This is a genomic window from Pseudomonas sp. AFG_SD02_1510_Pfu_092 (assembly GCF_003331055.1).
Taxonomy (GTDB): Bacteria; Pseudomonadota; Gammaproteobacteria; order Pseudomonadales; family Pseudomonadaceae; genus Aquipseudomonas.
Genome location: NZ_PUQD01000034.1, coordinates 1 through 53,405, shown reverse-complemented (window position 1 = coordinate 53,405; position 53,405 = coordinate 1). Strand labels below are relative to the sequence as shown.

At 64.7% G+C, this 53,405-nt stretch carries 49 protein-coding genes and 2 pseudogenes; 29 read left to right on the top strand and 22 right to left on the bottom strand.

The window, feature by feature from the left end:
- Positions 1 to 919: pseudogene (locus tag C6A77_RS15645) on the top strand (hypothetical protein); the annotation flags it as partial.
- Between the two features lie 2 nt (positions 920 to 921).
- Entirely contained in the window at positions 922 to 1,797 is an 876-nt protein-coding gene (locus C6A77_RS15640; RefSeq protein ID WP_114170285.1) for a hypothetical protein, read from the top strand.
- Here the strand turns inward: C6A77_RS15640 and C6A77_RS15635 are convergent.
- Both C6A77_RS15635 and C6A77_RS15630 read right to left on the bottom strand, forming a co-directional pair.
- A complete protein-coding gene (locus C6A77_RS15635) occupies positions 1,784 to 2,596 on the bottom strand; it encodes a class I SAM-dependent methyltransferase (RefSeq protein WP_114170284.1) in 813 nt (270 codons plus the stop codon). The genes C6A77_RS15640 and C6A77_RS15635 overlap by 14 nt on opposite strands.
- Positions 2,597 to 2,818: 222 nt before the next feature.
- On the bottom strand, positions 2,819 to 5,005 hold the full coding sequence (locus C6A77_RS15630; RefSeq protein WP_114170283.1) for an OsmC domain/YcaO domain-containing protein: 2,187 nt from the start codon (positions 5,003 to 5,005) through the stop codon (positions 2,819 to 2,821).
- Positions 5,006 to 5,279: 274 nt separating this feature from the next.
- Here C6A77_RS15630 and C6A77_RS15625 point away from each other — a divergent pair, with 274 nt between their 5' ends.
- The 4 genes from C6A77_RS15625 (at position 5,280) to C6A77_RS15605 (ending at position 10,530) form a co-directional block, all read left to right on the top strand.
- Entirely contained in the window at positions 5,280 to 5,735 is a 456-nt protein-coding gene (locus tag C6A77_RS15625) for a (2Fe-2S)-binding protein (protein ID WP_114170282.1), read from the top strand.
- Entirely contained in the window at positions 5,735 to 7,984 is a 2,250-nt protein-coding gene (locus tag C6A77_RS15620; RefSeq protein WP_114170281.1) for a molybdopterin cofactor-binding domain-containing protein, read from the top strand. Before C6A77_RS15625 ends, C6A77_RS15620 begins: the two co-directional genes overlap by 1 nt.
- Positions 7,985 to 7,999: 15 nt before the next feature.
- A complete protein-coding gene (locus C6A77_RS15615) occupies positions 8,000 to 9,343 on the top strand; it encodes a cytochrome c (protein WP_114170280.1) in 1,344 nt (447 codons plus the stop codon).
- A gap of 170 nt (positions 9,344 to 9,513) precedes the next feature.
- Complete coding sequence (locus C6A77_RS15605; protein WP_114170279.1) at positions 9,514 to 10,530, top strand: XdhC family protein; 1,017 nt, start codon at positions 9,514 to 9,516, stop codon at positions 10,528 to 10,530.
- 29 nt (positions 10,531 to 10,559) lie between these two features.
- On the opposite strand, the gene C6A77_RS15600 is transcribed toward C6A77_RS15605, so the two are convergent.
- From C6A77_RS15600 to C6A77_RS15585, 4 genes are all read right to left on the bottom strand, one after another.
- The gene (locus tag C6A77_RS15600; RefSeq protein WP_114170278.1) at positions 10,560 to 11,351 is read right to left on the bottom strand and encodes a transporter substrate-binding domain-containing protein; all 792 of its coding nucleotides are present in this window, start codon (positions 11,349 to 11,351) and stop codon (positions 10,560 to 10,562) included.
- A 187-nt stretch (positions 11,352 to 11,538) separates the two neighbouring features.
- Positions 11,539 to 12,174, bottom strand: a complete 636-nt coding sequence (locus C6A77_RS15595) for a LysE family translocator (RefSeq protein WP_114170277.1) — start codon at positions 12,172 to 12,174, stop codon at positions 11,539 to 11,541.
- A 49-nt stretch (positions 12,175 to 12,223) separates the two neighbouring features.
- Positions 12,224 to 12,424, bottom strand: coding sequence for a DUF1289 domain-containing protein (locus C6A77_RS15590; protein WP_012271937.1), 201 nt, complete (start codon positions 12,422 to 12,424; stop codon positions 12,224 to 12,226).
- 8 nt (positions 12,425 to 12,432) lie between these two features.
- On the bottom strand, positions 12,433 to 12,750 hold the full coding sequence (locus C6A77_RS15585) for a hypothetical protein (RefSeq protein WP_114170276.1): 318 nt from the start codon (positions 12,748 to 12,750) through the stop codon (positions 12,433 to 12,435).
- Positions 12,751 to 13,064: 314 nt separating this feature from the next.
- Here C6A77_RS15585 and C6A77_RS15580 point away from each other — a divergent pair, with 314 nt between their 5' ends.
- Entirely contained in the window at positions 13,065 to 14,813 is a 1,749-nt protein-coding gene (locus C6A77_RS15580; protein WP_114170275.1) for a BCCT family transporter, read from the top strand.
- A gap of 215 nt (positions 14,814 to 15,028) precedes the next feature.
- Here C6A77_RS15580 and C6A77_RS15575 read toward each other — a convergent pair whose 3' ends face one another.
- The gene (locus tag C6A77_RS15575) at positions 15,029 to 15,511 is read right to left on the bottom strand and encodes a VOC family protein (RefSeq protein WP_114170274.1); all 483 of its coding nucleotides are present in this window, start codon (positions 15,509 to 15,511) and stop codon (positions 15,029 to 15,031) included.
- Positions 15,512 to 15,738: 227 nt separating this feature from the next.
- Between C6A77_RS15575 and C6A77_RS15570 the strand changes: the two genes are divergently transcribed.
- Positions 15,739 to 16,389, top strand: coding sequence for a TIGR04211 family SH3 domain-containing protein (locus tag C6A77_RS15570; RefSeq protein WP_114170273.1), 651 nt, complete (start codon positions 15,739 to 15,741; stop codon positions 16,387 to 16,389).
- Between the two features lie 112 nt (positions 16,390 to 16,501).
- Here C6A77_RS15570 and C6A77_RS15565 read toward each other — a convergent pair whose 3' ends face one another.
- Both C6A77_RS15565 and C6A77_RS15560 read right to left on the bottom strand, forming a co-directional pair.
- Complete coding sequence (locus C6A77_RS15565; protein WP_114170272.1) at positions 16,502 to 16,774, bottom strand: hypothetical protein; 273 nt, start codon at positions 16,772 to 16,774, stop codon at positions 16,502 to 16,504.
- Positions 16,775 to 16,862: 88 nt separating this feature from the next.
- A complete protein-coding gene (locus tag C6A77_RS15560; protein ID WP_114170271.1) occupies positions 16,863 to 17,783 on the bottom strand; it encodes a LysR family transcriptional regulator in 921 nt (306 codons plus the stop codon).
- 124 nt (positions 17,784 to 17,907) lie between these two features.
- Between C6A77_RS15560 and C6A77_RS15555 the strand changes: the two genes are divergently transcribed.
- From C6A77_RS15555 to C6A77_RS15540, 3 genes are all read left to right on the top strand, one after another.
- The gene (locus C6A77_RS15555) at positions 17,908 to 18,642 is read left to right on the top strand and encodes an SDR family oxidoreductase (protein ID WP_114170270.1); all 735 of its coding nucleotides are present in this window, start codon (positions 17,908 to 17,910) and stop codon (positions 18,640 to 18,642) included.
- An 18-nt stretch (positions 18,643 to 18,660) separates the two neighbouring features.
- A complete protein-coding gene (locus tag C6A77_RS15550) occupies positions 18,661 to 18,867 on the top strand; it encodes a 4-oxalocrotonate tautomerase family protein (RefSeq protein ID WP_114170269.1) in 207 nt (68 codons plus the stop codon).
- A gap of 319 nt (positions 18,868 to 19,186) precedes the next feature.
- Positions 19,187 to 19,873, top strand: coding sequence for a GNAT family N-acetyltransferase (locus tag C6A77_RS15540; RefSeq protein ID WP_114170268.1), 687 nt, complete (start codon positions 19,187 to 19,189; stop codon positions 19,871 to 19,873).
- A 145-nt stretch (positions 19,874 to 20,018) separates the two neighbouring features.
- On the opposite strand, the gene C6A77_RS15535 is transcribed toward C6A77_RS15540, so the two are convergent.
- The 5 genes from C6A77_RS15535 to C6A77_RS15515 all read right to left on the bottom strand — a co-directional run bounded on the left by C6A77_RS15535 (position 20,019) and on the right by C6A77_RS15515 (position 24,508).
- A complete protein-coding gene (locus tag C6A77_RS15535) occupies positions 20,019 to 20,774 on the bottom strand; it encodes an ABC transporter permease (protein ID WP_114170267.1) in 756 nt (251 codons plus the stop codon).
- Entirely contained in the window at positions 20,774 to 21,979 is a 1,206-nt protein-coding gene (locus tag C6A77_RS15530; protein ID WP_114170266.1) for an ABC transporter substrate-binding protein, read from the bottom strand. Before C6A77_RS15530 ends, C6A77_RS15535 begins: the two co-directional genes overlap by 1 nt.
- Positions 21,966 to 22,787, bottom strand: coding sequence for an ABC transporter ATP-binding protein (locus tag C6A77_RS15525; protein ID WP_114170265.1), 822 nt, complete (start codon positions 22,785 to 22,787; stop codon positions 21,966 to 21,968). Before C6A77_RS15525 ends, C6A77_RS15530 begins: the two co-directional genes overlap by 14 nt.
- Positions 22,784 to 23,848 (bottom strand): acyl-CoA dehydrogenase family protein, encoded by a 1,065-nt coding sequence (locus tag C6A77_RS15520; RefSeq protein WP_114170264.1) that lies wholly within the window; start codon positions 23,846 to 23,848, stop codon positions 22,784 to 22,786. The genes C6A77_RS15525 and C6A77_RS15520 overlap by 4 nt, the downstream gene beginning before the upstream one ends.
- A gap of 99 nt (positions 23,849 to 23,947) precedes the next feature.
- On the bottom strand, positions 23,948 to 24,508 hold the full coding sequence (locus C6A77_RS15515; RefSeq protein ID WP_114170263.1) for a carboxymuconolactone decarboxylase family protein: 561 nt from the start codon (positions 24,506 to 24,508) through the stop codon (positions 23,948 to 23,950).
- 102 nt (positions 24,509 to 24,610) lie between these two features.
- On the opposite strand from C6A77_RS15515, the gene C6A77_RS15510 reads away from it, so the two are divergent.
- Positions 24,611 to 25,522, top strand: a complete 912-nt coding sequence (locus tag C6A77_RS15510) for an AraC family transcriptional regulator (RefSeq protein WP_114170262.1) — start codon at positions 24,611 to 24,613, stop codon at positions 25,520 to 25,522.
- Between the two features lie 121 nt (positions 25,523 to 25,643).
- On the opposite strand, the gene C6A77_RS15505 is transcribed toward C6A77_RS15510, so the two are convergent.
- Positions 25,644 to 26,183 carry an Rrf2 family transcriptional regulator gene (locus C6A77_RS15505; RefSeq protein WP_114170261.1) on the bottom strand — a complete coding sequence of 180 codons (540 nt, stop codon included), beginning with the start codon at positions 26,181 to 26,183 and terminating at the stop codon, positions 25,644 to 25,646.
- Positions 26,184 to 26,442: 259 nt separating this feature from the next.
- On the opposite strand from C6A77_RS15505, the gene C6A77_RS15500 reads away from it, so the two are divergent.
- The gene (locus C6A77_RS15500; RefSeq protein WP_114170260.1) at positions 26,443 to 27,645 is read left to right on the top strand and encodes an NAD(P)/FAD-dependent oxidoreductase; all 1,203 of its coding nucleotides are present in this window, start codon (positions 26,443 to 26,445) and stop codon (positions 27,643 to 27,645) included.
- Between the two features lie 130 nt (positions 27,646 to 27,775).
- On the opposite strand, the gene C6A77_RS15495 is transcribed toward C6A77_RS15500, so the two are convergent.
- A complete protein-coding gene (locus tag C6A77_RS15495) occupies positions 27,776 to 29,182 on the bottom strand; it encodes a cytosine permease (RefSeq protein ID WP_114170259.1) in 1,407 nt (468 codons plus the stop codon).
- Positions 29,183 to 29,498: 316 nt separating this feature from the next.
- Here C6A77_RS15495 and C6A77_RS15490 point away from each other — a divergent pair, with 316 nt between their 5' ends.
- The 10 genes from C6A77_RS15490 (at position 29,499) to C6A77_RS15440 (ending at position 38,828) form a co-directional block, all read left to right on the top strand.
- Positions 29,499 to 29,984, top strand: coding sequence for a flavin reductase family protein (locus C6A77_RS15490; protein WP_114170258.1), 486 nt, complete (start codon positions 29,499 to 29,501; stop codon positions 29,982 to 29,984).
- A 75-nt stretch (positions 29,985 to 30,059) separates the two neighbouring features.
- Positions 30,060 to 31,100, top strand: a complete 1,041-nt coding sequence (locus C6A77_RS15485; RefSeq protein ID WP_114170257.1) for an LLM class flavin-dependent oxidoreductase — start codon at positions 30,060 to 30,062, stop codon at positions 31,098 to 31,100.
- Positions 31,101 to 31,423: 323 nt separating this feature from the next.
- Positions 31,424 to 32,020, top strand: a complete 597-nt coding sequence (locus C6A77_RS15475) for an amino acid synthesis family protein (protein WP_114170256.1) — start codon at positions 31,424 to 31,426, stop codon at positions 32,018 to 32,020.
- Positions 32,021 to 32,088: 68 nt separating this feature from the next.
- Positions 32,089 to 32,922, top strand: coding sequence for an alpha/beta fold hydrolase (locus tag C6A77_RS15470; RefSeq protein WP_114170255.1), 834 nt, complete (start codon positions 32,089 to 32,091; stop codon positions 32,920 to 32,922).
- The gene (locus C6A77_RS15465) at positions 32,919 to 34,400 is read left to right on the top strand and encodes an aldehyde dehydrogenase (RefSeq protein WP_114170254.1); all 1,482 of its coding nucleotides are present in this window, start codon (positions 32,919 to 32,921) and stop codon (positions 34,398 to 34,400) included. The genes C6A77_RS15470 and C6A77_RS15465 overlap by 4 nt, the downstream gene beginning before the upstream one ends.
- A 13-nt stretch (positions 34,401 to 34,413) precedes the next feature.
- On the top strand, positions 34,414 to 34,899 hold the full coding sequence (locus tag C6A77_RS15460; protein ID WP_085623599.1) for a flavin reductase family protein: 486 nt from the start codon (positions 34,414 to 34,416) through the stop codon (positions 34,897 to 34,899).
- Positions 34,900 to 35,050: 151 nt separating this feature from the next.
- Positions 35,051 to 35,440 (top strand): carboxymuconolactone decarboxylase family protein, encoded by a 390-nt coding sequence (locus C6A77_RS15455; RefSeq protein ID WP_016499260.1) that lies wholly within the window; start codon positions 35,051 to 35,053, stop codon positions 35,438 to 35,440.
- Between the two features lie 90 nt (positions 35,441 to 35,530).
- The gene (locus C6A77_RS15450; protein WP_114170253.1) at positions 35,531 to 36,277 is read left to right on the top strand and encodes a GntR family transcriptional regulator; all 747 of its coding nucleotides are present in this window, start codon (positions 35,531 to 35,533) and stop codon (positions 36,275 to 36,277) included.
- Between the two features lie 21 nt (positions 36,278 to 36,298).
- Positions 36,299 to 36,862 (top strand): NUDIX hydrolase, encoded by a 564-nt coding sequence (locus tag C6A77_RS15445; protein WP_114170252.1) that lies wholly within the window; start codon positions 36,299 to 36,301, stop codon positions 36,860 to 36,862.
- A 184-nt stretch (positions 36,863 to 37,046) separates the two neighbouring features.
- Positions 37,047 to 38,828, top strand: a complete 1,782-nt coding sequence (locus tag C6A77_RS15440) for an ATP-binding protein (protein ID WP_114170251.1) — start codon at positions 37,047 to 37,049, stop codon at positions 38,826 to 38,828.
- Between the two features lie 4 nt (positions 38,829 to 38,832).
- Here C6A77_RS15440 and C6A77_RS15435 read toward each other — a convergent pair.
- Positions 38,833 to 38,970: pseudogene (locus C6A77_RS15435) on the bottom strand (LysE family translocator); the annotation flags it as partial.
- Between the two features lie 170 nt (positions 38,971 to 39,140).
- Positions 39,141 to 39,755: a LysE family translocator gene (locus C6A77_RS15430; protein ID WP_114170250.1), complete on the bottom strand. Its 615-nt coding sequence runs from the start codon at positions 39,753 to 39,755 to the stop codon at positions 39,141 to 39,143.
- 111 nt (positions 39,756 to 39,866) lie between these two features.
- Between C6A77_RS15430 and C6A77_RS15425 the strand changes: the two genes are divergently transcribed.
- Positions 39,867 to 40,319, top strand: a complete 453-nt coding sequence (locus tag C6A77_RS15425) for an Lrp/AsnC family transcriptional regulator (RefSeq protein WP_015270735.1) — start codon at positions 39,867 to 39,869, stop codon at positions 40,317 to 40,319.
- A 413-nt stretch (positions 40,320 to 40,732) separates the two neighbouring features.
- Entirely contained in the window at positions 40,733 to 42,160 is a 1,428-nt protein-coding gene (locus C6A77_RS15420; RefSeq protein WP_114170249.1) for a cytosine permease, read from the top strand.
- Here C6A77_RS15420 and C6A77_RS15415 read toward each other — a convergent pair.
- A complete protein-coding gene (locus C6A77_RS15415; RefSeq protein ID WP_114170248.1) occupies positions 42,157 to 42,861 on the bottom strand; it encodes an NUDIX hydrolase in 705 nt (234 codons plus the stop codon). The two genes, C6A77_RS15420 and C6A77_RS15415, sit on opposite strands and share 4 nt — an antisense overlap.
- Before the next feature lie 140 nt (positions 42,862 to 43,001).
- Here C6A77_RS15415 and C6A77_RS15410 point away from each other — a divergent pair, with 140 nt between their 5' ends.
- Together C6A77_RS15410 and pncB are read left to right on the top strand one after the other, a co-directional pair.
- Positions 43,002 to 43,652, top strand: a complete 651-nt coding sequence (locus C6A77_RS15410) for an isochorismatase family protein (protein WP_114170247.1) — start codon at positions 43,002 to 43,004, stop codon at positions 43,650 to 43,652.
- The gene (gene pncB / locus C6A77_RS15405; RefSeq protein ID WP_114170246.1) at positions 43,649 to 44,848 is read left to right on the top strand and encodes a nicotinate phosphoribosyltransferase; all 1,200 of its coding nucleotides are present in this window, start codon (positions 43,649 to 43,651) and stop codon (positions 44,846 to 44,848) included. Before C6A77_RS15410 ends, pncB begins: the two co-directional genes overlap by 4 nt.
- A gap of 114 nt (positions 44,849 to 44,962) precedes the next feature.
- Here the strand turns inward: pncB and C6A77_RS15395 are convergent, their stop codons facing one another.
- The gene (locus C6A77_RS15395) at positions 44,963 to 45,850 is read right to left on the bottom strand and encodes a LysR family transcriptional regulator (protein WP_114170245.1); all 888 of its coding nucleotides are present in this window, start codon (positions 45,848 to 45,850) and stop codon (positions 44,963 to 44,965) included.
- A 110-nt stretch (positions 45,851 to 45,960) separates the two neighbouring features.
- Here C6A77_RS15395 and C6A77_RS15390 point away from each other — a divergent pair, with 110 nt between their 5' ends.
- The gene (locus tag C6A77_RS15390) at positions 45,961 to 47,022 is read left to right on the top strand and encodes a YeiH family protein (protein ID WP_114170244.1); all 1,062 of its coding nucleotides are present in this window, start codon (positions 45,961 to 45,963) and stop codon (positions 47,020 to 47,022) included.
- A 193-nt stretch (positions 47,023 to 47,215) separates the two neighbouring features.
- The gene (gene ppnN, locus C6A77_RS15380; RefSeq protein ID WP_114170242.1) at positions 47,216 to 48,589 is read left to right on the top strand and encodes a nucleotide 5'-monophosphate nucleosidase PpnN; all 1,374 of its coding nucleotides are present in this window, start codon (positions 47,216 to 47,218) and stop codon (positions 48,587 to 48,589) included.
- Positions 48,590 to 48,640: 51 nt separating this feature from the next.
- On the opposite strand, the gene C6A77_RS15375 is transcribed toward ppnN, so the two are convergent.
- Together C6A77_RS15375 and C6A77_RS15370 are read right to left on the bottom strand one after the other, a co-directional pair.
- Positions 48,641 to 50,137 (bottom strand): TolC family protein, encoded by a 1,497-nt coding sequence (locus C6A77_RS15375; protein WP_114170241.1) that lies wholly within the window; start codon positions 50,135 to 50,137, stop codon positions 48,641 to 48,643.
- Between the two features lie 67 nt (positions 50,138 to 50,204).
- Positions 50,205 to 53,405, bottom strand: a 3,201-nt coding sequence (locus tag C6A77_RS15370) for an Ig-like domain-containing protein (protein ID WP_241507431.1), incomplete at its 5' end; no start/stop codon positions are given.

The following is a 53,405-nucleotide window of genomic DNA, read 5'->3' as shown; positions in this document are numbered from 1 at the left end:
GTTGAGGTTGAGTGCAACAGCGCCGGGGATGGCGTTTGGTAATGGGGTAGTCAAATTTTTAAGCAGTAATCTTTATGCGCGTTTAGCAGGATATCCTGCAATAATATTTGGCCTGTTCTCTGATGCATCCAAGGGGTTTCGCCAGTTCAATAACGGTGACTCTACTGCCGGTAAATACACCATTACTGGTGGCTTAAGCATGGCTATTGGCTCTGCTGTTGTCCTTGAAGCCGGACTTGCTGTTGCGGGTGCTACATCGGTTGTGCCCTTCGCCGGATGGGCCGCAGCTGCCCTTGTTCTTGTAGGCACAACCATCATTGCAGGAGGCCTCTATCTCCATGCCAAGGCACATGAGCGACTTCACAGTCCAATTGAGCTTTGGGCAGCACGTAGCGTATTCGGTAATCGTATCAACGATGGGGAAGCACGCCCTGGGATCGTCTTGGACTACGAAAAGAAACTTCCTGCTTTCAGATCGCTACAAACAGAAATCAAAGCTTGGCACAGTGAGCATTACGGACCAAAACTGTTATCCGCCGAGCAAGCTCTATCACTCGGCATGACTAAAGCCGACACCAAATGGCATCAGAATAATCACTGGTCTCCGCCAAACTGGACAGCTATCACCCACAATGAAGTAGCCACCTCTCAACCAACCGTTGAGATCACCGTGCTGCTGCCTGGCTTCGTGCTTGGAGTAAGCGAATGGTCAGGAACCTTGAGCACCCTCCGTAACGACCAAGGAATGGACGTTTTTCCAATCGCCCCGACCGGTCACATTGTAAGCGCTGGCTTAGTTCTGCATTTCGAGAACACGCTAGGCACCCAAAATCATGTCTCACTGCATTTAGCCTACAGCGTCAACCCAGGGTTGGATGAAGACAGTGAGATCCTGTCAATTTTTCGTCTAGAGCGCTGATCATGGCAACCATCTGGCTATTCAACTCAACGTTAGACTCCGGGCATAAACCTGCCATCGGGGGACAGTTGGTGAAAGTATCAAAAAATACCTTATGCCTGCGAAATCCCTGGGTAACAGATTCCGTATTCATGGGAAAACTATATTGCGCCATGACGATCATCTTACTGATTGGTTTTTACCCCTACCTCTTTCCAAGCATCCCAGACCTATACACGGAAGACACCGAATTGCTGTTATCGTTTTTAATAATGCCTTTCATATTTACTCCTTTTCTGATGTATCGAATCTTTTTTATAAGAGGTTTGTCAAACTTCGTTCTCAATCGTTCAACAAAAAAAATCTACTACCAGCGCTTGAGTAAGGTATTGGTTTTTGATTGGAAAAATACCGGAGGTGGCCTATTCAAACGCACCGAATTCGGCGGCTCTTCCTTCAGCACCAGCTATGCCCTGGCCTTCGCCCCGCGCCGGGCGGACGGCAGCCTCCACCAGAAGGACTGCCTCTGGGTCGACAGCAACGAACCCACCGAACCCGGCGTCAAGCATGTCGCCGAAGTCTGGGAATACCTCCGCCATTTCATGGACCACGGCCCGGACAAGCTCCCACCGCCCGGCGAACCCAACTGGTGGCACAAGCCTCTGCACGCCATCTGCCTGACCCCGGCAGAAGCCTGGCGCCACTACGCCCCCTGGCGAACCGGCGAACCCGGTGAAATGCAGGGCAAGAAGAACTGGCAATTACCATTCTGGGCCGTGCTGTTCCCGTACAACCTCACGGTCGCCATCTGTTGGTACTTCGTCTGCAAGCTGTTCAATGTTCGTGCAGCGCCGCCACCTGCGAAGGCCTTCGAAGGAGCGTCTGCTAACCCCGAGTAATTACCACCTCAAGGTATTCACTCGGCACCACCAACGATGTGGGCCCCGCGACGTTGCTCTCGTTCAGCAACGCCGTCAGGTCGTTTTCCAGCGCGGCGGCGGCTTCCTGCTCCAGCGCAGCAAACGCCTTGTGCACCGGCCCGTACCAGGTGCGGAACACCTCGATGAAGTGAGCCGCCGAGCGATAGCGGAAGTTGAACTGCTGACGGCTGACCTTCAACTCACCGAGCGCCTCGCCGAACATCACCCGCAGTTGTTGTTCATCGCCCCAGCGCGAAGGCGGCAAAGCGCCGGCTGGCGGCGGCAGATGCCGCCCGAGGGTCTTGAACATTTGCCCGACGAAGCCTTGCGGGGTCCAGTTGGCCAGGCCGATACGGCCACCGGGCCGACACACCCGGCTCAATTCGCGCGCCGCCTGGGCCTGGTCGGGCGCGAACATCACGCCGAAGGTGGAAAGCACCGCATCGAAGCTGCCATCGGCAAACGGCAGCGCTTCGGCATCGGCTGCCTGAAACAGCACGTTCAGGCGTTCGGCCCGCGCCCGTTCTTTACCGCGCTCGAGCAGTTCGGGCACATAGTCGGTGGAAGTCACCCGGCAGCCGCGCCGGGCAGCTGCCAAGGTGGCGTTGCCGTTGCCGGCGGCGACATCCAGCACCTGTTCGTCCCAGCGCAAGTCACAGGCTTCGGCCAGGCGTTCGCCCACCAGTTGCAGGGTGGTGCCGATGACCGCGTAATCGCCGCTGGCCCAGGCGGCTTGCTGGCGGGCTTTCAAGGCATTGGTATCCAAAGGGGTGCTCATGGTCTGCGCCTTCTTGTTGTGCGCGGCCGAGGTCCTTCTGGCGGTCAACGCGCCGTGGATCGAGGGATTGGGAGCAAAACGCTACGCGCCTGGCAGGCGCAGCGGCAAGTCAGATTGGGGATAGGGGCAAGAACAAAGCGCTATATGAACGCTGCCGGCACCCACCTCGGCCGCAGGGGCTTCAAGCCATGCGATCGAGATGAGCGCCGGGCGCCGCGACGGTCAGGCGAACCTGGCCCGGGCCGCGTGCAGCTTCTTGTAGCTGTCGATCAGGCGCAGGTGGCGGTCGAGGCCTTCCAGCTTCATGCTGGTCGGCGTCAGCCCATGGAAGCGCACGCTGCCGTCCACCGAGCCCAACACGGCATCCATGCGCGCATCGCCGAACATACGGCGGAAGTTGGCTTGGTAGTCGTCCAGCTCCAGCTCATCATCCAGCTGCACCTCCAGCACCACGTTCAGCGCCTGGTAGAACAACCCGCGCTCGACCGTGTTGTCGTTGAACTGCAGGAACGCCTCGACCAGTTCCTTGGCGTCCTCGAAGCGCTGCACGGCCAGGCAGATCAGCAGCTTCAACTCGAGAATGGTCAGTTGGCCCCACACCGTGTTCTCGTCGAACTCTACCCCGATCAGCGTGGTGATGGTGGTGTAGTCATCGACATCGCAGTTGTCCAGGCGCTTGAGCAACAGCTTGAGCGAGCGGTTGTCGAGGCTGTGCAGATTGAGGATGTCGGCACGGAACGACAAGGCGCGGTTGGTGTTGTCCCAGATCAGGTCCTCGACCGGGTAGATCTCCGAGTAGCCCGGCACCAGAATGCGGCAGGCAGTGGCGCCGAGGTTGTCGTACACCGCCATGTACACTTCCTTGCCCAGGTCCTCGAGGATGCCGAACAGGGTCGCGGCCTCCTGCTGGTTGGAGTCCTCGCCCTGGCCGGAGAAGTCCCACTCGACGAACGCGAAGTCGGCCTTGGCGCTGAAGAAACGCCACGACACCACGCCGCTGGAGTCGATGAAGTGCTCGACGAAATTGTTCGGTTCGGTCAGCGCGTGGCTTTCGAACGTCGGCTGCGGCAGGTCGTTCAAACCTTCGAAACTGCGGCCCTGAAGCAATTCGGTCAGGCTGCGTTCCAGCGCCACTTCCAGGCTCGGGTGGGCGCCGAACGAGGCGAACACACCACCGGTGCGCGGGTTCATCAGGGTCACGCACATGACCGGGAACTCACCGCCCAGCGACGCATCCTTGACCAGCACCGGGAAACCCTGCTCTTCCAGGCCCTGGATACCGGCGACGATGGCCGGGTACTTGGCCAGCACCTCTTGCGGCACATCCGGCAGGCACAGTTCACCTTCGAGGATTTCGCGCTTCACGGCGCGCTCGAAGATTTCCGACAGGCACTGTACCTGCGCCTCGGCCAGGGTGTTGCCGGCGCTCATGCCGTTGCTGAGGAACAGGTTCTCGATCAGGTTGGACGGGAAGTACACCACCTGCTGGTCGGATTGACGCACGAACGGCAGCGAGCAGATGCCGCGCGCGATGTTGCCCGAGTTGGTGTCGTACAGGTGCGAGCCGCGCAGCTCGCCGTCCGGGTTGTAGATTGCCAGGCAGTGTTGATCCAGGATTTCGACCGGCAGCGCATCGCGTGGGCCGGGTTTGAACCATTGCTCGTTCGGGTAGTGCACGAACGGCGCGTTGGCCAGGTCCTCACCCCAGAACTGGTCGTTATAGAAGAAGTTGCAGTTCAGCCGCTCGATGAATTCACCCAGCGCCGAGGCAAGCGCGGCCTCCTTGGTCGCACCCTTGCCGTTGGTAAAGCACATCGGCGACTGGGCGTCGCGCACGTGCAGCGACCACACGTTGGGCACGATGTTGCGCCACGAAGCGATTTCGATCTTCATCCCCAACCCGGCGAGAATGCCCGACATGTTGGCGATGGTCTGCTCCAGCGGCAGGTCCTTGCCTGGAATGCAGGTGCGGGTATCCGACACCGGCATCAGCAGGCCCTGGGCGTCGGCATCGAGGTTGTCGACCACTTCGATGACGAACTCCGGGCCGGTCTGTACCACCTTCTTTACCGTGCAACGGTCGATGGAACGCAGGATGCCCTGGCGGTCCTTGTCGGAGATGTCCTCGGGCAGCTCGACCTGGATCTTGAAGATCTGGTTGTAGCGGTTTTCCGGGTCGACGATGTTGTTCTGCGACAGGCGAATGTTTTCGGTGGGAATGTCGCGGGTCTGGCAGTAAAGCTTGACGAAGTAAGCCGCGCACAAGGCCGAAGACGCCAGGAAATAGTCGAACGGCCCCGGGGCCGAGCCATCCCCCTTGTAGCGGATCGGTTGATCGGCGATCACCGTGAAGTCGTCGAATTTGGCTTCGAGACGGAGATTGTCGAGAAAATTGACCTTGATTTCCATGCGGGATTACCGTGATTTAAGCGCGCAAAACGAATTGGCCGGCATTATCCGGGTTTTCGTTGCGGAAGTCCCCTTCAACTCAGAACACGTTCTTTATTTGTGGGAGCGGTACAGACTTGCGCATTCCACCGAATTGCTTGCCTGATCCTCTGAACCTGCCCCTGCCAGCAGACCAGCGGTCGCGCCCCTGTGCTAGCGTTTCTGCACCGGGGAACAGCGTATTCCCCGCTCCGCAAGAACCCGGCGACAGCAACCGTTGACGAGCAGGTGAACCATGGAACTACGCATCAACCAGAAGACCTACCAGGTCGAGGCCGACGCCGATACGCCCCTGCTGTGGGTGCTGCGCGATGACCTGGGGCTTACCGGCACCAAGTATGGCTGCGGCCTGGCCCAGTGCGGTGCCTGCTCGGTGCTGATCGACGGCACTGTCGTGCGCGCCTGCGTTACCCCGGTGGCCGGGGTGGTCGGGCGCGAGGTGACCACCATCGAGGCGATCGAAGCCGATGCCGTCGGCAAACGGGTGGTCGCGGCCTGGGTCGAGCACCAGGTGGCCCAGTGCGGCTACTGCCAGTCCGGCCAGGTGATGGCCGCCACGGCGCTGCTCAAGCATACGCCCACGCCGAGTGACGCGCAGATCGAGGCAGCCATGGTCAACCTGTGCCGCTGCGGCACCTACAACGCCATCCATGCCGCCGTGCATGAACTGGCCCAGGGGGAGAAGGCCTGATGAACACGCCAGTCGATACCCCTGCCGAATTGCTCAAGCTGCAACAGGGCGAAACGGTCAACCTGTCGCGGCGGCGCTTTCTTGCCGGCACCGCGGTCGGCGCCCTGGTGCTTGGTTTCGGCCTGCCCACGGGGTCGGCCCGGGTGCAGGCAGCAACCGCAGCGACCGCTGAACGCGGCACCCAGGTGCCGGCGTTTCTGGAGATTCGCCCAGACGGCACGGTGCGCCTGCTCAGCCCGTTCATGGAGGGTGGGCAAGGCCCCTTCACGGCCATGGCGCAAATCGTCGGTGAAGAGCTGGACGTCGACCCGGCCAATTTCGTGGTCGACAGTGCACCCCCCGGCGAAGCTTATGTGGTGATGGAAAACGGCATGCGCATCACCGGCGGCAGCATGTCGGTGCGCATGAGCTACCCGACCATGCGCCGCCTGGGCGCCCTGGCCCGGGCCATGCTGCTGCAGGCGGGTGCCGAGCAGCTGGGCGTTCCGGTCGAAGAACTCTCCACCACGCCGGGTAACGTGGTACATACCACGAGCGGGCGATCCATCCCCTACGCGGAACTGGCCAGCCGCGCCATGGACCTGCCGGTACCAGACCCGGCCAGCGTCAAGCTGCGCGACCCCAGCCAGTTTCGCTGGATCGGCAAGCCGGTACGGCGCCTGGATGCCTACGACAAGTCCACCGGCAAGGCGCTGTACAGCATCGATATCAAGGTCGACGGCATGCTCCATGCCGCCGTGCAACACGCGCCGCGCCTGGGCATGAGCGTAGGCAGCCTGCGCAACGAAGCGCAGGTCAAGGCCATGAAGGGCGTGCACTCGGTGCATCAGTTGCCAGGCGCCGTGGCGGTGGTTGCCGAGCGCTGGTGGCACGCCAAGCGCGCGGTCGAAGCCCTTCAGGTGGACTGGCAGGAGCCTGCTGCCGACAGCCCGGTACGGCCGATGCCGGCGGATTTCTCCAGCGATGGCTGGCGCGAGCATCTGGCCACGGTCGAGGGCCCGGCGCGCGACGAGGAAAACCAGGGCGATGTGGCTGGCATGCTGGCCAATGCCAAGACCCGGGTCGAGGCGACCTATCACAACCAGTACCTCAACCACGCCCAGCTGGAACCGCCATCGGCGCTGGCCCGCTTCAACCCGGACGGCAGCCTGGAAGTGTGGCTGCCCAACCAGGCCCCGGACATGTTCCGTGACGACATTGCCAGGCGCACCGGCCTGGCCCCGGCGCAGATCACCCTGCATTCGCCGTTGCTGGGCGGGTTCTTTGGCCGCCATTTCCTCTACGACTCGGCCAACCCCTACCCGCAGGCGATTGCCTTGGCCAAGGCGGTGGACCGACCGGTGAAACTGATCTGGAGCCGCGAAGAAGAATTCCTGCGCGATGTGCTGCGCCCGGTCGCCGTGGTGAAGTTCCGCGCCGGGCTGGATGCCGACGGCCTGCCGGTGGCCCTCGAAGCGGTGAGCGCCACCGAGGGCCCGACCGAAGCCATCGCCGGCAAGCAAGGCGAAAAGCTCGACCCGACCGCGCTCGAAGGGCTGTCGGGCAAGGCCTACGCCATCGCCAACAAACGCATTGCGCAAATCTACGTCAAAGGCCCGGCCATGCTTGGCTACTGGCGTTCGGTAGGCAACTCGCTGAACGACTTCTTCTACGAATCGTTCCTCGACGAACTGGCCGACAAAGGCGGCAAGGACCCGTTCGAACTGCGCCTGCACCTGCTGCGCGGCAATGCGCGCCTGACCAACCTGCTGCAGGCCGTCGCGGAACTGTCCGGCGGCTGGAAGCGCGGGCCGTTCACCGCCGAGGACGGCAGCAAACGCGCGCGTGGCGTAGCCATGGCCTCGCCGTTCGGCTCGGAGGCAGCGGTGATTGCCGAAGTGTCGATCGAAAACGGCCAGGTCAAGGTGCACGACATCTGGCAGGCCATCGACCCGGGCAGCATCGTCAACCCGGCGATCATCGAGCATCAGGTCAACGGCGCCGTTGCCCTGGGCCTGTCGCAGACCCTGCTGGAAGAAGCGGTGTACGTCGATGGCAAGCCGCGCGCGCGCAACTACGACCTGTACCCGATCCTGCCACCGTCGCGCATGGCCAGGGTGCATGTGCGCATCGTCGAAAGCGGGGCGAAGATGGGCGGTATCGGCGAGCCGCCGCTGCCCGCCGTGGCCCCGGCAGTGGTCAATGCGGTCGCGCAGCTCACTGGCCAGCGCGTGCGCAGCCTGCCGTTGAGCCGCCATACCTTCAGCTGAGCACAAGGACGCCCCATGCCCCATCGTTGCGCAAGGATCGCTGCCTGGCTGGCGCTGCCGTGCCTGCTCGCGGCAGGCCTGCTGGCCTGGTATGCCACCCGCGAGCCCGCCTCGCCATTTGCCGGCGCGCCGGCCACGGCTGCCGACCCGGCGCTGGTCAGCCGTGGCGAGTATGTGGCCCGGCTCGGCGATTGCGTCGCCTGCCACAGCCTGCCGGATGGCAAGCCGTTCGCCGGCGGGCTGGAAATGGCCACCCCCCTGGGCGCCATCCACGCCACCAACATCACCCCCGACCGCAACAGCGGCATCGGCCAGTACAGCCTCGCCGACTTCGACCGCGCCGTGCGCCAGGGCGTCGCGCCTGGCGGCCGGCGGCTGTACCCGGCGATGCCCTACCCGTCCTATGCCAAGCTCAGCGATGACGACGTGAAGGCGCTGTACGCGTTCTTCATGCTCGGCGTGCAACCGGTGCAACAGGCCAACCTGCCCAGCGACATTCCCTGGCCGCTGAACCTGCGCTGGCCCATTGCCGTGTGGAACGGCCTGTTCGCCGCCACCACGCCGTACGCCGAGCAGCCCGGCCAGGACGCGCAGTGGAACCGCGGCGCCTATCTCGTGCAAGGGCCTGGCCATTGCGGCAGTTGCCACACGCCGCGCGGCCTGGCCTTCAACGAGAAGGCCCTGGATGACAGCGGCAAGCCGTTCCTCGCTGGTGCGCTGCTCGATGGCTGGTACGCACCGAGCCTGCGGGCCGACCCCAACACCGGGCTGGGGCGCTGGAGCGAGGCCGAGATCGCGCAGTTCCTCAAGACCGGGCGCAACCGGCATGCCGTGGTATTCGGCTCGATGACCGAAGCGTTCAACAACTCCACGCAGTTCATGAGCGACGACGACCTGGCGGCCATCGCGCGCTACCTGAAGTCGCTGCCCGGGGACCGGCAACGCGACGGCGAGCCGTGGCAGTACCAGGCAGAATCAGCCACAGCGCGGCTCGACCGGCCTGGCGCACGCACCTATGTAGCGCGCTGTGCGTCGTGCCACGGCCTGGACGGCAAAGGCCAGGCCGAATGGATGCCGCCACTGGCCGGCGCCACCTCGGCATTGGCCAAGGAGCACGCCTCGGCGATCAACATCACCCTCAATGGCTCGCAGCGTGTGGTGACGGCAGGGTTGCCGGATGCCTACCGCATGCCGGCGTTCCGCGAGCAACTGAGTGACCAGGAGATTGCCGAGGTGCTGAGCTTCGTGCGCACGGCCTGGGGCAACCACGGCGGTGCGGTGACGGCGCAGGCGGTGGGCGAGTTGCGCGGGCATACCGACCCGGCCAGCAGCAGCCCGATCATTTTGCACATGCGCTGAAAACTGCGATGGCTGTGCTGGCCTCTTCGCGGGTGAACCCGCTCCCACAGGACAGGCATCAGCCTCAAGACCTGTGCAGTACCTGTGGGAGCGGGTTCACCCGCGAAGAGGCCGGCACAGCCAGCCTTGAACATCAGATTTACCGGAATCCTCTATTTACCGGAGCCCCTATGGAAAGCATCGACCTGCTGGTCCTGCGCACCACCCGAGACTGGCTCGCCGCCGGCCACCGCGCCCTGCTCGCCACGGTCGCCCGTACCTGGGGCTCTTCCCCGCGCCCGGTGGGCTCGATGATGGCCCTGCGCAGCGACGGCCGGGTGGTCGGCAGTGTCTCCGGCGGCTGCATCGAAGACGATCTCATCCACCGCTACACCAGCGCCTATGGCGGCCCCGGCATGCCCGGCGGCCTGCCCCAGGTGGTGCGCTATGGCGTCAGCGCCGACGAGGCCCACCGCTTCGGCCTGCCCTGTGGCGGCACCCTCGAACTGCTGCTGGAGTTCGCCCCGTCGCTGGCGCACCTGGAGCAACTGCTGGCCGGCCTCGACAGCGGCAGGCTGATACGCCGGCGGCTCGACCTGCGCAGCGGCGAAGCCAGCCTCAGCGCCACCACCACGCCCGAGCTGTTCAGCTTCGACGGCCGGCAGATGCTCAGCACCCTCGGCCCCGGCTACCGCCTGCTGCTGATCGGTGCCGGCGCGCTGGCCGAATACCTGGCGACCATGGCCCTGTTCAACGGCTTCAGTGTTTCACTGTGTGACCCGCGCCCCGAGTACACGGCAGGCTGGAACGTGGCCGGGGTCAATCCCCTGGCCGGCATGCCGGACGATGTGGTGCGCGCCTTCGCCCCGGACCTGCGCAGCGCCATCGTCGCGGTCAGCCACGACCCCAAGCTGGACGACCTGGCCCTGCTCGAAGCCTTGCACAGCCCGGCCTTCTATATCGGCGCCATCGGCTCACGGCGCAACAGCCAGCTGCGCCGCGAACGGCTGATCGAACACTTCGGCGAAAGCGAAGCGTCGTTGCAGCGCCTGCATGGCCCCATCGGCATCTATATAGGCAGCAAGACCCCGGCAGAGATCGCGGTCAGCGTCATGGCCGAGATCCTCGCGACGAAAAACGACGTCAGCCTGCCGGGTGCGGTCAGCGTGAGCCGGGCCAAACTCGCCCGGGAGGTCGCGCATCAGTGATGCACGACCAGCAGACGCGATGCTTTGCCTTACTGCCAGCGCTCCAGGCTCTGCAGCACCAGCTGTTCCGGCAGCTCCCCGGCGGCGATCTTCTTCATCTCGCGTGCCAGCGCCTCGCGCAGCTGCGGCTGGTTGCACGGCGAGTCATGCGACAGCGCCAGGTACAGCCCTTCGCTGGAGATCGGCGGCTGCAGCACCTGGAGCGTGTCGGCAATGCCCAAAGTGCGCGCCAGGGCCATGCCCGGGTACTGCTCGTACACCAGGTAGTCGCTGCGCTTGTGCACCAGTTTCTCGAACGCCTGCCTGGCACCGGGCACGGCCTCGAGGGTGAGATTGGCCTTGGCGTAGTCGTCGAACTGCTGGCCGTGGCTGTTATTGACCAGCGTGCCACCCTTGCGACCCTTGAGATCGGCCCATTGCCGGTAGGCGAAGGCATTGTCCTGGCGCACCCAGACCACGCTGGGGGTATGCAGGAACGGCGGGACGATGAAGTCCATCTGTTGCTGGCGATCCGTGGTCAGGAAATACCCGGCCATCAGGTCGATGCGGCCGGTGCGCACTTCTTCCTGGGCGCGCGACCATGGCCCGCCGTAGACCACTTCTATTTCCAGCCCCAGTTGCTTGCCCAGGTATTTGAGCAGGTCGGCATTGGCGCCGATCAGTTGCTGGGGGTTTTGCGGGTCGCGCCACAGGTAAGGGGGGTATTCCGGGTTGCCGGTGGCGGTCAGCCGGCGACACTCGCCGTGCGCCAGCGCCGCCAGCGGCAGCAGCAACAGGCACGCCAGCAGCCGCAAGGCGTGGCGAAAGCAACGCTCGATCATCGACGACCCTCGGCCCATGTAACCTCCGCAGACCCGAAGCGGTGGCCAAAGGCTGCCACCTCCTGTGGTCGACTGCAGCATCCGTTCGTACATGCTGTAGACAGTCTGGACCATGCGCGGCCATCGGGCTGGCCTTTCATCGGCCAGCCCTCGGCAACACGACGTACACCGGTTCGGCGACCGGGCCTCAAGCCCCCTGCCGACGCATCGCCAGGATCGCCGCACCAAAGCCGATAAAGGTCGTGCCCACCACGCGGCTGACCCAGCGCGACAGCGCCGGCCGCGTCAGCACACCCTTTGCCCGCGCCGCCAGCGCGGCATACAGGCTCAGCGAGACCAGTGACAAGCTGACGAATATCCCGGTCAGGATCAGGAATTGCGGCAGCAACGCCGCACCCTGGTCGATGAACTGCGGGAACAGCGCGGTGAAGAACATGGTCGCCTTGGGGTTGGTCACTGCGGTGAAGAAGGCCGACTTGTACAGTTTAAGCGGCGTCGGTCGCGCCACACCGTCCACAGCCCCCGGCGCCAGCATCGGGCTTTTCTTCAGCAATTGCCGCACGCCCAGGTAGAACAGGTAGCCCGCACCGAGGATCTTCACCGCATTGAACAACATTTCGGAACTGGCCAGCAGCGCGCCCAGCCCGAGCATGGCGGCGGCCGAGAGGCAGAACAGGCCAGAGCCATTGCCCAGCGACGACCAGATCGCGCTGCGCTGGCCATGGGCCAGGCTGTTGTTGATGGCCATCAGGGTGGCGGGACCGGGGCTGGCGATCGCAATGGCAGCGACCAGGGTGAATGCGAACAGCGAGTGAGAATCCATTTCAAGGCTCGTCAGACAATCAGGAAGGACCGCGTGCAGTCACGCAGGCTCAGTCGGCATTCTGCCGCTTGGCCGCCTTCTTGGCGATAGCCTTCATGCGGGTTGCCGCCCGTTGCACGGTAGCCATCTTCTCGGGGCGCTTCATGCCCCGCCATTTGCGGATTTCATCACGGGTGCGGCCGCAGCTCACGCACAGTTCGCTATTGAGCTGGCACAGCGAGACGCAAGGGTTGTCGATGTCTTTGGCCATGCCGCCACTCAGCCGGGCATTTCTGCCTGTGCACGCTCGGCAGCAGCGTGGAACACCTGGCGCACTTCCTCGGCCTTGGCCTTGCTCACCGAGTGGGCAGCCAGCAATTCGTCGACCACACGCAAGCCCTGCTCGCGGGCCGTGGCAAGTTGCTCGGCGTCGGAGGCGTCTGCGATATCACCCAGATAAGGAGCGATGAGGTACACGTAACGGTCCTGCAGCTTGAGCGCTTCCAGCGCGTCGAGGGCGTTCTGGAACCGGTCGGCAGCGGCAGGGCTCATGCTCAGTTTATCGAAATGAATCAGGCTCACACGGTCAGTGGCCATGTTGACGAATCTCCGTTTCCTGGGACGGCCAGGCCCACAAGCAGCAACGCGTCTACGGTGCTCGGATGTGCAGGCCCGGTGGATGCCCATCAGGGTACCAGAACGCGAGGCAGAAAGGGCCATCGCCCCCGGAACTAAAAGTATTTGGCAGGTCGCGCAAGGGACGCCCCAGGGCGCTATCGGGACAGGAGCCGGCATTTCGCGCGCAGGATAATCGCGCCAGCACTCAACCCGCCGAAGCCGTCATCGAACTCGGTAGCCCACACAACTACAAGCCTGCAGCGCAGGTAAACCACAAAGGGGCCTCATCTTACATGGCAAAGGAACACATCACCGAAACGCTCGATCTTGGCGTGACGGACCCCTCGAAAACCGCCGAAGCGCGCCAGGACCGGCGTTTCGAGGGCAAGCTCGACTGGATCGTCTTTGGCTTTACCAGCCTCCTGGCCATCGCTTTCGTACTCTGGGGCTTCATCAACCAGGCCAGCCTCGCCAGCAGCGCGTCCGGCGCACAATCCTGGGTCATTCTCAACTTCGGCTGGTTCTTCGTGCTGACCTCGACGCTGTTCGTGGTGTTCGTCCTCTGGCTCGCCGCCAGCCGCTACGGCCGGGTACCGCTGGGGCGCGATGGCGAGCAGCCGGAGTTCCGCACGGTGTCGTGGGTGGCGATGATGTTCAGCGCCGGCATGGGCATCGGCCTGATGTTCTTCGGCGTCGCCGAACCGCTGTCGCACTATGTGTCGCCGCCGCCGGGCTCGACCACCGCGCAGTCCAGTGAAGCGATGCAGGTGGCCATGGCCACCACCCTGTTCCACTGGACCTTGCACCCCTGGGCCATGTACGCCATCGTCGGCCTGGTGATTGCCTACGGCACCTTCCGCCGCGGCCGCTCGCAGCTGATTTCCGCCGCTTTCCGGCCGCTGATCGGCAAGCACGCCAATGGCCCGCTGGGCCGCCTGATCGACATGATGGCGATCTTCGCCACGCTGTTCGGCTCGGCGGCGTCCCTGGGCCTGGGTGCCCTGCAGATCGCCGGCGGCCTGGAATACAACGGCTGGATCGAAAGCCCCGGCAAGCTGTTCTACATCTCGATCATCACCCTGCTGACGGTCGCCTTCGTCACCTCGGCGGTGTCCGGCATCGGCAAGGGCATCCAGTGGCTGTCCAACACCAACATGGTGCTGGCGCTGGTGCTGGCGCTGTTCGTGTTCATGGTCGGCCCGACCCTGCTGATGCTCAACCTGCTGCCGACCTCGATCGGCATCTACATCAAGATGCTGCCGGAAATGATGGCCCGCACCAACGCCAGCGGTGGCGAGCAGATGAACAGCTGGCTGGCCGGCTGGACCGTGTTCTACTGGGCCTGGTGGATTTCCTGGACGCCGTTCGTGGGCATGTTCATCGCCCGCATCAGCCGCGGCCGCACCATCCGCCAGTTCGTCACCGGGGTGCTGCTGGTACCGAGCCTGGTCAGCCTGGTGTGGTTCACCATCTTTGGCGGCGCGGGGATCGATGCCCTGCGCGAAGGGACCTTCCAGCTGGTCAACGGTGCGGTCAACAGCAATCACGCGCTGTACCAGTTGCTGGACAGCTACCCGCTGGCCTCGGCCACTTCGGTGCTGGTGATGATACTGGTGGGCATCTTCTTCGTTTCCGGGGCCGACGCGGCCTCCTTGGTGATGGGCACGCTGTCGGAGCACGGCACTACCACGCCATCACGGCGCACGGTGATTTTCTGGGGTGCGCTGACCGGTACGGTGGCGGCCATCATGCTGGCGATCGGCGACCCGAGCGCGCCCGGTGAGGCGCTGACCGGCCTGCAGAACCTGACGATCGTGGTCGCCCTGCCGTTCGTGGTGGTGATGGTGCTGCTGTGCCTGGCGCTGTACCGCGACCTGCGCAAGGACCCGATGATGCTGCGCCACCTGCGTGGTAACGAACTGATCGAAAAGGCCGTGCTGTATGGCGCGGTAAAGCATGGCGAGGAGTTCTACATCGTGGTGCAGGAGAAGAAGACGTCGGCCAAGGCCGAGGCGGCGTCGGGTGAAGTTTCGCAAGCCTGACATCCGCACAGTGAGAGCGAGCCACGCTCGCTCTCATGAATTTGCACATACCTCATTGAATCAGCAGGGAGCTTGTGGGAGCGGCTTCAGCCGCGAACACCGGCGTAGCCGGTGCCATGCACCGCGCTGGATTCTTCGCGGCTGAAGCCGCTCCCACAGGGGCTGGGTGATTTCATACAAAGTCATCCTTGGCAGCCACGCGTTCGGGCAACGCCTCAGTTACCCTTCAACGCCGCCTCGATCCTGGCCACATCGATCTTGCCCATCTGCATCATCGCCTCGAATGCGCGCCTGGCCGCCGCCCGGTCGGGGTCGCCGAGGGCTTCGATGAGGATACGCGGAGTAATCTGCCAGGATATGCCCCACTTGTCCTTGCACCAGCCGCAGACACTGGCCTGGCCACCATTGCCGATTATCGCCTGCCATAAGCGGTCGGTCTCGGCCTGGTCCTCGGTGCTGACCTGGAACGAAAATGCCTCGCAGTGGCTGAACGCCTTGCCGCCATTGAGGCCCACGCAGGGAATGCCCATGACGCTGAACTCGACGGTAAGCACATCGCCCTGCTTGCCCGAGGGGTAATCCGCCGGCGCCTTGTGCACTGCAATCACCCTGCTGTCGGGAAAGACGCTGGCGTAGAAGTTCGCCGCCTCTTCGGCAGCGCTGTCGTACCAGAGGCAGATGGTGTTCTTGGCAGTCATGATTCTGCTCCAGAAAAAAGACCTCGACATTGGAGTTTAGCCCGCCTCGCCAGGCAGCGACGGCCACCCGGTCGCGACCCGTTTCTGCAACATCCTGCAGACATTTCCGATATCAGGTGATGAACCAGCTGACAAAAATGCGGTCTTTGGCTGACGGTCAACTCACCGACCGGTTCATCGGCCCAGTCACCGGGCCTAATTTTGTCCTGTTTCAGCGAAGACCCAACATGCCCGATTCCCGCCCGACTGCTTCCGCCCTCACTGCCCTGCGTGGCGGCCTGATCGCCACCCTGGTGGCCCTTGCCGCCCCGGTGCATGCCGAAGAGCCAGCCAGCGATGCCCGCTGGGTCAGCGACAGCCTGAGCACTTACGTGCGCAGTGGCCCGACCGATGGCCACCGCATCGTCGGTACGCTCAAGTCCGGGCAGAAGCTGAGCTTGATCGGCAGCCAAGGCAACTACAGCCAGGTGCGCGGGCAGAACGGTGATGTGGTGTGGATTCTCAGCAGCGATCTGCAGACAGTGCCGGGCCAGAGCGAGCGCCTGCCGCAGCTCGATACCCAGGTCGCGGAGCTGACCGGGCAGTTGAAGACCATCGACGACAGCTGGAAGCAGCGCGTGCAAGGCATGCAGGAAACCCTCGACTCACGCAAGCAGCTGATCGACGAACTGCAAGCGCGCAACCAGGCGCTGAACGAACAGCTCGACCAGAGCCAGTCGACCCTGCGCGATACCCAGGCGCGCCTGGGTGACGAGAACAAGCAGGTAATGATGCGCTACATGGTGTATGGCGGCAGCATTGCCGGCGCGGGCTTGCTGGCGGGGCTGATCCTGCCGTCGCTGACCCGTGGGCGGAAGAAGAACGACCGCTGGTTCTGAATGGTGCTTCCCTGTACCGGCCTCTTCGCGGGCTTGCCCGCCCCCACAGGTATTGCACCGGCTGCGCAAAACCTGTGGCAGCGGGCAAGCCCGCGAAGAGGCCAGTGCAGACTTACCGGCTACGTGCCTTGTTATAGATAGTCTTGGCCAGGTCCGCCGAGGCCTGGCACTGAGTCATGTCACCTTTGCTCTGAGCCTCCTTGGCGTTTTGCAGGTGGACTTTGAAGTCATGGGCCATGCCGCCATGCATTGCCTGGCCACTCGCCTTGTCGAAATCCTCAAGTTCCTTGATCTTGGCCGCACAGTTGCTCGCAGGGTCTGCGTGTGCGGCAAAACTGAGCACCGAGGCAATCACCAGCAGGGGGATGCATTTCGTGGATTTCATGGAGCGTTCTCCTGGAAACCATAAGGGTCGTCGAGGCACATGCGGCTCGACGCAGCCAGAAGCATAGTTGGCCAATGCCCGCACCGCTTCAGCCCAATCGCGCGCCGGTTTGTGCAAACAGGAAATCGATGAACGCCCGCACCCGCAGCGGCATGTGTCGGGCCTGCGGGTAGATCAGCATGAACGGCCGCGAGGTGCCGGCAAATTCACCAAGCACTTCCACCAGTTCGCCGTTGGCCAGCGCGTCCTGCACGGTAAAGCGGTAGGCCTGCATCAGCCCGCCGCCGTGGCGCACCAACGTGGCGGTGGCGAGGAAGTCGCCTAGGCAGGTGAGCCCGCCCTGGGTTTCAATCTCCACCAGGCGGCCACCCTGGTGAAAGCTCCACGGCGGGCGGCGGCCACTGCTGGGCAGTTCGAACTGGATGCACTCGTGCTGCAGCAAATCGTGCGGTGTCTGGGGCGTACCGGCACGGGCCAGGTAGCCCGGCGTGGCCACCACGACCAGTTCGGCGTCTTCCAGGCGGCGCGCCACCAACCGTGAATCGGCCGGCTCGCGACCGCGAATGGCCAGGTCGAACGGTTCTTCGGCGAAATCGACGTTGCGGTTGCTGACATGCACATCCACCTGCACCTTCGGGTAACGCTGGCGAAAGCGCGGCAGCAGCGGCAACAGGCGGTGGTGGGCATAGGGCGTAGGCGCACTGATGCGCAGGCGGCCGCTCGGCTCGAGCTGCCCGCCGGTGACCTGGCGTTCGGCCTCGACCAGTTGCCCCAGCGCCTGCCGGCATTGCTGGTAATAAGCCTGGCCGGCCGCGGACAGGCGCATCTGCCGGGTGGTGCGCACGAACAGGCGCACCCCCAGGCGCTCTTCCAGGCGCGCCACGCTGCGGCTGACCGCCGCCGGGGTGACCCCGGCCTGCGTGGCTGCAGCCGTGAAACTGCCGCTGTCGGCAGCCAGGCAGAACAGCTCCAGGCTACCCAGTTGCAGGTCATCGAAATGGCGGGTCATGGCTGCTCGATTGATTACATGATGGATCGATTGAAATGCCGTACGGCGCATTTTTCAAGTGCTGGTTGCAACTTACAGTGGTTCCACACCGAGCCCAAGGCTCATTTCACTGGAGACCATGCACATGAACACGCCACGCACCGTCATCATCACCGGAGCCTCCAGCGGCTTGGGGTTCGCCCTGGCCGAGGCCTTTCTCGAACGCGGCGACAACGTCGTCGGCAATGCCCGCAGCCAGGCCCGCCTGGAACAAGCCGCGGCCCGCCTCGGCAAGCCTTCGCGCTTCATCGGCGTGGCGGGTGACATCGCCGAAGCGGCCACCGCGCAGCGCCTGTTCGCCAGCGCAGTACACACCTTCGGGGGTGTCGACCTGTTGATCAACAACGCCGGCATCTTCATCGCCAAACCCTTTGCCGAGTACAGCGAAGCCGATGTCGACGCCCTGGTCGGCACCAACCTCAAGGGTTTCTTCTACCCGGCCCAGCAAGCGGCGCGGATCATGGCCAGCCAAGGCCACGGGCAGATCATCGCCATCACGGCCTCCATCGCCCTGCAACCGGACACGCGCGTACCGGCGCTGTTGCCGGTGCTGGTCAAGGGCGGCCTGAACCAGGCCGTGAAAGGCCTGGCGCTGGAACTGGCCGCCAGCGGCGTGCAGGTGAATGCCGTGGCGCCGGGGATCATCGATACGCCGCTGCATGGCGGCAATGTGCAAGGGCTGGGCGCGCTGTCACCCAGTGGTCGTACCGGCTCGCCGCAGGATGTGGTGGACGCGGTGCTGTACCTGGCCGACTCGCGCTTCGTCAGCGGCGTCATTTTGCCGGTGGATGGCGGTAGCACCGCCGGCACCTGGCATTGAACAGAGGAGCAGACAAGCATGCCGTATGTCCATATTCGGGTGACCGATGAAGGGGTGAGCGCTGAACACAAGCGCCAGCTGATCGAACAGACGACCCGCATGTTGCAGCAGGTGCTGGGCAAACCGCCGGCCAGCACCTTCGTGGTGATCGAAGAAGTGCCGACCGATAACTGGGGGGTTGGCGGGGAAACGGTGACGGCGCGGCGTGCGCGCGAGCGGGGGTGAGGCTGGGGGCCGCTTTGCGGCCCAATCGCCGGCAAGCCGGCTCCCACAGGTACCGCGCAAGCCCGGGCTGCATCGTTCCCTGTGGGAGCGGGCACGCCCGCGAAGCAGGCGGCGCGGTGCATGGCACCGGCTGCGCCGGTGTTCGCGGCCACGGCCGCTCCCACAGGTACCGCGCAAGCCTGGGCCTGCATGGTCAGGTGCTGCTGAGCGCGGTGTTCGACAACCTCGGCAAAGGCGCTGACGGCAAAAACGGTTAGACTGTAGCGCTCGCGCCGGCATGGCGCGGGCCGTTCATCTACCCGCCGGAGCCCACCCCCCGATGTTCATCCTGAGCCGCCTCGACAGCGTGCCGCCCGAATCTTTCCAGAACCAGATCCGCGAGCTGGTGATCCACCATGTCGGCGAACTGAGCAGTGTCGCCATCAGCGCCGACAACCCGCTGTACCCGCTGTACCAGTACGGCGTCGGCATGGAAGTGCACCAGTACCTGCAAGCGCTGGACGGCACCCGCGGCCTGGCCGTGGCGCTGACCCTGGCGCTGGATGCCGAGGCGCCGGACCAGTTGCTGGGTTTTGCCCTGTCGCTGCCCGCCAAGGACGATGACCGGGCCTGTGCCTTGGCATTCCTGGCGGTGCGCGCCAGCCATCGCCGCCAGGGTATCGCCCGGGCCCTGCTGGGCGACCTGCAGGCACGCCATGCCTGCGTCGAACTCAATGCCTTCGCCAGCCAGGTGCCGTGGTTCGAGGCGATGGGCATGCAGGTGGTGGCCGCCAATGGGCCGCAGGTGCTGATGAGCAGCACCGGGCAGGCCAGCGGCGCGCTGATCGGGCGGCTGGACATCGCGCCGATCTACCAGACCGCGGAAGTGATGCAGATCCATACCTACCTGCTCAACCAGCAAGGTGAAGATGCGATGATCGAAGCGGAACAGATGCGTGACGAGCGGCTGGACGAACTGACCGCCCAGGCCCGGGAATGTGTGCGCCAGCGCAAGACCGTGCATTGATTCACCCGTCCGCTCCCACAGCATGCAGGTAACTCATTGCATCTCCGGCCTCTGTGGAAGCGGCTTTAGCCGCGAACACCGGCACAAGCCGGTGCCATCCACCGCGTCGGCTTCTTCGCGGCTAAAGCCGCTCCCACAGGGTACGTCAGCCATGCACCCAGCGCCGGTGCAAGCCACGCGCCAAGGCATCCAGCACGAAGCCCAGCACCCCGATCAGCAGCACCATCGCCATCAGCTCGGAATACGCCAGCCGGTCGCGCGTATCGAGAATGTAGTACCCCAGCCCCGCGCTCACACCGAGCATTTCGCACGGCACCAGCACGATCCATAGAATACCGATGGCCAGGCGCACGCCGGTCAGCACATGGCCGATCACCCCCGGCACGATCACCTTGCACAAGGTCTCGCGGCGCGTCGCACTCAGGCTGCGGCTCAGCTGCAACCAGCGTGGGTCCAGCTGCCGTACCCCGGCTGCGGTGTTGAGCAGGATCGGCCACAGCGCGGCGAACGCCAGCAGGAAGTAGATCGGCTGGTCGCCCACGCCCATCAGCATCACCACCACCGGCATCCACGACAGCGGCGAGATCATGCGCAGGAACTGGAACGCCGGCGTGGTCGCCGCCTCCAGGTGCCGGTAGCTGCCCACCAGCAGGCCCAGCGGCACGCCGATCAGCAGCGCCAGCAGCAGCCCGAGCAGAATCCGCTTGAGGCTGACCCAGATATGACCATAGACCTCGCCGTGCCCCAGCAACTCGACCAGGCTGGCCAGGGTCGCCGCCGGTGAAAAGCGTGCCGACAGGCCATCGGCGTCACCGAACAACGCGACCCCCGCCCACCACAACAGCAACAAACCCAGCAACCCGGCCAGACCCAGGCCGGCATGAACGACATGCGTGCGCATCAGACCGCGAACTCCTCGCTACGCTCGAAGTTGTCGGCAATGCCGAATACCGATGGCCCGCCAACGGCGGCGATGGCGTTGCGCACGAAGCGCTCGTCTACCAGGTCGCGAGCGGTCTGTGCCGGGTCCAGGCCAGCAAGGAACGCGTTATCGCCCTCGATCAGCGTGGTTTTCAGGCGCTTGACCAGCTCTTCGGTGTAGCTGGGGTACGGGTAAGGCTGGAAATCGATACGCTTTTCGTCCCACTGCTGGTGGCGAATGGCACCGCTGGCAATGTAGCCGGCACGGTCTTCGGCAGCCGGGGCCAGCACCTTGGTCAGCACCGCAGGCTCATGCGGCGTGTACTTGTTGGGCCCGGCCCTGGACAACAGCGCTGCGGCCTCGGCGCGGTGCTCGCGGGTCCACTGCTGGGCCTTGACGATGGCGTTGACCACCTTCTGCGACCACTCGGGGCGGTTGTTCAGGTCGTGCTCGTGCATGAACACCACGCAGCAGGCGTGGTTGCGCCACACATCGCCGGTAAAGCGCTGCACGCGGCCGACCTTGAGGTTCTCGGCCAGCGCGTTGAACGGCTCGGCGACGATATAGCCGGCAATGCGCTTGCTGGCCAGTGCCGGCGGCATGTCGGACGGCGGCAGTACCAGCAGGTTGACTTCGTTGGCGGCCAGGGACGCGTTGGCCGGCTTCGACACCGGGGTCAGGCCGTGGTCGCCGAGCATCTGTTGCAGCACCACGTTGTGGATCGAGTACCAGAACGGGATGGCCACGGTCTTGCCACCCAGTTGCTTCAGCTCGTGGATGTCCGGGGCGACGGTCAGGCCCGAGCCGCCCACGTGGTTCCAGGCCACCACCTTGGCCGGCACCTTGCTGGCGTAGCGGGCCCACACGGTCATCGGCGACAACAGGTGGATGACATTGACCTGGCCAGAGATGAACGCCTCGATCACCTGTGCCCAGCTGCGCAGCAGCACCGGGCGCTCGGCCTTGATGCCCTCGGCCTCGAACAGGCCATTGTTGTGCGCCACCAACAGCGGCGTGGCGTCGGTGATCGGCAGGTAGCCGATGCGCACCGGCGCGTCCGGTTCGGCGGCGGCGCGGGCCTGCAGGCTCGACAGCAGCGGCAAGGCACCGGCCGCGGTGAGCATGGCGCCGAGTTTGAGGAAATCGCGACGCGAAGAAGCGGAACAGCAGTCATCCATGCACATGGACAGCCTCCGAGGGCAACGGGGTTGGGGTAGGTTCGACTGTGCGGCTTGCCCGCCGAAGGGTTTTCAGTATCTCGATGCGCAAGGCGCCCAGTTCTTCGACCCGCTGCGTCCGTGGTTGCGGCAGGTCGATGTGCCACTGGCCGAGGATGTGCGCTGGGTGATTGCCCAGTAGCAGAACCCGGTCGGACAGCAGCAGGGCTTCGTCGATGTCGTGGGTGATCAAAATCGCCGCCGTGTTGTGGGTGGCGATCAGTTGCAGCAGCAGTTGCTGCATGTCGGCGCGGGTCACTTCATCCAGCGCGCCGAACGGCTCGTCGAGCAACAGCACTTCGGGCTGGCGGGCCAGGCAACGGGCCAGTGCGGTGCGCTGGGCCATGCCGCCGGACAGCTGCGCCGGGTACTGGCCACGCGCATGGGCCAGGCCCACGGCAGCAATTGCATGGTCGATACGGGCGCGCCGCTCGGCAGCCGCCAGCCGGGGCTGGCGGGCAAAGTCGAGGCCGAAGGCGACGTTCTTTTCCAGGCTCAGCCAGGGCAGCAGGCTCGGGTCCTGAAAGGCCACGGCCAGGCGCGGGTGTGGCCCCTGCAACGGCTGGCCGTGCAAGGCCACGCTCCCGCCACGCGGCTGTTGCAGCCCGGCCAGCACCCGCAGCAGGCTGGACTTGCCGACCCCGCTGGGGCCGAGGATGGTCACCACTTCGCCCGCTGCCAGCTGCAGGTCGAACTGCGCCAGCACCGCCTGCCAGCCACCCTCGCGCGGGTAGCCCAGGCTAATGTCGCGGGCTTCGAGCAATACCGCGGTCATGCCGCGCCCGCCTGGCGCTGCAGTTCGGCACGCAGCTGCACCAGGCTGGGCGTGACGATCGGCACGAAGGCCGACTCGCGCCAGCGGCGGGCAAAGCCTTCGCCATACTCGCTGAGATAGGCCTTGCCACCGCTGGCCTGCAGCTCCAGCTGCACCGCGTCGGCTGCACTTTCGGCGAGGATGATACGCAGTTTGAACAGCGCCGCCGGCTGTTGCAGGAAGCGGCCATCGTGCAAGCCTTGCTTGAGTTCGCTGACGGTGTTTTCCAGGCGTTCGCCGAGCACCTGGCGAGCTTCGTCAAGGAACGACGCGCGGCCATGCAGGTGCGCCTGGACTTCGTCCAGTGCCCGTCGCGCCAGGCCGATGGCCATGCCGCATTGCAGCGCCAGGAATGCCGGGCGCACGCGTGGCAGGAACTCACGGGCGTTGTCATGCAGCAGCCAGTCACGCGCCAGCGCCACCTGATGGAACGCCAGCGCCGCCGTGTTGCTCGACTGCAGGCCCATCAACTGCAGGTCATCGGAGCGCTCCAGCCCTTGCGCCTCGGAAGGAATGGCCAGCACGAACGGCGCGCCGCCCGCTTCGTCCTCGATGGCCGCAGCGACCACGAAACCGCTCTTGCGCAGGTTGGTCACCCAGTGCAGGCGACCTTCCAGTTGCCAGCCATCGGCGCCCGGGCGGCCCCGCACCTGCAGCGTTTCGATGCCGGACAGGAATTTCATGGCATTGGACAGCCCGGTGGCGCCGGCCAGCTCGCCGGTCAGCAGGCGCGGCAGCAGGCGCTCGCGCAGGGGCTGGTTGGGGCTGTGCAACAGGTATTCGATAAACGCGCGCTGGCCCCAGCAGACAAAAGCGGCTGCCAGCGAGCGGCTGGCGATGGCCGCGATGGCTTCGACCGCATCGCTCACCTGCCCGCCCGTCCCGCCCAGGGCCGGGTCGATGCCGATGCGCAGCAGCTGCGACTCGGCGATTTGCGCCAACACCAGCTGCGGCTCGCAGAGGCCCCGGTCAATGGCTTCGGCATTGGCATCCAGCCAGCGTCGAAATGCACAATCCTGCATGTTGCTACTCCTTTGATAACGCCGGGGCCGCCTGGCAGCCCGTTCGCGACACGCGGTCGCTGCGACAACGATCGCGCGCTGGGCGCAATTGCCCGCAGATCATGCCGAAGGTTGCCAGCGGTATTGGCCAAGCTCGTCGTTGAGCGGCGTCTGGGCGAACACATTAGCAAAGTTGCACAGGGTTGCGAGGCTCACGCCGAGAATCACCTCCAGCGCATTGCCTTCGCTGAAGCCGGCTGCGCGGAAGGCCTGGTAGGTGGCCTCGCTGACGTTGCCACGGGTGGCGATGACTTCGCGGGCGAAGGCGGCCAGGGCTTCGTAACGGGCATCGGGCAACTCGCCACGGGCACGCAGCGCATCGACCACCGCCGGCGGCAGCTTGGCCTTGTTCAGGGCGACAGCGGTGTGCCCGGCCACGCAGAAGTCACAACCGTGCTGGGTAGCGGCAATCAGCTGTACCACTTCGCGCTCGGCCAGGCTCAGTTCGGCTTTGCCGTTGAGTGCCGAAACCGTCACGTAGGTTTCCAGTGCCGCCGGCGCATTGGCCAGCACGCCCAGCAAGTTGGGGATGAAGCCGGAATTCTTCTGGGCATTCTCGAGGAACGGGCGGGCCGCTTCCGGGGCGCTCTGCAGCGTGTGTAAAGTAATGCGCGAGGACATGCAGTGGTCTCCTTTGATGAAGGTCACTACAGTCTGTTGGTTATAAGAAGTAGCCTCCATATTCGTCAGTCGCCTTTCCTTGCTCTTGAGTGTTTGCATTAGATGATTTCAGCCAGCCACCTTGTCGATTGGTTATTAGAGGGCCTGGAGCTCGATGCCAGCCTGTTCCATGTGGGCCGCTATTGTGGCGGCTGGCACGCCAGTACCCAGGGCATGGGCCGGGCCAGCTTCCACCTGGTGGTGCAGGGCCACTGCTGGCTGCATATCGACGGCCAGGCCGAGGCGCTGCGCCTGGAGGCCGGTGATGCGGTGTTCCTGCTGCGCGACCTCGGTTATCGCCTGGCCAGCGCCCAGGACCCGGCCACGGCCTGTGCCCAGCCGCGCCAGCGCATGCAGGCGCTGGACGTCGAAGCCAGCGACGGCGTGGGGCTGGTGTGTGGCTTCTTCCACTTCAAGCCGGGCTTGTCGGCGTTGATCGTCGATGGCCTGGCAGACTGGATCGTGCTGCGTGCCGATGAACCGGCCGGGCATGCGGCGCGCGCGTTGTTCGAGCTGATCCTTGAGGAATGCCGGCGCAGCGCCGGGCCGTCGCAGACGTTGCTGGAGCGGCTGACACACCTGTTGTTCCTGTATGTGCTGCGCCAGCAGGTGCATGCCGGGCAGTCGCTGGGCGGGCTGGTCGCCCTCGCCCGCCAGCCGGCGTTCGCCGGGCTGCTGGAGCAATTGATCGAGCAGCCGGGGCACGCCTGGACGCTGGAAAGCATGGCCGCCTGCACCGGCTTGTCGCGGTCGGCGTTTTTCAAGCGCTTCAATGAGCTGGCTGGGCAGTCGCCCGGGCAAGTGCTGCTGGCGCTGCGCATGCGCCATGCCTGCCAGCTGCTGCGGGCGGGGCACACCGTGGAGCAGGTGGGCGCGCAGGTGGGGTATCAGTCGGTGGCGGCATTTACCCGGGCGTTCGCCAAGGCGGTGGGGGTGCAGCCGGGGGCGTATCGGCGGCAGCATGAGGGGCGCTGAACGCGTTAATTCTGCGCCGGCCTCTTCGCGGGCTTGCCCGCTCCCACAGGTATCCCACAATCGTTGTGCAATTCCTGTGGGAGCGGGCAAGCCCGCGAAGAGGCCGGCACAAGCAACCTGTTCAGACCTCGGTGAGCGGAATATCCCCGGCCCCTTTGCCGTCCCGCCGCTCGCCCATCCAGGCATTGACCTTCTGCCCGAACTCGGCCGGCGCCTTGCGCCCGAAGCGCCGCGCCAGATCAAGGATGGTCTGCTGGGCCAGGGCCTCTTCCATGCGTTTCTGCGCCCCCAGCATCACCGCATGGATCGCGCAGGTGCCCTCGGTCGCCCAACCCGGAGGCGAACCCTCGAACAGGGTGCAACGCTCACGAACCTCGCGGCAGTCGAAGATCTTCTTCGGCCCGTCGATGGCGTAGACGATATCCAGCACGGTGATTTCATCTGACGGCCGGGCCAGGCGGAAGCCGCCGCGCACGCCCTCGGTGGCGGCCACCAGCCCGGCACGGGCGAGCTTGGTGAAGACCTTGGCCAGGTATTCCTGAGGCACACCCTGCAGCTCTGCCAGGTCGCGCACGCTGGACTCGCGCGATTCGCCCCGCTCGTCCACCAGGAACAGCAGGCAATGGATGCCATATTCGACGCCAGCACTGTAGAGCGACATATCAATTTCCGACCAATCTGGTCGCAAATCATACGCCGATAGCACCCGCACCGCAAAGCTCATAGCGGCCGCCGGTCAGCTTGGCGCTGCCCTCAAGCCCAGGAAACACGGCGTTCAGAGCCCTAGCGCAATGGTGCGCCGCAGCGCCGCGGTTGAAAAAACACTTGCAGGGTATAACTACGACTAATAAAGTCGTAGTTATTCGCTGGGCACGCAACCCGCCCACGAAGCCCACCCTGGAACCTTGCGGAGCACCTTCATGAAATCCAACATCCTCATCATCGGTGCCGGCTTTGCCGGTGTCTGGAGCGCCCTGAGCGCCGCGCGCCTGCTCGACCAGGCTCAACGCACCGACATCAGCGTCAGCGTGCTCGCCCCGCAGCCCGAGCTGCGCATCCGCCCGCGCCTCTACGAGGCCGATGTACATGGCATGAAGGCGCCGCTGGGCGAGCTGTTCGAAGCCGTGGGCATTCACTTCATCCCCGGCAACGCCGACACCATCGACACCGCAGCGCGCAGCGTCAGCTACACCAACGCCCAGGGGCAGCGGCAACAGCTCGACTACGACCGCCTGATCCTCGCCGCCGGCAGCCAGGTCGCGCGCCCGGCAGTGCCTGGCCTGGCTGAACATGCGTTCGATGTCGACCAGCTGGAATCGGCCATGCGCCTGGAACAGCATCTGCACGGCCTGGCCGCCCTGCCCGCTTCACCGGCACGCGATACGGTGGTGGTGTGTGGCGGCGGTTTCACCGGGATCGAGACCGCCACCGAAATGCCGGCACGGCTGCGCGCGATCCTTGGAGCAGGCAGCGCGGTACGGGTGCTGGTGGTCGACCGTGGCGCCGAGGTGGGCGCAGCGCTGGGTGCGGGCATCACGCCGTCGATCGTGGCGGCCTGTGAACAGGCCGGTGTGCAATGGCTGACCGGCACCTCGGTGGTGGCCGTCGATGCCGCTGGTGTCACCCTGGACAACGGTGAGCGCATCGCCAGCAACACGGTGATCTGGACCGTGGGCGTCAAGGCCAGCCCGTTGACCGCTCAGGTCTCTGGCGAACGCGACCATTTTGGCCGCCTGAGAGTGGACAGCTACCTGAAGGTGCTCGGCCAGGAGCATGTCTACGCCACGGGCGACACTGCCTGGGCGGCAGTCGACGAGCTGGGCAACCATGCCCTGATGACCTGCCAGCACGCCATCCCCATGGGCCGCTATTGTGGCCACAATGTCGCCGCCGACCTGCTCGGCGTGCCTGCGATGGTGTATCGCCAACCCAAGTACGTCACCTGCCTGGACCTGGGCGAATGGGGCGCGGCGTACAGCGAGGGATGGCAGCGCGAACTGAAGCTGCAAGGTCAGGAAGGCAAAGACCTCAAGCGCCAGATCAACTCGGTGTGGATCTATCCGCCAGCGGCGGACCGCGCCCTGGCCCTGGCCGCTGCCGACCCGTCGATCGCCATCGCCTGAGGTAAACGGTTGGCGGCCCTTCGCGGGCATGCCCGCTCCCACAGGGACTGCATTGCACTGGCGAGTGCACGCTGCCTGTGGGAGCGGGCGCGCCCGCGAAGGGCCGCCAAGCGGCCCCCTTCAACGCCTATCAGTCGTTGACACTCACCACCCGCCCCGCCATCGCCGCAGCCTTGCCGCGAGTCGCCAGGCAGTAGTACAGCGGCACCGTCACCAGCAGGCCGAACAACCACGACAAGTCAGCCCCTTCGACAATGTTCGAATACGGCCCCACATACAGCGCCGTATTGGCAAACGGCAGCTGCACCAGAATGCCGCAGGCATAGGCGATGATCGCGTGGTGGTTGAAGCGGCCATAGATGCCGCCGTCGCCACGGAAGATCGAGGCGATGTCGTACTGGCCCTTCTTGATCAGGTAGAAGTCGATCAGGTTGATCGAGGCCCACGGCACCAGCACCAGCAGCAGCGCCAGGATCAGGCCGATGAACTGGCCGATGAAATCCGCCGAGGCGTTCAGCGCCACCATGGCGCAGCCCAGCAGAATCACCGCAGCCAGCCCCACCCGCACCTTGATGCTCGGCGTCCATTCGGCGACGAAGGTCTGGATCGCCGTGACGATCGACAGCACCGCGCCATACAGGTTGAGGGCGTTGTGGCTGATGATGTTGAGCAGGAACAGCACCATCAGGATCGGCCCCAGCCAGCCAGTGGCCTGTTTGACGGCATCCATGGCATCGGTGCCGTCCGGCACGCACAGCACCGCCACCGCACCAAAGCTGAAGCACAGAATGGTACCCAGGGTAGCGCCGAAATAGGTGGCCCAGAACGGCTTGGCGATACCCACTTCACGCGGCAGGTAACGCGAGTAGTCAGAGGTGTACGGCGAGAAGCTGATCTGCCAGATGGTGCCCAGCGACACAGTGGCGATGAAGCCCGACAGGTTGAATGCACCCCGGCTGAAGAAGTCGGCCGGCAGCTCCTGGGCGAACATCATGATGAAACCGGCGAGCAATGCCGAGCCCATCACCCAGGTACCGATGCGGTTGAGCACGTGGATGAAGCGGTAGCCGATCACGCCGATGGCCGTGGCGCTCAGGGCACCGATCACGATCGCCCCGGGCATCGGCACGCTCGGGCTGATGCCATGGATGGTCTTGCCCGCCAGCACGATATTGGAAATGAAGAAGCCGACATAAATCAGCGCAGTGAAGAACACGATCAGCAAGGCGCCGTAGCGACCGAACTGGCCACGGCTTTGCACCATCTGCGGAATGCCCAGCTGCGGTCCCTGCGCAGAGGCCAGGGCGATGACCACGCCACCGAGCAGGTGGCCCAGGACGATGGCGATCAGCCCCCACAACAGGTTCAGGTGGAACACCTGGACCACCATCGCACCGGTGACGATCGGCAGTGGCGCAATGTTGGTACTGAACCAGAGGGTGAACAGGTCGCGCGCCTTCCCGTGGCGCTCGGCAGGTGGAACGTAATCGACCGTGTGATTCTCGACAAACGGGTGTTGCGACGACGGTTGGGACATGGTTTTCAGCTCGAAAGGTCGTTTTTATCGTTGTAAGGAAACCGCATCTGGGCGGCCTCTCAGCTGCGGACCATATTATGGTATTCCAAACTTTTGACAACACTGATCCGCTGGAAAAAACCGCCACTGATCCGCTCGGAAAAGCCCTGCGACAAACCGACTCAGCGCTCAACACCACGGTTTACGTGGCCTAGCGCCGTTCATCGTGAAGCACCTGGGTTGAAAATTCCGCTTGCAAAATAGGTATTACGGTATACCATCAGACACATCAACGATAAAAACCGCGGACCACCGCAGCCCTTCAGAGGTACACGAGATGATCGACGCAACCGTCTACAAGAACGTCCTCGGCTCCTTCCCGTCCGGCGTTACCGTCATTACCACCCTGGACGATGACGGTTCGGTCGTCGGCCTGACCGCCAGCGCCTTTTCCTCCCTGTCGATGGACCCACCGCTGGTGCTGTTCTGCCCCAACTACACATCCGACTCCTACCCGGTGCTGATCCGGCAGAAGCGCTTCGCCATTCACCTGCTGTCCGGTGAACAGCAGGCCGAAGCCTACGCGTTCGCCAGAAAGGGCAAGGACAAGGCCAGCGGCATCGAGTGGACCCTGAGCGAACTGGGCAACCCGATCCTGGCCGGCGCCACGGCGGTAATCGAGTGCGAACTGTGGCGTGAATATGAAGGTGGCGACCACGCCATCATGGTCGGCAAGGTACACAACCTGATCGTCCCTGCCGAAGCGCCACGACCGATGGTGTACTGCCGCGGCAAGATGGCCAGCCTGCCGGCCTTTGCCTGAAGCCTGTTCTGAATCGAGACAACTGGCGCCCGCCCTGCCCGGCGCCAGCCCCTTTCAAGCGTTGAGGAAAGCCCCATGAAATTTTCGTTGTTCGTGCACATGGAACGTTGGGATGAACAGGTCAGCCACCGCCAGTTGTTCGAAGACCTGACCGAACTGACCCTGATGGCCGAGCACGGCGGTTTCAGCACCGTATGGATCGGCGAACACCACGCCATGGAATACACCATCTCGCCAAGCCCGATGCCGTTGCTGGCCTACCTGGCCGCGCGCACCGAGCGCATCCGCCTGGGCGCCGGTACCATCATCGCGCCGTTCTGGAACCCGATCCGCGTGGCGGGTGAATGCGCCCTGCTCGATGTCATCAGCAACGGCCGCATGGAAGTCGGCCTGGCCCGCGGCGCCTATCAGTTCGAGTTCGACCGCATGGCAGGCGGCATGCCGGCCACCGACGGCGGCAAGGCGCTGCGCGAGATGGTGCCGGTGGTGCGCAAGCTGTGGCAAGGCGACTACGCCCATGACGGCGAGGTGTACAAGTTCCCCACCTCCACCAGCGTACCGAAGCCGTTCAATGCCACGCCGCCCATGTGGATTGCCGCACGCGACCCGGACTCGCACAACTTCGCCGTGGCCAACGGCTGCAACGTCATGGTCACCCCGCTGATGAAGGGCGACGAAGAAGTGCTGGACCTGAAGAACAAGTTCCAGGCTGCCCTGGACAACAACCCGGGTGTGCCACGCCCGCAACTGATGGTATTGCGCCACACCCACGTGCACAGCCCGGCCGAGCCGGACGGCTGGAAGGTCGGCGCGCAAGCCATTTCGCGCTTCTACCGCACCTTCGATGCCTGGTTCGGCAACAAGACCACGCCGGTCAACGGCTTCCTTGAGCCCAGCCCGGAAGCCAAGTTCGCCGAGGTACCGGCGTTCGAGCTGGAGAACATCCGCAAGAACACCATGATCGGCACCCCGGAAGAAATCATCGCGCGCATCAGGTACTACCAGGAACTGGGCGTCGACGAATTCAGCTTCTGGTGCGACAACAGCCTGCCGCATGCCGAGAAGAAGAAGTCGCTCGAACTGTTCATCAAGGAAGTGGTGCCGGCGTTCGCCTGAATTCCCTTTGCCTGAATCATTGCGGGACACAGCCCGCTCTCGTGGGCCCATGTGGCCTGCGTGAGCGGGCTTTTTTTGAAGCCTGTACTGGCCTGTTCGCGGGTGAACCCGCTCCCACAGGTACAGCGCAAGGCTTGAAGTCTGTGAGGGCTCTGTGGGAGCGGGTTCACCCGCGAAGAGGCCAGTACAGAACACCACAGAAACCCCGGTACACAGCGCCTTTCGTCCCCCCGCAAGAGAAATTTCCAGCCACCTCTTGCGCAACAAATATTATGGTATACCATCAGACAACAAGAGCTGATAACCCTCACCAGGAGCCATCCATGAGTTTCGAAATCCGCAAGATCGTCACCTACTCCGAAGAGACCCGCATCGAAGGCGGCAAGGCCACCGACAAGCCGGTGACCATGGTCGGCCTGGCCGTGGTGATCAAGAACCCATGGGCCGGTCGCGGTTTCGTTGAAGATCTGAAGCCGGAAATCCGCGCCAACTGCTCGGAGCTGGGTGCGCTGATGGTCGAGCGCCTGACTGCCGCCATCGGCGGTGCCGACCGGATCGAAGCCTACGGTAAGGCCGCAGTGGTCGGTGCCGACGGTGAAATCGAGCACGCCTCGGCGGTGATCCACACCCTGCGCTTCGGCAACCACTACCGCGAAGCGGTACAGGCCAAGAGCTACCTGAGCTTCACCAACAAGCGCGGCGGCCCGGGCACCTCGATCCAGATTCCGATGATGCAGAAGGACGACGAAGGCCTGCGTTCGCACTACATCACCCTGGAAATGCAGATCGAAGATGCCCCGCGCGCCGACGAAATCGTCGTGGTCCTGGGCGCCTCGGACGGCGGCCGCCTGCACCCGCGCATCGGCAACCGCTACATCGACCTGGAAGAACTGGCTGCCGAAAAAGCCAGCGCTCAATAACAACAACCAAGACGGGCCGGGGCGTGGCGTGCTTACCCGCCGCGCCCGACCTTCAAGGAGCGCCCTCCATGATTCAGCCTGTCGCTGAACGTACCCCCGCCGGTACCAGCTACCTGGCCGTCGGCCAGGGCCAACCCGTGGTACTGATCCACGGCGTGGGCCTGAACAAGGAAATGTGGGGCGGTCAGATCGTTGGCCTGGCCAACGACTACCGCGTCATCACCTACGACATGCTCGGCCACGGCCAGAGCGCGTTGCCGGCCGCCGACATCGGCCTGGAAGGCTATGCCGCCCAGCTGGCCGAACTGCTCGACCACCTGCAGATCGCGCAAGCCAGCGTGATCGGTTTTTCCATGGGCGGCCTGGTCGCCCGGGCGTTCGCCCTCGCCTACCCGCAGCGCCTGGCGGCACTGGTGGTGCTCAACAGCGTGTTCAACCGCACCCCCGAGCAACGTGCCGGGGTCATCGGCCGTGCCGCCCAGGCAGCGCAACTGGGCCCCGACGCCAACGTCGACGCCGCGCTCGACCGCTGGTTCAGCCGTGAATACAAGGCCGCCAACCCGGCGCAGGTCGCCGCCATTCGCCAGGTGCTGGCAAGCAACGACCCGCAGGGCTACCACACCACCTATTCGCTGTTCGCCACGCAGGACATGTACCGCGCCGGCGACCTGGGCAGCATCCAGGTGCCGACGCTGATCGCCACCGGCGAACTCGACTCCGGCTCCACCCCGGCCATGACCCGCCAGCTTGCTGCCTGCATCCCGGGCGCACGAAGCGTGGTCCTCGCCGAGCAACGGCATATGATGCCGGTAGAAGCACCGCGCGAAGTCAACAAGATGCTGCTGGACTTCCTTGCGCAAGCCCGCACCCTCACCGAATCCGCCAAGGGGATTGTTGCATGACCCTCGTTCGTTTCCAGATGTGCATCGACGGCCAATGGCGCGATGCCCAGAGCGGCAAGACCTTCGACAGCCTCGACCCGGCCACCGCCCAGGCCTGGGCGCAATTGCCCGACGCCGACGAGGCCGATGTCGAACTGGCCGTGCAGGCCGCCCAGCGCGCCTTCGACAGCAAGGCATGGCGCAGCATCACCGCCACCGCGCGGGGCAAGCTGCTGCGGCGCCTGGGTGATCTGATCGCCGAGCACAAGGAACACCTGGCCCAGCTGGAAAGCCGTGACAACGGCAAGCTGATCCGCGAAACCCGCGGCCAGGTCGGCTACCTGCCCGAGTTCTTCCACTACACCGCAGGCCTGGCCGACAAGCTCGAAGGCGGCACCCTGCCGCTGGACAAGCCCGACCTGTTCGCCTACACCGTGCACGAGCCGATCGGCGTGGTGGCCGGGATCATCCCCTGGAACAGCCCGTTGTACCTCACCGCGATCAAGCTGGCGCCGGCCCTGGCCGCCGGCAATACCATCGTCCTCAAACCGTCCGAGCACGCCTCGGCGACCATCCTCGAACTGGCCCGCCTGGCCCTCGAGGCCGGCTTCCCGGCCGGTGTGGTCAACGTGGTCACCGGCTACGGCCCCAGCACCGGCGCGGCGCTGACCCGCCACCCGCTGGTGCGCAAGATCGCCTTCACCGGCGGTGCCGCCACCGCCCGCCACGTGGTGCGCAGCAGTGCCGAGAACTTCGCCAAGCTGTCGCTGGAGCTGGGTGGCAAGTCACCGAACATCATCTTCGCCGACGCCGACCTGGACAGCGCCATCAACGGCGCCGTGGCCGGTATCTATGCCGCCTCCGGGCAAAGCTGCGTGGCCGGCTCGCGCCTGCTGGTGCAGGACGAGATCTTCGATGTGTTCGTCGCACGCCTGATCGAACGCGCCAAGCGCATCCGCATCGGCAACCCGCAGGACGACGCCAGCGAAATGGGGCCGATGGCCACCGCCCAGCAACTGGCCGTGGTCGAAGGCCTGGTGGCGGCGGCCAAGGCCGAAGGCGCCAAGCTGCACATGGGTGGCAAACGCGCGCAGGTCGAGGGTGACGGCTGGTTCTACGAGCCGACCCTGTTCGAGTGCGACAGCAATTCGATGACCATCATGCAGGAAGAGGTGTTCGGCCCGGTCGCTGCGGTCATCCGCTTCAAGACCGAGGAAGAAGCGCTGGCCATCGCCAACGACTCGCAATTCGGCCTCGCCGCCGGCATCTGGACCCGCGACCTGGGCCGCGCCCACCGCCTGGCGCGCGATGTGCGTTCGGGGATCATCTGGGTCAACACCTACCGCGCGGTCTCGGCCATGGCGCCGATCGGCGGGTTCAAGAACAGCGGCTACGGCCGTGAGAGCGGCATCGATTCGGTGCTGGCCTATACCGAGCTGAAGACCGTGTGGATCAACCTGTCCACCGCGCCGATGCCCGACCCGTTTGTGATGCGTTGAGAGGTAGCACGAGATGATCGAACCCGGCATCTACAAAGACGTGATGGGCTCCTTCCCGTCCGGCGTCACGGTGGTCACCACCCTGGACGCCGACGGCGGCATCGTCGGCATCACCGCCAGTGCCTTCAGCGCGCTGTCGATCGACCCGGCGCTGGTGCTGTTCTGCCCCAACTACGCCTCCGACACTTACCCGATCCTGCGTGATAGCAAGCAGTTCGCGATCCACCTGCTGTCTGCCGACCAGACTGCCGAGGCCTATGCCTTCGCCGGCAAGGGCAAGGACAAGGCCCGTGGCATCGACTGGCACCTGAGCGAACTGGGCAACCCGCTGCTGGCCAAGGCCACGGCGATCATCGAGTGCGAACTGTGGCGCGAGTACGACGGTGGCGACCACGCGATCATCGTCGGCGCGGTGAAGAACCTGGTACTGCCGGCCGAGCCGGTAACGCCGATGGTGTACCACAAGGGCAAGCTGGGCGCCCTGCCGCCCCTGGGCTGATGGAACTTGAGCTCGGCGTTGGCCTCTTCGCGGGTAAACCCGCTCCCACAGGGATCGCACAGATGCTGAAACCTGTGCAGTACCTGTGGGAGCGGGTTCACCCGCGAAGAAGCCAACGCAAATGACCCTGTTTAAATCCGGAGTACTGCACATGAGCAATGAAAAGTACGAAAAAGGCCTGCAGATCCGTACCCAGGTGCTGGGCGAGGACTACGTCAACCGCTCGATCCAGAACGCCGACGAGTTCACAAAGCCGCTGCAGGAACTGGTCACCGAATACTGCTGGGGCCATGTCTGGGGCCGTGAAGGCTTGTCGCTCAAAGAGCGCAGCATGATAAACTTGGCCATGATTTCCGCGCTCAACCGGCCCCACGAGCTCAAGTTGCACATTCGCGGCGCCTTGCGTAATGGCCTGAGCCGTGAACAGATTCGCGAGATCCTGCTCCAGGTCGGCATTTATTGCGGCGTGCCCGCGGCGGTGGACAGTTTCCGTCTGGCCCGCGAAGCGTTCGCTGAAGCCGATGCGGAGTCAACCCGTTAACAGCGGGCTGTTCGAACCCACGCAAGGAGCACCCGAGGTTCGTGGTGCCATTGCGGTTGCGGCCGCGCAGCCTCTTTCAGAGCGCACCTGATGAAACGCCAGCCACTCGACGACAGCTTCAAGGTCAACCGCAACCCCGTTACCCTGCGCGAAATCGTGCTCGACAAGCTGCGCGCCGCGATCATGAACTTCCACCTGCTGCCAGGCGACCGCCTGGTCGAGCGCGACCTCTGCGACCGCCTCGGGGTCAGCCGCACCTCGGTGCGCGAAGCCCTGCGCCACCTGGAATCCGAAGGCCTGGTGGAGTTCGCCGACGCCAAGGGCCCGCGCGTGGCCATCATCACCCTGGAAGACGCCCGCGACATCTACGAGCTCCGCTGCGTGCTCGAAGGCCTGATCGTGCAGCTGTTCACCCTCAACGCCAAGGCCAAGGACATCCGTGCCCTGGAACGCGCGCTGGAGGTCAACCGCGAAGCCCTTGAAGAAGGCGAGCTGCAACAGGTACTGGATTCGGTACAAGGCTTCTACGATGTGCTGCTGGAAGGCTCCGGCAACCAGGTCGCGGCCCAGCAGCTGCGCCAGTTGCAGGCGCGCATCAGCTACCTGCGCGCCACCTCGGTGTCGCAGGAGAACCGCCGCGGCGCCAGCAACCGCGAAATGGAAAAGATCGTCGAGGCGATCAAGAGCGGTGATCCGCTGGTCGCCCACCAGGCCTCGGTCGACCACGTTCGCGCCGCCGCCAAGGTGGCCCTGGACTACCTGCGCCAGAAGCAGGATGACAACCCCAAGGTGCGCGACATGGTCGAGCCCCTGGCCCTGAAGGACCCCCGCATCTAACCCCCGCACAGGCCGCCGATCATGCCCAACGCCCCGCGCTACTGCCCGCACTGCACCACGGAACTGGCCCGGGGCGTTCCTACAGGCGACACCCACGAACGCCTGCACTGCGGCGGCTGCGGCTACATCCACTACATCAACCCGAAGATCATCGCCGGCTGCATCATCGAGCGCGATGGCAAGTACCTGCTGTGCCAACGCGCCATCCCGCCGCGCCCCGGTACCTGGACCTTGCCGGCCGGGTTCATGGAGGCCGGCGAGACCACCGAGCAGGCGGCATTGCGCGAGGTCTGGGAAGAAAGCGGCGTACGCGCCGAAATCGTCTCGCCCTATTCGATCTTCAGCGTGCCGAAGATCAGCGAGGTGTACATCATCTTCCGTGCCATCGCCACCGAGGAAACCGGGCAGTACGGCGCAGAAACGCTGGCGTACAAGTTCTTCGAGCCGGGCGAGATCCCCTGGGACGAAATCTACTACCCGGCCATCCGGCAGATTCTCGAGCGCTACATGCTCGAAAGGCAGGCCGGGGTTTACGGCATTTACATGGGCAATGACGACACTGGCAAGGTGCACTTCATTCGCTAGCCTGGGCCGGCCTCTTCGCGGGTAAACCCGCTCCCACAGAGAACGCACCGCCTTGAACCTTGTGCTGTACCTGTGGGAGCGGGTTTACCCGCGAAGAGGCCGGCACCAACCAGCAAAAATGTCTCGCCAAGCGTCTATTCTGCATGCACCCTGAACGCCCTATGCAAAAGGACCGGCAGCGCACATGGCAAAATGGCTAGACGGTGGCGGGCGGATGGCCGAGCGCATCCGCAATCACGATTGGGCCGCTACCCCCTTGGGCCCGCTGCAGCGGTGGCCCGCCGCACTGAAAACCAGCCTGGCCCTGTGCCTGGCTTCGCGCTTTCCGCAAGCCGTGCTCTGGGGCCGCGAGCTGCTCACCCTGCACAACGATGCCTTTGCGCAGATCCTCGGGCAAAAACCCTCGGCCCTGGGCGTGCCCTTTCGCGATGTGTGGCACGAAGCCTGGGCCGACATCGGCAACATGGCCGACCGCGCCCTGGCTGGCGAGGCGGTGTACATCGAAGACTTCCCGCTCGTCATCAACCGCAACGGCAGCCCGGAGCGGGCCTATTTCACCTTCTGCTACAGCCCCATCCGCGACCATGACGGCACGGTGCTGGGCATGCTCGACACGGTCACCGAAACCACCGCCAGCGTGCTTGCCAACCAGCGCCTGAAGTTTCTCGACGACCTCGGGCGGGCCGTGGCCGACGCCACCGACCCGGACCAGACTCTTGCCACTACCACGCGCATGCTGGTCGAGCACCTGCACCTGTCGAGCTGCGCCTACGCCGTGATGGAGCCCGATGAAGACGGCTTCACCATCTGCGGCGACGCCGTGATGCCCGGCTCGCCGCGCCTGGTAGGCCAATACCAGCTACGCGATTTCGGCAAGCTCGCGCTCAGCCGCCTGCGCAACGGCCAGGCCCTGGTGATCAACGACAACCTGAGCGAGCTGGCCCCCGAGGAAGCGGCGACCTTCCAGGCCATCGGCATCACCGCGACCATTTGCATGCCGCTGATCAAAGGCGGCCGGCTGACCGCGCTGATGGCCATCCACGACAAGGCAGCGCGGACCTGGAGCCATTATGAGCAGGCCTTGATCAGCGAAGTCACCGAGCGCAGCTGGGCGCATATCCAGCGTCTGCAGGCCCATGCCGAAGTGCGCCAGGCCGTGGCGGCGCTGGAAGCGCTGAATGCCACCCTCGAACAGCGCGTTGACGAACGCACCAGCCAGTTGCTGCACACCGAGGCCGTGCTGCGCCAAACCCAGAAACTCGAAGCCATCGGCCTGCTGACCGGCGGCGTGGCCCACGATTTCAACAACCTGCTGACCATCATCCGCTCGTCGCTGCACTTTCTGCAGCGTCCCAGCCTCGACGAGAACCGCCGCGAACGTTACCTCAAGACCATGTCCGACACCGTCGATCGTGGTTCCAGGCTGACCGGCCAGCTGCTGGCTTTCGCCCGCCGCCAGGCCTTGAGCCCGCAAGTATTCGAGGCCGGGCCACGGCTGGAGGCGATGACCGACATGCTCGATACCGCCACGGGCTCACGCATCCAGGTGCAACTGCAGTTACCGCAGGCGCCTTGCCATATCCGCGCCGACCCCAACCAGCTGGAAACCGCAGTCATCAACCTGATGCTCAATGGCCGCGATGCCATGGCCGGCGAAGGCACCTTGCAGCTGCGCCTGCAAGCCGATCAGTGCCTGCCCGCGCTGCGTGGCCAGCCAGCGCAACCGGGCCCGTTCGCCGCGATTTCGGTGAGCGACAGCGGCGTCGGCATCGCCGCCGAATTGCTGGAGCGTATCTTCGACCCGTTCTTCACCACCAAGGCGCCGGGTGAAGGCACCGGGCTCGGGCTGTCGCAGGTGTTCGGTTTTGCCAAGCAGTCCGGGGGCGATGTACAGGTCGACAGTGTCCCGGGCCAGGGCACCACGTTCACCTTGTACTTGCCCCAGGAACCGCCGCCTGAGGCCTAGGCGGTCAGCGCCGCCCTTCAGCCAGCATGCGCACGGCCAGGCCCGCCAGCACCGTGCCCATCAGCCAGCGTTGCACTTGCTGCCAGAGCGGGCGACCGGCGAGAAACACCGCTATCGACCCGGCCATGATCGCGATCACCGAGGCAGATCAAGGCAAAGGCAAGCAGTTGCGTGGTATCGGGCATGGCGGCACATCCTGGTTGTGCTGGGTGTCGCGCGAGTTTATCCGAAGCGTTGTTTATCGTCTGTACCGCCCTCTTCGCGGGCACGCCCGCTGCCACCGGTTGTGTGCAGGTCCTGGGGGCGGTGAACTCAACCCAGTTGCCCCGCTAGCAACCCCAGGGCCACGGTGATCATTGCCACCCCCGACACGCGCCCGACCAGCTTCGCCGCCCCCGGCCGGGTGCTCAGCACGGCTTTGGCGCCATAGCCGACCAGCGAATAGATCACCAGCGAGCTGCACAGGTGCACAAGGCCCAGCAGCAGGATCTGCAACGGCACCGGCCAGCTCGACTGCGGGTCGGTGAACTGCGGCAACAGGGCCAGGAACAGCAGGAACACTTTCGGGTTCAGGCCGCTGACGCAAAACCCCTTCAACGCCCAGCGCGACCCTGTTTCCTCCGCCCCCTGCTGCCCGGCCGAAGGCAATGCCGGGCGCAGCAACAGGTTGCCGCCCAGCCACAACAGGTACGTGCAGCCCGCCAGGGTCAGCAAGGTCAGTGCCAGCGGATGACCTGCCAGCAGGCTGCCGACCCCGGCCGCCACCACCAGGGTGGCAAGAAAATGCCCCGACAGCATCCCCGCCACTGCGGGCATCACCCAGCGCCCGCGCATGCCGGCGGAAATCGCGTAGGCCCAGTCCGCGCCGGGGGTAATCACGAACAGCAACGACACGGCCCAGAACGCCGTCAGAACACTGAGAGCCACTTGAATCTTCCTTTTCCACTGCTTGAGGATGGTGAAAGATTACGGATTCCGCCCAGGCATTTTCTTTCGTATATTTCCCATCAACCTTCATTTACTGGAAGATTCTTCTCGATGGACAGGACCGATCGCAAAATCCTTGCCGAGCTGCAAAAAGATGGGCGGCTGTCGGTGACCGAGCTGGCCGACCGCGTCGGGCTCAGCCTGTCGCCCTGCCATCGGCGCCTGAAGGCACTGGAGGAATCCGGGGCGATCCTTGGCTACCACGCACGCCTGGCACCGAGCGCCCTCGGGCTGAACTTCGCCGCGCTGGTATTCGTGACCTTGCGCGAAGTCACCCGTCAGCCGGTGGCGGACTTTGAAGCGGCGCTGGCCGAAATCCCGCAGATCGTCGAGGCGCAGCGGCTGTTTGGCGACCCGGACTACCTGCTGCATGTTGTAGCCAAGGACCTGCCGGCGTTTCAGAAGCTGTATGACGAACAGCTGACCAGCATTCCCAATGTGAAGCGCCTGAGTTCGACCTTGGTGATGAAGGAAGTGATCCAGGACCGCTTGTTACCGATGTAGCGTTGCTGCCTGTACCGGCCCTTTCGCGGGTGAACCCGCTCCCACGTCGACCGCATAGATTTGAAGTCATGCACAGTACCTGTGGGAGCGGGTTCACCCGCGAAAGCGCCGGCACAGGCAGCTTTCCATCTGCCCTGCAAACGCGCACGGCGCACCGCCAAAGCACACCGCTTCTCGCCTGCCTAATGCCCAAACCCCTCTAGACCAAGCCCTCCCGCCCCGTGGCACCCTACTTGCTACTTTCCCCCGTTCAACCTCTTGTCAGCCTTAGGTTTTTTAAGGTTTGTAGGCACATATTTACTAATTTCCCGTTATCCCCGCGCCCCGCATCATCGCTCCAACAAGAACGCGTCGCCCTTCGCCGGCACGCCCCCGGGCCGTTTCCGATGCCCAGCCTTGCCTTGGAGTCAGTCATGACCAGTGCAGCCAATTCGGCACCCCTCATAGAAAAACACACGATCGGCTATGTGCCGCCGCAAGACCGCCATGGAAAGGTAAGGGACCTGTTCACACTGTGGTTCGGCGGCAACATCGCACCGCTGCCCATCGTCACCGGCGCGCTGGGCGTGCAGCTGTTCCACCTGAACCTGGTGTGGGGCGTGGTCGCGATCCTGATCGGCCACCTGCTGGGTGGCGTGCTGATGGCGCTGCACTCGGCCCAGGGCCCGCAAATGGGCATTCCGCAGATGATCCAGAGCCGCGCCCAGTTCGGCTCGCTCGGTGCGCTGCTGGTGGTGGTGATCGCCGGGGTCATGTACATCGGCTTCTTCGCCTCCAACATCGTGCTCGCCGGCAAGTCGCTGCACGGCGTGGTCGACGCCGTGCCGGTACCGGTGGGTATCGTCATCGGTGCGCTGGGCTCGGGCATCATCGGCATCATCGGCTACCGCTTCATCCATGTGCTCAACCGCATCGGCACCTGGGTGCTGGGTATCGGCATCGTGGTCGGCTTCGGCTACATCTTCAGCCATGTGCAAAGCGACGACTTCCTCACCCGCGGCGGCTTCAACCTGGCCGGCTGGCTGGCCACCGTGTCGCTGGCGGCGCTGTGGCAGATCGCCTTTGCGCCCTATGTGTCGGATTACTCGCGCTACCTGCCGGCTGATGTGAAGGTCAGTTCGACATTCTGGACCACCTACCTGGGCTCGGCGCTGGGTTCGAGCCTGTCGTTCATCTTCGGTGCGGTGGCCGTGCTGGCGATTCCGGCGGGCATGGACACCATGGACGCGGTCAAACTGGCCACCGGCAGCCTCGGGCCGATCATGCTGGTGCTGTTCCTGCTCAGCGTGATCAGCCACAACGCTCTCAACCTGTATGGTGCGGTGCTGTCGATCATCACCCTGGTGCAAACCTTCGCCCACCGCTGGATCCCCACCGCCAGGAGCCGTGCCGTGCTGTCACTGCTGGTACTGACCGCCTGCTGCGTGGTGGCGGTATGCGCCTCGGCCGACTTCATCGGCCACTTCGTCGACATGGTGCTGGTGCTGCTGGTGGTGCTGGTACCGTGGACGGCGATCAACCTGATCGACTTCTATGCCATCCACAAGGGGGATTACGACATCCAGTCGATCTTCCAGGTCGATGGCGGCATCTACGGCCGTTACAACCCGCAGGCGCTGATCGCCTATGCCGTCGGCATCGCGGTGCAGATCCCGTTCATGAACACGCCGCTGTACGTCGGGCCGGTTTCCGCGCATATCAACGGGGCCGACCTGTCGTGGCTGGTGGGCCTGGCGGTGACTTCGCCGCTGTATTGGTGGCTGGCCAGCCGTGACAGTGCCTACCGCCGCCGGCAGATGAGTGCCAAGGTGGCGCTGAAGCCAGCCGGTTCGGGCTGCTAAGCCCCTTCGGGCAACAGGTTGCGATCGAACGTGAATGCCCGCTCGGCCTGCGGCGTATAGCGGTACAACTGCTGCGGCCGACCCAGCCTGGGCTGGTTCTTCTCCCCGGTGTCCTTTACCCAGCCCAGCTCGCGCAAGCGCTCCAGGCGCTTGCGCAGCGAGGTGTTGTTGACCGCCTGCCCCAGGCACGCCTGCACCGCCCCCAGCGCATCGAGCACGGTGAATTTCTCGGCCAGCAGGGAAAGCGGCAGGCTGCTGTACACCGTCTTCGCCGCCAATCGCTCGCGGGCGCGCTCGACCAGCAAATTGTGGTCGAATGGCAGCAGCACCTTGCGCGCCAATACACTGCCCAAGTCGAAAAACGCCAGCTGATCGCCCGCCACGTGCTGCTCCGGGCCGAGCAAGGCCAGGTAGTAGGTGCTGAGCGACCAGCCACGCGGGTCGCGGAAGGCATTGCCCTCGGTGCCCACCTGTTCCATGTAGCACGGCACCACCCGGGCTTTCTCGCGCAACGCCCGCTCGGCGGCGCCTTCCAGGCTGATGTCGGGGGTTCGGCCGTTGACGATCACCCCAGGCAAGGCCCACTGGCCGGCATGCGGTTCGCGCTGACGTCGGTGCAGCAGCACTTGCAGTTGCTGGGGTTCGGCGGCCATGCGCAAGGCGACGATATCGACACTGGCCAGGACTTCGCTGGTACTCACAAGGTGGCTCCGTACTTTGACGCCGCTATATTCCACCAGAGCAGTTTAAGTAAGACAAGCCTGAAATCATCTGAGCAAAGCTATTGACATACTTATTTCACCAGGTGGAATATATAGCCATTCCAGCGAGGAGAACCACCATGAAGATCGCCAGTTTCGATGTCGACGCGCAGAAAGGCTTCACTGCCCACGCCCCCGCAGAACTGCCCGTTCCGCAAGGCGACGAAATCGCGGCCGATCTGAATGCCATGGCGTTGCGCGCCGACCTGCGCCTGGGCAGCAAGGATGCCCACCCGGCCAACGCCGCCTGGGTGGTCACCGACCCCGCGCACATGCTGCGGCCGCTGCAGCTGGCCAACGCCGACCTGACCTGGGTCAGCCACTGCGTGCCCGGCACCCCGGGCTTCGAGCTGCTGCCCGGCCTGCCCGCCCCCATCGATTACGACTACTTCGTGTGGAAGGGCGTCGAGCCCGACCTGCACCCCTACGGCGCCTGTTACCACGACCTGGCCGAACGCCGTTCCACCGGGGTGATCGAGTACCTCAAGGTGCAGCAGGTGGGCGCCGTGATCGTCGGCGGCCTGGCCCTGGATTACTGCGTCAGGACCACCGCCCGCCAGCTGCGCCAGGCCGGCTTCCAGGTGCTGCTGTACCTGCCGGCCTGCCGCGCCCTCACCCAGGCCGGCGCGATCGAGGCGTGTGGCGCCTTGGCCGCCGATGGCGTGATGCTATGCGGCGACGAAGCCGCGCTCGACCACCAGCTTGCCCTGATCAAGGAAGACCGCCCATGAGCGACAGTGTTTTCGGCCCACGCATCATCCAGAACCTGCTGGACACCGATTTCTACAAGATCACCATGATGCAGGCAGTGCTGCACAACTACCCCAACGCCGAGGTGGAGTGGGAGTTCCGCTGCCGCAACGGCGAGAACCTCGCCCCTTACCTGGCAGAAATCCGCTACCAGGTCGAGCAGCTGGCCGATGTCAGCGTCACCCACGACCAGCTCGCCTACCTGGAGAAGATCCCGTTCATCAAACCGGACTTCATCCGTTTTCTCAGCCTGTTCCGCTTCAACCTACGTTACGTGCAGGTCGGCCTGGACGACGCCGGGCAACTGGCGATCCGCGTGCGCGGGCCATGGCTGCATGTGATCCTCTACGAAATCCCGCTGCTGGCGATCATCAGCGAAGTGCGCAACCGCTACCGCTACCGCGAAGTGGTGATCGAGCAGGTCCGCGAGCGCCTGTACCAGAACCTCGACTGGCTCAAGGCCGAGGCCGGCAGCGATGAACTGGCCGGTTTCCAGCTGGCCGACTTCGGCACCCGGCGGCGCTTCTCCTACCGCGTGCAGGAAGAGGTGGTGCACATTCTCAAGCGTGACTTCCCCGGCCGTTTCGTCGGCACCAGCAACGTGCACCTGGCCCGTGAATACCAGCTCAAACCCATCGGCACCATGGCCCACGAATGGTTCATGGCCCATCAGCAGCTCGGCCCGCGACTGGTCGACAGCCAGGCTGCCGCGCTGGAGTGCTGGGTACGCGAATACCGCGGGCTGCTGGGCATCGCCTTGACCGACTGCATCACCATGGACGCGTTCCTGGGTGATTTCGACCTGTACTTCGCCAAGCTGTTCGATGGCCTGCGGCACGATTCCGGCGACCCGCTGCAATGGGCGGAAAAGGCCATTGCCCACTATGAACGGCTGGGCATCGACCCGAAGAGCAAGACGCTGATCTTTTCCGACGGGCTGGATTTTGCCAAGGCGTTGGCCCTGTACCGGGCACTGCATGAACGGATCAATGTGAGCTTTGGCATCGGTACGCGGCTGACCTGCGATATCCCGGGGGTGGAGCCGATGAACATCGTGATCAAGATGACCGCCTGCAATGGGGCGCCGGTGGCGAAGATTTCCGACAGCCCGGGCAAGACCCAGTGCCGGGACGAGAATTTCGTGGCCTATCTGAAGCATGTCTTTCGGGTGAACTGAGGGCACCTGTAGCGGCCTCTTCGCGGGTAAACCCGCTCCCACAGGAATTGCACAACCCTTGAATTCTGTATGTTCACTGTGGGAGCGGGTTTACCCGCGAAGAGGCCGGTGCAGTCAGCTCAGCTCTTGCAGGCCCACACACAACTCAAGAAACCGCGCCGCCGCCCGCGACGGCGTGGCCGCATGCGGCATCAGTATGGAAAACCGCCGCACCAGCGCCTGCGGCGCCACCTGTACGCGGCGCAACGCGCCATCCTCATGGCGGATCGACATCGCCGAGACAAAGCCGATCCCCATCCCCGCCCGCACCGCCTCCTTCACCCCTTCCACGCCGGCAATTTCCAGCGCCACGCGCATCGCCACGCCGCTGCGGGCAAACGCCCGCTCGACGATCTGCCGCACACCCGAGCCGCTCTCGCGCAGCACCAACGGGTAGGCCCCCAGCGATGCCAGGGTCTGTTGCTCGCTGCCAGCCAACGGATGCCCACGCGGCACGATGGCCACGATCTCGTCCTGCCGCCACGCCGTCACCGCCGTGCCCAACGGCAGCTCCTGGCCGGGCGGGCCTTCGATCAGGGCAATATCGACGCTGTCCAGCGCAGCGACGATTTCTGCCGTGTTGCCATTGGCAGTGGTCACCAGTACGTCCGGGTAGCGCGCCTGGAAATCGGCGATCAGGTACGGCAGCAGGTAGCTGGCCGGGGTGGTGCTGGCGCCGATGCGCAAGGTGCCGCGCTCAAGCCCGCGCATGGCCTCGCGCAGCGCCTGAGCCTGGCGGAAGGTTTCGCGCAGGCGCTCGGCATGGGCCAGCAACTGCTCGCCCGCCGCCGTCAGCCGCACGCCGCGCCCGGCGCGTTGATAAAGCGGCTCGCCAAAGGCCTCCTGCAGCAGCTTGAGCTGGCCAGACACCGCTGGCTGCGACAGGTGCAGGGCCTGGGCTGCATGGCTGATGTTGCCGTGCTCGGCAACGGTTGCGAAGGTTATCAGCTGTTCTGGGGTCATACGGTGAAAATATCAGCAATACGGATATTTGCCATTCTGAATTACGATTTTTTATAAGCTTATAACCAGATTAACGTAGGCCGTGTCGAAACACTTTCCGGAGGACTCACATGGCCACGGCCCCGTCCAACCCTGCCTTTGCACCTACCCTCTCCACCCGAGGGCGGCTCAACGGCATCCTGTTCGTCGCGCTGTTCGCGCTAGCGGTCACCCAGCTGGCCGCCCTGCCCGTCATCGCCAGCCTGGGTATCAGCCCGTTGATCGTCGGCATCGTTGCCGGTGCGCTGTATGGCAACGCGCTGCGTCACGGCGTACCGGCGAGCTGGGCAGCCGGTATCAACTTTTCCGCACGCGGCCTGCTGCGCATCGCCGTAGCCTTCTTCGGCCTGCGGGTAAGCCTGCAGGAAATTGCCGAAGTCGGCTGGTCGGGGCTGATGGTGTCACTGCTGGTGGTGACCAGCACCCTGCTGATCGGCCTGTGGTGCGGCATGAAGCTGCTGAAGCTGGACCGCGATACCGCCCTGCTCACCGCTGCCGGCAGTGCCATTTGCGGTGCCGCTGCCGTGCTGGCCTTCGAATCGGCACTGCGCAGCGCCCCGCATAAAAGTGCCATGGCGGTCGGTAGCGTGGTGCTGTTCGGCACCCTGTCGATGCTGCTTTACCCGCTGGCGATCAATGCCGGCTGGTTGCACCTGGACACCCTGGGCGCCGGGCTGTTCCTTGGCGGCACCTTGCACGAGGTGGCCCAGGTGGTCGGTGCGGCCAGCAACGTCAGTGCCGAAGCCACGCATATCGCCACCATCGTCAAGATGACCCGGGTGATGCTGCTGGTACCGGTGCTGCTGATCGTCTGCTTGTGCATCAGTCGCCTGCGCCAGCCTGGCCAGGGCCAAGGCAACGGGCGCATAGCGATGCCCTGGTTCGCCTTCGGTTTCCTCGCCCTGGTGCTGGTGAATTCACTGCAGGTGCTGCCCGCCAGCGTGACGCAGGCGGTCAACAGCCTGGACACCTTTGCCCTGACCATGGCCATGACCGCGCTGGGGATGGAAACGCGCTTCAGCCAGATTCGTCAGGCCGGGCCGCGGGCGCTGGCCACCGGGGCGATCCTGAACCTGTGGTTGGTCGGGGGTGGCCTGGCAATTACCCTTGGCGTGCAGAAGCTGTTGGGTTGAGCCTGGACCGAGCTGGCTTCTTCGCGGGTAAACCCGCTCCCACAGGGTTCCGCGCGGTCCCTGTGGGAGCGGGTTTACCCGCGAAGGAGCCAACCAAGTCCCAAGCTTTTTCAGCAGCCCCCTCGTTGCCGTCCACATTTCTCGGTATGGTGTTGTCAAAGAAGGATGTTTTACCCGCACAGGAAAGACTTAGATGCCTCAACGCCATGTCATCAATGCATCCGTCAGCCCCAAAGGCAGCCTGGAGACGCTGTCACAACGTGAAGTGCAGCAACTGAGTGAAGTCGGTACCGGTAGCCTCTACACCCTGTTCCGCCAGTGCGCCCTGGCCATCCTCAACACCGGCGCCCATGTCGACAATGCCAAGACCATCCTCGAGGCCTATCAGGACTTCGAGGTACGGATCCATCAGCAGGACCGTGGCGTGCGCCTGGAGCTGCTGAATGCACCGGCCGATGCCTTCGTAGATGGCGAAATGATCGCCAGCACCCGTGAAATGCTGTTCAGCGCCCTGCGCGACATCGTCTATACCGAAAGCGAGCTGGCCAGCCAGCGCATCGACCTGGAAAGCTCCCAGGGCATCACCGACTACGTCTTCCACCTGCTGCGCAACGCCCGCACGCTGCGCCCCGGCGTCGAGCCGAAGATGGTGGTGTGCTGGGGTGGCCACTCGATCAGCAGCGAGGAATACCAATACACCAAGAAGGTCGGCCACGAACTGGGGCTGCGCAAGCTGGATGTGTGCACCGGCTGCGGCCCGGGCGTGATGAAAGGCCCGATGAAGGGCGCCACCATCGCCCACGCCAAGCAGCGCATGCACGGCAGCCGTTACCTGGGCCTGACCGAGCCGGGCATCATCGCCGCCGAAGCGCCCAACCCGATCGTCAACGAACTGGTGATCCTGCCGGACATCGAGAAGCGCCTGGAAGCCTTCGTGCGTGTCGGCCACGGCATCATCATCTTCCCGGGCGGTGCCGGTACGGCGGAGGAATTCCTCTACCTGCTGGGTATCCTCATGCACCCGGACAACCAGGCGCTGCCGTTCCCGGTGGTGCTCACCGGCCCGCGCAGTGCCGAGCCGTACCTGCAACAGTTGCACGCCTTCGTCGGTGCCACCCTGGGCGAAGCGGCGCACCGCTTGTACGAAATCATCATCGACGACCCGGCGGAAGTTGCCCGGCACATGGTCGAGGGGCTCAAGGCGGTCAAGCAGTTCCGCCGCGAACGCAACGATGCGTTCCACTTCAACTGGCTGTTGAAGATCGAAGAGAGTTTCCAGCGCCCGTTCGACCCGACCCACCAGGCCATGGCCGACCTGGACCTGCGCCGCGACCTGCCGCCGCATGAACTTGCCGCCAACCTGCGCCGGGCCTTCTCCGGCATCGTCGCCGGTAACGTCAAGGACAAAGGCATCCGCCTGATCGAAGAACACGGGCCGTATCAGATCCGTGGCGACAGCGCCGTGCTGGACCCACTGGGCCGGCTGTTGCAGGCGTTCGTCGACCAGCATCGGATGAAGCTGCCTGGCGGCGCGGCGTATGTACCGTGCTACCAGGTGGTGACCTGACCCTGGTGCACGGCTAGCAGCCCCACCGCCGGCAGGCGCTGTCGATCTTGCTCAGGACCCCGGCGTGATATCGCCTTGCTGCCAGCGCGCTTCGCTGTTGCTCAGTGCCTGGGCGATGTCGGCAAGCTCGCCGGACGGCAAGGTCGCCGGCAACGGGTCCAGCCCGGCACTGGCGAACAGCTGGCCATAGCTGTTGCGCAGCTCGGCATAGGCCAGGTCCCGGCGCAAGTCGGCCTGCAAGGCGTTCAGCTCGCCCTGGATCAGCTCCAGCTCGCCAATGCCTTCGGCCTGGTGGCGGTTGCGCAGCTGCTCGACGATCTGCTGGTCGAGCGAGACCAGTTGCTGGCTGGTGGCGAACTGCCGGCGGGCCTCGCTGTAATTGGCATTGGCCACGTACAGCTGGGCGAGGATGGCCATCGACATCGCCTGGCGACGGGCCTCGACTACCTGCTCGCCTGCCTTGGCGACATCGATGGAGGCCGGGCCCGACAGCACGTTGAACAGGTTCCAGGTGATCTTCACGCCATAGTCGGCCCAGTGCTGGTTGGTCAGGAAGCTGTTGCTGTCGTAATGGCCACCTGCGGAGAACTCCAGCCCCGGCAACATGCGCAGCATCGATTTGCGCACTTCGGCGGCGCTGATGCGCGCCTGGTAGTCCTGCTCGCGCAGTTCCGGGCGCGAGGCCAGGGCCTGCTGCTCCAGGCTGCCCAGGCTCACGTTCAGCTCTGGCACGCTGTAGTCGGCGTTTTCCGCCAGGGTCAGTTGCGTGCCCGGCGCCAGGTTGATCAGCGCGCCCAGCTCGGTCTTGGCCAGCGACAAGGCGCGGCGCTGCTCCTCCAGTTGCCGGGTGGCCTCGATCAGCGAGCGCTGGTAGTTCAGCGCCTGGATCGGGTCACCGATACGCTGCTCGCCCAGGCGCTGGCTGTTGTCGCGGGCCTGCTCGACCCGCGCCATCAGCGCGTCGATCTGCTTGAGCAGGCGCTCGGCCGCCACGGCCCGCCAGTAGGCCGAACGCACATCCTGGATGATGGTCTGCACCACCTTGCGTCGGCGTTCCTGCACGATCAGCCGCTGGTCGCCCTGCTGCTTGGCGCTGACATAGCTGACGCCGAAGTCCAGCACGTTCCAGACCATGGTCAGGTCGGCCACGTCACGGTCGCGGTCCTGGGAGGTCGAAGGTTCCAGCGACTGGGTGTTGGTCAGCACGCTGCGGCTGCTGGACGCGCTGACGTTGCTGCGCCCGGCATAGCCGGCCGAGGCGGCCATGCGCGGCAGCATGTCGAAGGTGGCCAGGTCGACCTGGCGCTGGGCCAGCGCCTCTTCCATCACCTTCAGGCGCGCTTCCAGGTTGTACTTGACCGCCCGCGCCATCGCCTGGTGCAGCGTCAGCGGGCCTTGCAGCGCCTCCTGGCCCTTGAACATGCTGGCCAGGTCCTCCCGGGCCCGCTGCTCGCTGACGCTACGCTCGATCGGCTGGGGCTTGACGGCACAGCCGGTCACCGCCAATGCCAACAGGCTTACCGCAAATATCCTTGACGCTCTGCTCATCCCTTCCGCCCCCTTGGCACGGCAAATTGCTTGTTGTTCTGCTCCGTTCACCCCGCATGGCCGAAGCTCAGGCCTGAGGGGTGGTTACCTCGATCTGTCCCAACGCCTGGGCCAGCTTGCTGACCTGACGCTGTTCGCCGTCCTTGAATGCCTGCAGTTGCTGGCCGAGGGTCGGTGCCCCAGACAAGCCCTTGCCTGCGCCCGCATCGGCGCCCTGGCGCCACGGTTTACCGCCGGTCAGCTCATACTGGCCGCCGTCATCCGGCAGCGTCTTGTCGAAGATATTGGCCAGGCTGCTGGCGCCGAACACATTGGCATCGCCGCCACCGAAGCCGAGGAAGCCAGCGCCGGAACCGTCGCCGATGGCGCTGTGCTGGCTGAGGAATACCTGGGCCAGGTAGCTGGGTGCCAGCGCACCGTCGTGAATGAAGATACTGCCCACGGTCGGCAAGCCACCGCCCGGGCTCGGCACCTCGAACAAGGGGGCCGGCAGCAGCGGTGACTGGAACGCCGGCAAGGGCGCTGCAGGCGGCACGATCACCGCGGCAGTCGGGCCGGGCAGCCCCGGTTGCGCAGGCGGATTGGCACGGAACTGCGGGTCGCCATCGCTCGATGGCAAGGCCTGGCCCTGGCCGCTGAAGCCGCCTGCCAGGGTGTTCCCGGCCAGGTCGCTGATGCCGCTGCCCTCGCCTTTCAGGGCCAGCGCCAGGGTGCCGCTGCCGGCCACTGCAGCGACATTGACCTGCCAGGTGCGGCCGTCGATGCGCGCCAGCGATTGCAAGGTGCCAATGGCGTTGCCGGTGGTGAGCAGTTGGAAGTCAGCCAGATCGACGCCGCTGACCGCTTCGCTGAAGGTCACGGTGAACGCCTGGCTGCCCGGCGTCGACAGCGGCACCGGCACGATCGACTCGACGCTGGGCAGGCGCGTATCGACCACCACCCCGGCGCTGTCGCCCACTGCATGCAGCCCCGGGTTCAGGGCGTTGCCGAGCGCATCGCGCAGGGTCGCGCCATTGGCCGCAAGGCCCAGCACCTGGACGCCATCGGCATCGTTGTCGCCAGCCTGGATGCGGTACTGGAACACCAGCGTGGTGGTTGCCGAGCCTGCGACGAAGTCGGCAAACACGGTACGCCCGCCGATATCCAGGGCCAGCCGCGGCACGCCATCGACGATCACCGCTTCGCTGGTATTGACCACGAAGGTGAGGACGTCATCGGTGTTGTAGGGCACTGCGGCGGGCACGCCGACACTGCTTACCGTGGGGGCGTCGCGGTCGATGCTGTAGGCCGCGCCCACCAGGCCGCCACTGAGCAGGTTGCCGGCAAAGTCAGTGATGCCGGTACCGCTGGCCTTGAGGTCGAGGCCCAAGGTGCCGGTGCCGCTGACGCCGCTGACGGTGATTTCGTACACCCCATCGCCGAGCTGGCGCAGCGCGCTCAGCGTACCGCTGGCCGAACCGCTGCTGGCCAGGCTGAAGTCGCTCAGGTCCACGCCATTGACGGGTTCGCTGAAGGTCACGGTGAAGCGCACGCTCGGCGCGTTGCCGGGGGTCGGGTCGAGGGTGACGATGGCCAGCGCTGCCGGTGCCTGGGTGTCGACCAGTACCTGTTGCATATCGGCCACATTGTTCAGCGTGAGGTTCATGGCGTTGCCCAGTGCGTCGTTCAACGTCGCCCCGTTGGCCGCCAGGCCCGTCACGCGGATGCCGTCGCTGTCGTTGTCGCCGGCCTGGACGATGTACTGGAACACCAGGGTCGTGGTGCCCGCACCGGCCACCAGTTCGGCGAACACCGCGCGCCCGCCGATGTCCAGCAGCAGCCGCGGTGCGCCGTTGACCTGCACGGCTTCACTGGCATTGACCACGAACACCAGCGCATCGCCAGCGTTGTAAGTGACACCGGCCAGCGGCCCGCCGACGCTGGTCACGCCCGGTGCGCGGGTATCGACCAGATAGGCATTGGACTGTGCCGTGCTGTCACCGTGGTTGCCCTGGGCGTCGGTAACCGCGCCGGTGTCCAGGTAGATCCGGTTGCCGTTGCTCTGGCTGCCGCTGATAGGCGTCAGGGTGGCGGTCCAGGTGATGCCACCATCGCTGCTGGCCAGGCCGCTCAGCACACCGTTATCGGCCTGCAACTGCGCCAGCGACAGCCCGCTTACCGCCTCGTTGAAGGTAATGGTCACCAGGCTGCTCTGGCCGGCGCCCAGGTTGCTGTCGGCCACCACGATGCTGGCGCTCGGGCGCTGGGTGTCGATGGCGTAGTTGTTGGAAGCGGTGCTGCCGACCCCGGCATTGCCGGAGGCGCCGACCACCCCGCTGTTGTCCAGGCTGATCAGGTTGCTGGCGTCCTCGACATTCGCCGCCGGGGTGAACGTCGCCGTCCAGGTGACGCCGCCGTCGCTGCTGCTCACGGTGCTCAGGCTGCCGTTGCTCACGCTCAAGTCGCTGTTGTCGAAGCCGCTGACCGCCTCGCTGAAGGTGATGGTCACCAGGCTCGACTCACCGGCACGCAGGGCGCTGTCGGCGACCACGATGGTGGCGCTGGGCAGCACGGTGTTGACTGTGTAGTTGGCCGACTGGGTGATGCCGGTGCCGACGTTGCCGGCCAGGTCGGCGATGCCGCTGTTGTTCAGGCTGATGACGTTGCTGGTGTCCTGCACGGCCACGGCCGGGGTGAAGGTAGCCGTCCAGGTGATGCCACCGTCGCTGCTGGCAAGGTTGGCCAGGGTGCCGTTCGGTACGCTGAGGTCGGCCAGGTCGAGGCCGCTCACCGCTTCGCTGAAGGTGATGGTGACCTGGGTGGTCTCGCCGGCACGCAGCGCGCTGTCGGCCAGCACGATGGTTGCAGTCGGGCGCTGGCTGTCGATGGCGTAGTTGTTCGAATCGGTGCTGCCGCTGTTGGCGTTGCCCGCCAGGTCGGCCACGCCGCCATCGTTCAGGGTGATCAGGTTGCTGGTGTCGGTGACACCGCTGGCCGGGGTCAGCGTCGCGGTCCAGGTGATACCGCCGTCCGAACTGCTCAGCCCGCTGAGGGTACCGTTGGCCACTGTCAGGTCGGCCAGGGTGAAGCCGACCACCGCTTCGCTGAAGCTGATGGTCACCAGGCTGGTCTGGCCGATGCTCAGGTTGCTGTCGGCCACCACGATGCTGGCGCTCGGGCGTTGGGTGTCGATGGCGTAGTTGTTGGACGCGGTGCTGCCAACCCCGGCATTGCCCCAGACATTGACCACCCCGCTGTTGTCCAGGCTGATCAGGTTGCTGGCGTCCTC

Excerpts from the sequence above, each read along its gene's own strand:
- C6A77_RS15375 (WP_114170241.1), bottom strand. The coding sequence starts at position 50,137 with ATGAGCAGAGCGTCAAGGATATTTGCGGTAAGCCTGTTGGCATTGGCG.
- C6A77_RS15490 (WP_114170258.1), top strand. The coding sequence starts at position 29,499 with ATGATCGACGCAACCGTCTACAAGAACGTCCTCGGCTCCTTCCCGTCC.
- C6A77_RS15465 (WP_114170254.1), top strand. The coding sequence starts at position 32,919 with ATGACCCTCGTTCGTTTCCAGATGTGCATCGACGGCCAATGGCGCGAT.
- C6A77_RS15445 (WP_114170252.1), top strand. The coding sequence starts at position 36,299 with ATGCCCAACGCCCCGCGCTACTGCCCGCACTGCACCACGGAACTGGCC.
- C6A77_RS15515 (WP_114170263.1), bottom strand. The coding sequence starts at position 24,508 with ATGTCCTCGCGCATTACTTTACACACGCTGCAGAGCGCCCCGGAAGCG.
- C6A77_RS15390 (WP_114170244.1), top strand. The coding sequence starts at position 45,961 with ATGGCCACGGCCCCGTCCAACCCTGCCTTTGCACCTACCCTCTCCACC.
- C6A77_RS15420 (WP_114170249.1), top strand. The coding sequence starts at position 40,733 with ATGACCAGTGCAGCCAATTCGGCACCCCTCATAGAAAAACACACGATC.
- C6A77_RS15590 (WP_012271937.1), bottom strand. The coding sequence starts at position 12,424 with ATGGCCAAAGACATCGACAACCCTTGCGTCTCGCTGTGCCAGCTCAAT.
- C6A77_RS15455 (WP_016499260.1), top strand. The coding sequence starts at position 35,051 with ATGAGCAATGAAAAGTACGAAAAAGGCCTGCAGATCCGTACCCAGGTG.
- C6A77_RS15520 (WP_114170264.1), bottom strand. The coding sequence starts at position 23,848 with ATGCAGGATTGTGCATTTCGACGCTGGCTGGATGCCAATGCCGAAGCC.
- C6A77_RS15575 (WP_114170274.1), bottom strand. The coding sequence starts at position 15,511 with ATGACTGCCAAGAACACCATCTGCCTCTGGTACGACAGCGCTGCCGAA.
- C6A77_RS15585 (WP_114170276.1), bottom strand. The coding sequence starts at position 12,750 with ATGGCCACTGACCGTGTGAGCCTGATTCATTTCGATAAACTGAGCATG.
- C6A77_RS15580 (WP_114170275.1), top strand. The coding sequence starts at position 13,065 with ATGGCAAAGGAACACATCACCGAAACGCTCGATCTTGGCGTGACGGAC.
- C6A77_RS15565 (WP_114170272.1), bottom strand. The coding sequence starts at position 16,774 with ATGAAATCCACGAAATGCATCCCCCTGCTGGTGATTGCCTCGGTGCTC.
- C6A77_RS15510 (WP_114170262.1), top strand. The coding sequence starts at position 24,611 with ATGATTTCAGCCAGCCACCTTGTCGATTGGTTATTAGAGGGCCTGGAG.
- C6A77_RS15560 (WP_114170271.1), bottom strand. The coding sequence starts at position 17,783 with ATGACCCGCCATTTCGATGACCTGCAACTGGGTAGCCTGGAGCTGTTC.
- C6A77_RS15615 (WP_114170280.1), top strand. The coding sequence starts at position 8,000 with ATGCCCCATCGTTGCGCAAGGATCGCTGCCTGGCTGGCGCTGCCGTGC.
- C6A77_RS15640 (WP_114170285.1), top strand. The coding sequence starts at position 922 with ATGGCAACCATCTGGCTATTCAACTCAACGTTAGACTCCGGGCATAAA.
- C6A77_RS15410 (WP_114170247.1), top strand. The coding sequence starts at position 43,002 with ATGAAGATCGCCAGTTTCGATGTCGACGCGCAGAAAGGCTTCACTGCC.
- C6A77_RS15525 (WP_114170265.1), bottom strand. The coding sequence starts at position 22,787 with ATGACCGCGGTATTGCTCGAAGCCCGCGACATTAGCCTGGGCTACCCG.
- C6A77_RS15460 (WP_085623599.1), top strand. The coding sequence starts at position 34,414 with ATGATCGAACCCGGCATCTACAAAGACGTGATGGGCTCCTTCCCGTCC.
- C6A77_RS15550 (WP_114170269.1), top strand. The coding sequence starts at position 18,661 with ATGCCGTATGTCCATATTCGGGTGACCGATGAAGGGGTGAGCGCTGAA.
- C6A77_RS15470 (WP_114170255.1), top strand. The coding sequence starts at position 32,089 with ATGATTCAGCCTGTCGCTGAACGTACCCCCGCCGGTACCAGCTACCTG.
- ppnN (WP_114170242.1), top strand. The coding sequence starts at position 47,216 with ATGCCTCAACGCCATGTCATCAATGCATCCGTCAGCCCCAAAGGCAGC.
- C6A77_RS15530 (WP_114170266.1), bottom strand. The coding sequence starts at position 21,979 with ATGTGCATGGATGACTGCTGTTCCGCTTCTTCGCGTCGCGATTTCCTC.
- C6A77_RS15595 (WP_114170277.1), bottom strand. The coding sequence starts at position 12,174 with ATGGATTCTCACTCGCTGTTCGCATTCACCCTGGTCGCTGCCATTGCG.
- C6A77_RS15495 (WP_114170259.1), bottom strand. The coding sequence starts at position 29,182 with ATGTCCCAACCGTCGTCGCAACACCCGTTTGTCGAGAATCACACGGTC.
- C6A77_RS15535 (WP_114170267.1), bottom strand. The coding sequence starts at position 20,774 with ATGCGCACGCATGTCGTTCATGCCGGCCTGGGTCTGGCCGGGTTGCTG.
- C6A77_RS15505 (WP_114170261.1), bottom strand. The coding sequence starts at position 26,183 with ATGTCGCTCTACAGTGCTGGCGTCGAATATGGCATCCATTGCCTGCTG.
- C6A77_RS15485 (WP_114170257.1), top strand. The coding sequence starts at position 30,060 with ATGAAATTTTCGTTGTTCGTGCACATGGAACGTTGGGATGAACAGGTC.
- C6A77_RS15630 (WP_114170283.1), bottom strand. The coding sequence starts at position 5,005 with ATGGAAATCAAGGTCAATTTTCTCGACAATCTCCGTCTCGAAGCCAAA.
- C6A77_RS15555 (WP_114170270.1), top strand. The coding sequence starts at position 17,908 with ATGAACACGCCACGCACCGTCATCATCACCGGAGCCTCCAGCGGCTTG.
- C6A77_RS15500 (WP_114170260.1), top strand. The coding sequence starts at position 26,443 with ATGAAATCCAACATCCTCATCATCGGTGCCGGCTTTGCCGGTGTCTGG.
- pncB (WP_114170246.1), top strand. The coding sequence starts at position 43,649 with ATGAGCGACAGTGTTTTCGGCCCACGCATCATCCAGAACCTGCTGGAC.
- C6A77_RS15475 (WP_114170256.1), top strand. The coding sequence starts at position 31,424 with ATGAGTTTCGAAATCCGCAAGATCGTCACCTACTCCGAAGAGACCCGC.
- C6A77_RS15635 (WP_114170284.1), bottom strand. The coding sequence starts at position 2,596 with ATGAGCACCCCTTTGGATACCAATGCCTTGAAAGCCCGCCAGCAAGCC.
- C6A77_RS15395 (WP_114170245.1), bottom strand. The coding sequence starts at position 45,850 with ATGACCCCAGAACAGCTGATAACCTTCGCAACCGTTGCCGAGCACGGC.
- C6A77_RS15570 (WP_114170273.1), top strand. The coding sequence starts at position 15,739 with ATGCCCGATTCCCGCCCGACTGCTTCCGCCCTCACTGCCCTGCGTGGC.
- C6A77_RS15600 (WP_114170278.1), bottom strand. The coding sequence starts at position 11,351 with ATGATCGAGCGTTGCTTTCGCCACGCCTTGCGGCTGCTGGCGTGCCTG.
- C6A77_RS15620 (WP_114170281.1), top strand. The coding sequence starts at position 5,735 with ATGAACACGCCAGTCGATACCCCTGCCGAATTGCTCAAGCTGCAACAG.
- C6A77_RS15450 (WP_114170253.1), top strand. The coding sequence starts at position 35,531 with ATGAAACGCCAGCCACTCGACGACAGCTTCAAGGTCAACCGCAACCCC.
- C6A77_RS15440 (WP_114170251.1), top strand. The coding sequence starts at position 37,047 with ATGGCAAAATGGCTAGACGGTGGCGGGCGGATGGCCGAGCGCATCCGC.
- C6A77_RS15605 (WP_114170279.1), top strand. The coding sequence starts at position 9,514 with ATGGAAAGCATCGACCTGCTGGTCCTGCGCACCACCCGAGACTGGCTC.
- C6A77_RS15625 (WP_114170282.1), top strand. The coding sequence starts at position 5,280 with ATGGAACTACGCATCAACCAGAAGACCTACCAGGTCGAGGCCGACGCC.
- C6A77_RS15540 (WP_114170268.1), top strand. The coding sequence starts at position 19,187 with ATGTTCATCCTGAGCCGCCTCGACAGCGTGCCGCCCGAATCTTTCCAG.
- C6A77_RS15425 (WP_015270735.1), top strand. The coding sequence starts at position 39,867 with ATGGACAGGACCGATCGCAAAATCCTTGCCGAGCTGCAAAAAGATGGG.